Raw genomic sequence first — 54,934 nt, forward strand, 5'->3', positions numbered from 1 at the left:
ACAAACGCGACTACATCTTCAACGGCACCCTGGCCACCGCGGCCATCGTGATCTGGCTCCGCGACCTCATCAAAGAGCCACCAGACACTGCCTAGGCCGTCCACGGCGGCCGGACCGCCCGGGACCACCTGCGCGTACTGGCCGCCTCGAACCGCATCGGGGCCCGCAGGGTGGACGAGGTACTGGAGCAGGCGGGCATCGCGGCCGCCGCCCACCGACGGATCAAGACCTTCTCACTCGGCATGCGCCAGCGGCTGGGCATAGCGGGCGCCCTGCTGGGGGACCCTGGGGTGCTGCTCCTGGACGAGCCGACCAACGGGCTCGACCCGGAAGGCATCATCTGGATCCGGGAGCTGATGCGCGGCCTGGCCGCCGAGGGGCGCACGGTCCTGGTCTCCAGCCACCTGATGACCGAGACAGCCGCCCTGGCCGACCACTTGATCGTGCTGGGGCAGGGCAAACTGCTGGCCGACAGCGCCATGGAGGCCTTCATCGACGCCCGCAGTACGGCTCGGGTGCGGTTGCGGACCTCGGACCCGATCCGCTTGCGGGCCGCCCTCGCCAGGGACGGCTTCGAGCTCACCGGCGTCGACAGCGGGCGCTGGACCGTCGACGGCATACAGGCGGAGCAGCTCGGCAGCATGGCCGCCCGAGAGGGCATTCCGATGCTGGAGCTCACCGACGAGCGGGCCTCGCTGGAGCAGGCCTACCTCGATCTCACGGCAGGGCAGGCCCAGTTCGCCGCCCACCGCTGACACCCCGACTCAGGCCAGGAGGCCTTCCATGAGCACCGTCCTGCCCGTCCTGCACTCGGAGTGGATCAAGATCAGATCGCTGCGCGGCACGCTGGGCGCCCTGATAGCGGTCCTCGTCACCACCGCCGGCATACAGGCGTTCACCGCCTGGGCGATCGGCACGGCGGAGGAGGGCAGCATGGGCGACGATCCGCTGTTCGCGGCGTACTACGCCATCAACTTCGGACAGGTGGCGGCCATAGCCTTCGGGGCGAACGCCTTCTCCGCGGAATTCCACAACAGCGCCCTGCGGACCACCTTCACAGCCGTGCCCGACCGCACCCGGTTCTACCTGTCGAAGATCGCCGTGGTGGGCGGACTCGCCTTCGCGGTCGGCCAGGTGACGGGACTGCTGACCTTCGTCGGCGGGCAGGCGTTCATGGGTCCGTACGCCCTGGAGCTCGGCGCCCCGGGCACGGTGCGGTCCATCATCGGCTGCGGTCTCTACCTGACGGTCATGACACTGTTCGCGGCCGGCCTGACGGCGATCCTGCGCAGCGGTGTCGCCGTGGTCAGCATCCTCGTCCCCTTCGTCCTGCTGGTCTCCTTCGTCGTCAGCGGAGTCGCGGGCGCTGTCGGCCAGTTCACGCCGGACCGGGCCGGCCAGATGGTGATGCGGAGCGAGTCGATCGGAGGGGTGCTGGGACCGTGGACCGGCATCGGAGTGGCGGCGTCGTGGGCCGCGGCGGCGGTGATCGGCGGCTGGCTCTCGATACGCCGCCGGGACGCGTGACGGCAGGCCAGTTGTCAGTGGGCGCCGGGATACTGACGACATGACCACGGCAGATCATCTCGACACGATCGACCGGCTCAGCGCCCGGGAGTTCCCGGCCGAGCCGGACCGGTCCGGCGGGCGGAGCAGCGGCCCGGGCCACCACCTGGTGGAGGTCGGCCGGACCGAGGGCTTCTGGGAGGACGACGGCTCGGGGTGGATCGCGGCGAGCGAGCAGATCAGCGCGGAGTACGGGGCGCTGACCCAGGCTCTCAGCGACCGGTGGGGGGAGCCGCAGATCTTCGCCCTCGAATCGCTCGGAGTGCGCGTGGCCGAAGGGGAGGAGATACCGGCGCCCTGGGGGGAGGTGAGTGCCAGTACCGACCACGTGCATCTGTGGCGGGCCGGGGACCGCTGGCTGGTGGCGTACGTGGCGCGGGGGAACGCGTACGACCCCTACCTGCTGATGGCGGGGGTCACGGTGGTCGACCCGCCGTAGCCGCGGTGACCCGACCCCACCTGACCCGACCCGGGCACGGACCGGGGCGGGAATGGCGCGGGGCGGGGGTCAGGGGGCGTCGGGTGATTCGGCGGCCGCCCGGAGGCGGGCGTACTCCTGGGCCATGGACTCGGCGGTCCAGTGGGCGTTGAGGCCACTGGGGTTGGGCAGGGCCCAGACGCGGGTGGAGCCGATGGTGTGCTCCTGGGGGCCGATCTGCGCCTTCCGGTAGCCGAAGGCGGTGCGGTAGGCGGTGACTCCGACGACCGCCAGCCACTGCGGGCGCAGCAGTTCCACCTTGGCCGTCAGGAGGCGGCCGCCCTCGCGGAACTCCTCGGCGCTCAGCTCGTCGGCGCGCGCCGTGGCTCGGGCGACGACGTTGGTGATGCCCAGCCGGTAGGTCAGCAGCTCGTCCTGCTCGGCCGGGGCCAGGCGGCGCGGGGTGAATCCGGACAGGTGCAGGACGGGCCAGAAGCGGTTGCCGGGACGGGCGAAGTGGTGGCCCGTGGCGGCGGAGAGGAGACCGGGGTTGATGCCGCAGAAGACCACGCGCAGACCGCCCGCGACCACGTCCGGGAGGACGCGGTCACGGGCGGCGTTCAGCTCGTCGGGAGTCAGAGGATCGATCCCGGCGCGTACCCGGCGGCCTCCGGGTGCTGCTTGGCGATCGCTTCGATGCGGGAGACCACCGCCGCGACCTGGTCACCCGCGGCGCCCGTGAAGGACAGCTTGTCGGCCATCAGCGCGTCAAGCTGGGCCCGGTCCAGCGGCATCCGCTCGTCGGCGGCCAGCTTGTCCAGCAGTTCGTTGCGCTCGGCGCCCTGCTCGCGCATGGCGAGCGCGGAGGCCACCGCGTGCTCCTTGATGACCTCGTGGGCGGCCTCACGGCCCACCCCGGCCCGTACCGCGCCCATCAGGACCTTGGTCGTGGCGAGGAACGGCAGGTAGCGGTCCAGCTCGCGGGCGACGACCGCGGGGAAGGCGCCGAACTCGTCCAGGACCGTCAGGAAGGTCTCCAACAGGCCGTCGAAGGCGAAGAACGCGTCCGGCAGGGCGACCCGGCGGACCACGGAGCAGGAGACGTCGCCCTCGTTCCACTGGTCGCCGGCCAGCTCGCCGGTCATCGAGGCATAGCCGCGCAGGATGACCATCAGGCCGTTCACGCGCTCGCAGGAGCGGGTGTTCATCTTGTGCGGCATCGCCGAGGAGCCGACCTGGCCGGGCTTGAAGCCCTCGGTGACGAGCTCGTGGCCGGCCATCAGGCGGATCGTCTTGGCGATGGAGGACGGGGCGGCGGCCAGCTGCACCAAAGCGGTGACCACGTCGTAGTCCAGCGAGCGCGGGTAGACCTGGCCGACCGAGGTGAAGGCCTGGGCGAAGCCGAGGTGGGCGGCGATCCGCTGCTCCAGGTCGGCGAGCTTGGCGGCGTCGCCGCCCAGCAGGTCGAGCATGTCCTGCGCGGTGCCGACCGGACCCTTGATCCCGCGCAGCGGGTAGCGGCCGAGCAGGTCCTCCAGGCGGTCGTAGGCGACCAGCAGCTCGTCGGCGGCGGTGGCGAAGCGCTTGCCCAGGGTGGTGGCCTGCGCGGCGACGTTGTGGGAGCGGCCGGCCATGACCAGCTCGGCGTGCTCGCCGGCCAGCTTGCCGAGGCGGGACAGGACGGCGACCGTGCGGTCCCGGGCCAGCTCCAGCGAGAGCCGGATCTGCAGCTGCTCGACGTTCTCGGTGAGGTCGCGCGAGGTCATGCCCTTGTGGACGTGCTCGTGGCCGGCGAGGGCGTTGAACTCCTCGATCCGGGCCTTCACATCGTGCCGCGTGACCTTCTCGCGCTCGGCGATGGAGGCGAGGTCGACCGTCTCCAGAACGCGCTCGTAGTCGGCGAGGGCCTCGTCCGGGACCTCGATACCGAGGTCCTTCTGGGCGCGCAGGACGGCGAGCCACAGCCGCCGCTCCAGCGTCACCTTGTACTCGGGGGACCACAGGACGGCGAGCTCCGCGGAGGCGTAGCGGCCGGCCAGGACATTGGGGATGCGGGGCTTGGCTGTCACGTGGAGGGATTCTACTTGGGCCGCGGCTGTGTGTTCACGCAGGTGGACGCCCCGCCTCCGATTGTGCCTTGCTACGAGATCCGCGCCACGCCCTACGGTCGGCGGTCACCGGTCTCCCTACCGTACGGCAGCAGTTCCGGGCGCTTGGCGGGACGGCCGTCCCCGGAGGAGCGGCCGGTCAGGCGCCGCCCGACCCAGGGGAGCAGATGCTGCCGGGCGAAGCTGAGGTCCTGGGCCCGGCGCAGCGCCCAGCCCGGCGGGAGGGCCGCCGGCAGTTCGGTGCGCCAGTCCTGCTCGGCCGGCAGGCCCAGGACCTGCCAGACGGCCTCCGCCACCCGGCGGTGGCCCTCCGCGGTCAGGTGCAGCCGGTCGACGTCCCACATCCGCGGGTCCGCCAGCGCGGGCGCCCCGTACAGGTCCACGACCAGGGCGCCGTGCCGGGCGGCGAGGCCCTCGATGATGCCGAAGAGCTCCTCCATGCGTGGGCGGAAGCGTTCCATCACCGGTCCGTTGCGGCCGGGGGAGCGCATGAGGACGAGCCGCCGGCAGGACGGCGCGAGGAGCTCCACGGCCGATTCCAGGTGGTGGCGCACGCGGCCCATGTCCACCGTGGGCCGCAGGGTGTCGTTCAGCCCGCCGACCAGGGTCACCACGTCGGCGCGCATCGACGCGGCCACCGGTGCCTGCTCCTCGGCGATCTGCCCGATGAGCTTTCCGCGGACCGCGAGGTTCGCGTAGCGGAAGTCCGGCTCGCGCGCCGCGAGGCGGGTGGCCAGTAGGTCGGCCCAGCCCCGGTAGGAGCCGTCCGGAAGCAGGTCGGACATGCCCTCGGTGAAGGAGTCGCCGACCGCGACGAAACTGGTGTAAGAGGCATTCATCTCCATGGCGGAGTGATGTTACCGCGCGGTACCCCGGCTCCGCAGGGCCGGGGACCGCACGGTGGCACCCGCTAGGAGGCCCGCCGCCCGAACAGCTCGCGCAGCACGTCCTCCATCGTCACCAGGCCGGTCATGGCGCCGTTCGGACCGAGCACCGCTGCCAGATGGGTGCGGCTGCGCCGCATCGCGGTCAGTACGTCGTCCAGCGGTGTCTCCGCCCGCACTTGGGCGATCGGCCGCAGCTCCGGCAACGGGAACGGCTGCTCCCGTGCCTCCGCGTCCAGGGCGTCCTTGACGTGCAGGTACCCCAGGATCCGGTGCTGCCGGTCGAGCACCGGGAAGCGCGAGTACCCGTGCTCGGCGGACAGCCGCTCCAGCCCGGCCGGAGAGATGCCCTCCTCGGCCGTGACCACCCGGTCCAGGGGCAGCACCACGTCCGTCACCGGCCGGCGGCCCAGTTCCAGGGCGTCGTGCAGTCGCTCGCTCGCCCGGTCGTCGAGGAGCCCCGCGTCACTGGAGTCCCTGACCATCCGCGCCAACTCGTCGTCCGAGAAGGTCGCCGCGACCTCGTCCTTCACCTCCACCCGCAGCAGGTGCAGCAGGGCGTTGGCGAAGGCGTTGATCGCGAAGATGACCGGCTTCAGCGCCCGGGTGAGGGCCACCAGCGGCGGCCCGAGCAGCAGGGCGGTGCGCACCGGCTCGGACAGGGCCACGTTCTTCGGCAGCATCTCGCCGAACAGCATGTGCAGGTACGTGGCCAGCGCCAGCGCCACGGTGAAGGAAATGGCGTGCGAGAGGCCGGACGGCACGCCGAAGAGGTCGAAGAGCGGGGTCAGCAGGTGGGCGATGGCCGGCTCGGCCACCACACCCAGCACCAGGGTGCACAGGGTGATGCCCAGCTGGGCCGCCGCCATCAGCGCCGATACGTGCTCCAGGCCCCACAGGACGGCGCGGGCGCGCCGGTCCCCCTGCTCGGCGTACGGCTCGATCTGGCTGCGCCGCACCGAGATCAGCGCGAACTCCGCGCCGACGAAGAAGGCGTTGACGACCAGGGTCGCCAGGCCGATCAGCAACTGGATCGCGGTCATCGCTCCCCCTCCCCGCTCTCGCCGTGACCGGACTCGTCCGGTGCGTGCAGCAGCACGCGGGCGGCGCGCCGCCCGCCGGCGTCCACCACGTCGAGGCTCCAGCCGTCCAGCTCCAGGCTGTCGCCGACGGCCGGAATCCGGCCCAGCTCGGTCGCTATCAGACCGGCCAGGGTCTCGTACGGGCCGTCGGGCACCCGCAGACCGATCCGCTGGAGCTGGTCCGTACGCGCGGAGCCGTCGGCGGAGTAGAGGGAGCGTCCGGAGCCGTCCGTTCCGGCCGGGGCCAGGTCGGGGGTCTCGTGCGGGTCGTGCTCGTCGCGCACCTCTCCGACGACCTCCTCGACGATGTCCTCCAGCGTGGCCACACCGGCCGTGCCGCCGTACTCGTCGATGACCACCGCCATCGTCTGCTTGCCGGACAGCCGGTCCAGCAGCCGGTCCACGGTCAGCGACTCCGGTACGAGCAGGGGTTCGCGCAGCAGCTGCGACACGGGGTGGCGACGGCGCTCCTCGGCGGGCAGCGCCAGTACGTCCTTGATGTGCACGGTGCCCACGACGGTGTCGAGACTGCCCCGGTACACGGGGAACCGGGACAGGCCGGTGGCCAGGGTCGCGTTCGCCACGTCCTCGGCGGTGGTCTGCACGTCCAGCGCGGTCACCTGCACGCGCGGGGTCATCACGTTCTCCGCGGTCAGGTCGACGAGGTTGAGGGTCCGTACGAACAGCTCGGCGGTGTCCTTCTCCAGGGCGCCGGCCTTCGCGGAGTGGCGCGCCAGCGCGACCAGCTCCTGCGGGGTGCGCGCGGAGGCCAGCTCCTCGGCCGGCTCCATGCCGAGCCGGCGCACCATGCGGTTCGCGGTGGAGTTCAGGTGGCTGATCAGGGGCTTGAAGGCCCGACTGAAGACCCGCTGCATGGTGGCGACCCGCTTGGCGAGCGCCAGCGGGGAGGAGATCGCCCAGTTCTTCGGGACCAGCTCGCCGACGACCATCAGGACGACGGTCGACAGGGCGGTGCCCAGGACCAGGGCGGTGGAGGACGCGGCCGCGGGCGACAGCCCGACGGCCTCGAAGGGGCCCTGGAGCAGGGCCGCGATCGACGGCTTGGAGATCATGCCGATGACCAGGCCGGTCACGGTGATGCCGAGCTGGGCGCCGGAGAGCTGGAACGTCAGGGTGCGGACGGCGGCCAGGGCGCTCTCGGCGCCCCGCTCGCCGCGCTCGACGGCCCCTTCGAGTTCGCTGCGCTCGACGGTGGTCAATGAGAACTCGGCCGCGACGAAGACCCCGCAGGCGAGGCAGAGCAGCAGCGCCACGAGGAGCAGGAGCACTTCGGTCATCGGTCGTTCACCTCCGCCCCATGATCAGCCAGGAGGAGGGGTGCCGCGCGATGTCGCGTACGGGTATGTCGTGGACTGGGAGGCTCGCCCATGGGCGGACGCTCACACCTTTCATTCGGGAGGGTTCGTTTGCCCTATGGTAAAGGATGGGCAAAGTGACGAGGGTCGTCCTTGTGACGTGGTCCCCGGCACCCGGATATGAACGACCTTCATACCAGCCCCGCCCCCGAACACCGCCACGAGTGCCCCCCGCGACACGGGAGGGGCCCGGCGGTGTCTCGCGGAGCGGAAGTCGGTGGCGGGCCGGCCGCGGGGCGTGCTCGGCTCCCCGGCCATGACCGGACGCGGGCCGGGACGGCCGGCGAGCCTCCCCGTACCGGCTCGCGGTCCTGCCGTCCCACCGCCGGCGGGGGGTCGCCTGCGCGCTCCTCGACGCCGCCGAACGTCGCTCCGCCGCGGTCGTGGGCCGGCGGAGCGACGCGATGGTCCTGGAGGCGAACGAGCGGGCCCATCGGACGTGGGCCGCCGCCGGCTACATGCGGGAGGACCACTGGCGGCGCTGGGTGAAGCCGTTCGCGCGGGCCACGTCAATCCACCCGGCGCGCCGAGCCGATGACGCAGTACGAGGTCGGCAGCGCCGGACCGCGCTCGGGCAGCCGGAAGCCGCGCTGCCTGACGATACGGAAGCCCGCCGCCTCGATCGCGGCGAGCGGGTCCCGGGCGGTGTGGCAGCCGCCGAACAGGAGGGGCCACACGGTCCGGTCCAGGGTCCGCTGGACGGCGGCCATGCCGGGCCCGGGCGCCAGGCCGTGCTCGAAGAAGCGCAGCTCGGCGTCGGGGCGGAGCACGCGGTGCAGCTCGGAGAGGGAGCGCGGAAGGTCCCGGACGGTGCACAGGACGAGCGAGGCGACGGCGACGTCGAAGGCTTCACTCTTGACCGGGAGGGCCTCGGCGGCCCCGGGCACGATGTCCACCGGTACCTCGGCGCGCTGGGCGGCGGAGGACGCGAGGCGGCGGAGGGTGCGCTCCGGTTCGACGGCGACCACCTCGGAGACGGCGCGGGGGTAGTGCGCGAAGTTCAGTCCGTTGCCGGCGCCGATCTCGATGACGCGGCCGGACACGCCGTGCAGCAGCTCGCGCCGGAGGGCGGCGATGCCGCCGCGGGTGTCGGCGGTGGTGCTGGCGCGGGCGTAGAAGCGGGCGAAGAGGGGGTGGTGAACGGGATCGCGGTCGCGGTCGCGGCCGCGGTCGGGGGGTGGGATGGGGTGGCGGCGCGGCATGACGGACCTCCGGGGGCGGCGGCGTACGTACCCGTACTTTGAGCTTGCCCGGTCGCTCGCGCGTCATCCCCCCGGGGGGCGGGGGCGGGGGCGGGGCCTCGGCCGGGCGGCGGGATACGGCCCGGGCCGTGTGCGGGGCTCCGCCCCGGGCCCCGCGCCTCAAGCGCCGGCGGGGCTGAGTTGGGCCCCGGCGAGCCGGGACCGTTCGGCTGGGTGGGCTGCGGGGCTCCGCCCGGGCCCCGCGCCTCAAACGCCGGCGGGGCTGGATCGGGGCCCCGGCGAGCCGGAACCCTTCGGCCGGGGCCGTGTGCGGGGCTCTGCCCCGACCCCGCGCCTCAAACGCCGGCGGGGCTGACATGGCCCCCCGGCCTCAAGCGCCGGCCGGCGGGCTGGGGTGGGGCCGAGCCTTGGACGTCCGCGGGGCTGGGGTGGGCCCGGGTCTTCGACGTTCGCGGGCTGGGGTGGCGGGTCTTGGGCGGGTGGGGGAGTTGCGGGTTCGGTGGGGGTGGGAGGGGGTGGGAGGGGGTCAGGGGGTGTGGGGGGGAGGGGACCAGGTGGTGAGGAAGGTGGGGGACGACCAGGTGCCCGCGAGGGTGGGGGAGAGCCACTCGGGGGCCGACGTGCGGAAGAGGGGCGGCGGGAGGGTGCCCGCGCCCGCCGGGACCGCGCCCAGGAGCGGGAGGCCCGAGACCCGGGGGAGGTCCGCCAGGTTGCAGCGGGAGGCCAGGTCCGGGGCGGCGGGCCAGCTGCCCACCACCACCCCCAGCGCGGTCAGGGACCGGGCGCGCAGGGCCTCCGCCGTCAGGGCGGTCGAATTGAGGGTGCCCAGTCCCGCCGGGGCCACCACCAGGACCGGGGCGTCCAGCAGGCCGGCCACGTCCGCGAGCGAGTGGCCCGCCTCGTCGAACCGTACGAGCAGCCCGCCCGCGCCCTCCACCAGGACCAGGTCGTGCGTCTCGGCCAACCGGGCCGCCGCCCGCGCGATCTCGGCGGGCGCCAGCGCCGGCAGCCCTGAGCGCCGGGCCGCCGTGTCCGGGGCCAACGGCTCCGGATAGCGCGCCAGTTCCACCCCCGTCACCGCGGGGCCGGCCAGCCGCACCGCCTCGGCGGCGTCGCCCGGCTCGTCCGGGCCCACGCCCGTCTGGGCGGGCTTGAGCACGGCCACCGAGCGGCCGGCCGCCACCGCGGCGGCCGCGATCGCCGAGGTGACCACCGTCTTGCCGATCTCCGTGCCCGTCCCGGACACGACCAGTACGGACATCTCAGCCTTCCTGCGCCGCCGCGCACACCGCGCGGCAGATCCGGGCCACGTCACCGTCGCCGGTGACGAACGGCGGCATCGTGTAGATCAGGTCGCGGAACGGGCGCAGCCACACGCCCTCGCGCACCGCCGCGCGGGTCGCGGCCTCCATGTCGACCGGGTGGTCCAGCTGGACCACGCCGATCGCGCCCAGGACCCGTACGTCCGCGACCCCGGGGATCTCCCAGGCCGCCGTCAGGCCCTCGCGCAGGCCCGCCTCGATGCGTTTGACCTCGCCCGGCCAGTCCTGGGCGAGCAGCAGGTCGACGGAGGCCAGCGCCACGGCCGCGGCGAGCGGGTTGCCCATGAAGGTCGGCCCGTGCGCCAGTACCGGGACCTCGCCCCGGGAGATCCCGTCGGCCACGCGTTCCGTGCACAGCGTGGCGGCCAGCGTCAGGTACCCGCCGGTCAGGGCCTTGCCCAGGCACAGCACGTCGGGGGTGATCCCCGCGTGGTCCGCCGCGAAGAGGGCGCCCGTACGTCCGAAGCCCGTCGCGATCTCGTCGAGGATCAGCAGCACCTCGTACTCGTCGCACAGCTCGCGCAGCACCCGCAGGTGGCCGGGGTGGTGGAAGCGCATCCCGCCCGCTCCCTGCACCACCGGCTCCACGATCACGGCGGCGAGCTCGTGCGCGTGCGCGGCGACCAGGGAGCGCAGGTGCGCGGCGTACGCGGGGTCCACCGGAGTGTCGAAGCCACCGGGGGGCGCGTCCGCGAAGACCTGCCGGGGCAGGTGGCCCGACCACAGCTCGTGCATCCCGCCCTCGGGGTCGCAGACGGCCATCGGCTGCCAGGTGTCCCCGTGGTAGCCGCCGCGCCAGGTCAGCAGCCGGGTCTTGGCCGGCCGCCCCACCGAGCGCCAGTACTGCAGGCACATCTTGACCGCGACCTCGACGGACACCGAGCCCGAGTCGCAGAGGAAGACGTGCTCCAGTCCCGGCGGGGTGATCTCGACGAGCCGCGCGGCGAGCCGGACGGCCGGCTCGTGGGTGAGCCCGCCGAACATCACGTGGGACATACGACCGAGTTGGGCGGTCGCCGCCTCGTTCAGCACCGGGTGGTTGTAGCCGTGGATCGCCGACCACCAGGAGGACATGCCGTCGACGAGCTCGTCGTTGCCCTGCCCCTGGGCCGGGTCGGCGAGCCGCAGCCGGACCCCCGAGGCGGAGGCGACGACGAGGGGCTCCTGCCGCCCCGGCATCGGGCCGTACGGGTGCCAGACGTGCTGCCGGTCCAGCGCGATCAGCTCGGCCGCCGGCAGCACCCCGTGCGCGTGGTGCGGGTCAGGCATTGGGTGCGAGGTCCGTTCCCGCGCCTCGGCGGCGTACGGCCACCAGGTCGGGCCGGACCTCACCGGCCCCGGCCTGCGCCGGTACGGGCTCGGCCGCCGGCTCCGCGTGCCCGGAGCAGCCGCCGCAGGCCGAGCCGCAGCCGGCCGCCGGGGCCTGCGCGTCCGCGGCCCCACCCGCGCCCGAACCGCACACCGAGCCGGCGCCGCCGTGCGAACCGCAACCGCCGCCCGCGGCCTCGGCCGCCGCGATGTCGGCGCGGTGCGACGGGAGGGTCCGCGTGCCGGCGCCCTCGACCTCGAAACCGGCGTCCGCGATCATGTCCAGGTCGGCCTGGCCCGCCTGGCCCTCGCTGGTCAGGTAGTCGCCGAGGAAGATCGAGTTCACCAGGTGCAGGGCCAGCGGCTGCATGGTCCGCAGGTGCACCTCGCGTCCACCGGCCAGCCGGACCTCGACGTCGGGGCAGACGAACCGGACCATCGCCAGGATGCGCAGGGCCCGCTGCGGGGTGAGGTTCCACTCCTTGGCGAGCGGGGTGCCCTCGAAGGGGATCAGGAAGTTGACCGGCACCGAGTCCGGGTCCAGCTCGCGCAGCGAGTAGACGACGTCGACCAGGTCCTCGTCGCTCTCGCCCATGCCCGCGATCAGGCCGGAGCAGGCCGACAGGCCGGCGGCGTGCGCCTTCTGCACGGTGTCCACGCGGTCCGCGTAGGTGTGGGTCTTGGTGATCTGGCCGTAGGTGGCCTCGGAGGTGTTGAGGTTGTGGTTGTACGCGTCCGCGCCCGCGTCCCGCAGCCGCTCGGCCTGGCCGTCCGACAGCAGTCCCAGGCAGGCGCAGACCTCGACGCCCTCGTTCTGCTCCTTGATCGCCGCGATCGTCCTGCCGACCCGGTCCACGTCCCGGTCCGTCGGACCGCGGCCGCTCGCGACCAGGCAGACGCGCTTCGCGCCGCCCGCGACACCGGCCGCGGCGGCCTGGGAGGCCTCCTCCGGCTTCAGCCAGGTGTACTTGAGGATCTCGGCCTTCGACCCCAGGCGCTGGGAGCAGTACGAGCAGTCCTCCGGGCACAGGCCCGACTTCAGGTTGACGAGGTAGTTCAGCTTGACCCGGCGGCCGAACCACTGGCGGCGCACCTTGCCGGCCGCGGCCACCACGTCGAGCAGTTCGTCGTCAGAGGTCGCCAGGACGGCGAGTGCTTCTTCGCGGGTCGGCAGCTCGCGCCGCAGTCCCTTTTCCACCAGGGTGTTCAGCAGGTCCATGAGGCCGATCCTGGACCACACCACCACTCCCGGCCAAGGAGAGATCGAACAACATGGCCGGAACGGAGTGTGTGTATCGCCACACCTGGCGGACGAGTAGCGGCCGATAGGGTCGTGCGGGTCTGTGGACTGCCGACAAAAAACGAGGACCCGCCGATGCCCCAGCACGCCCCCGAACCCGTGGACGTCTTCGCCTGGATCGACGACGCGGAGCGGGCGCGCGAGAAGGCCGGACTCGTCCGGACGCTCCGCCCGCGCCCGGCCTCCTCGCCGCTCCTGGACCTCGCGAGCAACGACTACCTCGGTCTGTCCCGGCACCCCGCGACCGTCCGGGGGGCGTGCGAGGCGGCCGAGCGCTGGGGGGCCGGAGCCACCGGGTCCCGTCTGGTCACGGGCACCACCGAGCTCCACGCGGAGCTGGAGCGAGAGCTCGCCGCCTTCTGCGGGTTCGAGGCGGCGCTGGTCCTGTCCTCCGGCTACGCGGCCAACCTCGCCGCCGTCACCGCGCTGAGCGACCGGGGCACGCTGGTCGTCTCCGACGCCGGGAACCACGCCTCGATCGTCGACGGCTGCCGCCTCTCGCGCGCCGAGACCTCGGTGGTCCCGCACGCCGATCCCGCCACGGCGCGCAAGGCGCTCGCCGCCCACGGGGGCCGGGCGCTGCTGGTCAGCGACTCGGTGTTCAGCGTGGACGGGGACGCCGCCCCGCTCGCCGCGTACGCGGCGGCCTGCCGGGCCGAGGGAGCGGCCCTGGTCGTGGACGACGCGCACGGGTTGGGCGTGCTGGGCGAGGGCGGCCGCGGCGCGCTGCACGCCGCCGGCCTCGCGGGGGCGCCCGACGTCGTCGCCACCATGACCCTCTCCAAATCCCTCGGCAGCCAGGGCGGGGCGGTCCTCGGCCCGGCCAAGGTGATCCGGCACCTGGTCAACGCGGCCCGCACCTTCATCTTCGACACCGGGCTGGCACCCGCCGCCGCGGGCGCGGCGCTGGCGAGCCTGCGTCTGCTGCGGCAGGAACCGGAGCGAGCCGGGCGCGCCCGCGAGGTGGCCACCGAGCTGTACGAGCGCCTCACCGCGTCCGGCCTGACCGCGGTCCGGCCCGACGCGGCCGTGGTGTCGGTACGTGCCCCGTCGGCGTCGGCGGCACTGCGCTGGGCCGCCGACTGCCGCGAGGCGGGTCTGTCCGTGGGGTGCTTCCGGCCGCCGTCGGTGCCGGACGGCATCTCCCGGCTCCGACTGACCGCCCGGGCCGATCTCACGGGGGAGGAGATCACCCGGGCCGTGGAGACGATCCTGGCGACCGCTCCGACCGGCGCCGCGGACGGGTGGGCGGAGCGGGCGCACACGCTCCGGGTCTAGGGCCTGACCCGGGGCACGTCCGCCCGTACCTGGACGAGGAAACCGTCCCAGGCCGGCCCGGTGAAGAGCACGGCCGGGCCGTCCGCCCGCTTGGAGTCGCGGACGGCCAGCAGGCCGCCGACGAGGACGGCCGTCTCCACGCAGTTGTTCATTCCGGTGCTGCGGCTGCTCCGCCGCCACCGCGCTCTGTTCGGAAGTCCGCTGCTTGACAGGGGGGTTGCGGACACGGGGTGCCTCCTTACGCGTCGTCAGCGAGTGTGCTGATCAGGTCCGACGAGTCCTGGGGCGGGAGGGCGTGCGCCTGGATGGTGCGGAACGCGGCGCTGTACGCCTCAAGGTCTTCCTTCCGCTCCAGATAGAGGCTACTCGTCAAATGGTCGAGTACCACCACATCCAGATCGGCGATGTTCGGAAATGAGAAGATGACGAACGGTCCGGTGAGGCCGAGATGGCCCCCCACACTGAACGGCAGTACCTGTAGGCGCACTTGGGGCAGCCGTGCCACCTCCATCAGGTGTCGCAACTGCGCCGCCATCACCCCGGGCCCCCCGATCTGCCGCCGCAGTACCGCCTCGTCCAGTACGGCACTCAGCTCCAGCGGCGGATCGGCCCGCAGCACCGACTGCCGGGTCAGCCGTACGTCGACCAGCGCGTCCACCTTCGGCTCCGGCAGCCCGCCGAGCGCGGCCCGGGTCACGGCCCGCGCGTAGTCGGGGGTCTGGAGCAGGCCGGGCACCACCGACAGCTCCACGGTACGGGCCGAACGCGCGCCCGCTTCCAGGCTGATGAAGTCCCGGTACTCCTGGGGCAGCAGGCCCCGGTAGTCGTGCCACCACTGGCGGCCCCGGCCGGTGTCGCCGCCCTGCCCGGGGCCCGCGGCGGAGACGGCCAGGGCCTCCAGCAGCGCGCGCTGCTCGCGGCTCACGATCTCCCCGTAGGCGTCGAGGAGCAGCCGGATGTCCGCCGGTTTCACGCCACTTCGGCCCGTCTCGATTCGGCTGATCTTCGACTGGTGCCATCCCACGGTCCGGGCGGCCTCACCACTGGTGAGCCCGGACCGGTCGCGCAGGGCGCGCAGTTCCTCGCCGAGCTTGCGCCGACGCACCGCGGGACCGTTCTGCACACCCGCCTCCTTCCACCGGCACAGATCGCACCAGTCTGCCGTCCGAATACGCTCTTCCGTAGCAGAGTTCACCGCATTGAGCGACAGATATATGCATACCGTGGGGGAACGCCGGAAAGGTCGGCACGATGGGTGGCACTCTGGCGTCCAGCGCAGATCCGGGGCGGCTTCGCTCCGGTGGGAAAGGGACCGTCGCCATGGCAGACCACCAGGAAGCATCCGTCACTCTGCCGAGCGATCCGGCCTCGGTCGCCACGGCCCGCCGCTATGTCGCGCAGGTATTGAGCGAATGGGGACTGCCCGATGACGCCGACACGGCGGACAGCGTCCGGCTGATCGTCTCGGAGCTCGCCACCAACGCCGTGCAGCACACCTTCGGCCAGTCGCCCACCTTCACCGTCGACGTCCGCCTGGAGCGCGAGGAATGGCTCCGGGTGGGGGTCACGGACAGCCACCCGCGCTGGCCCAAGCGGCTCCCGGCCGCCGTCCAGCAGGACAACGGCCGGGGGATGGTCATCATCCGCTGGCTCACCGCGGAGGCCGGTGGGCGGCTGTCCGTGACGCCCACCGAGGACGGCGGCAAGACGGTCTGGATCGCCCTGCCGTGGACCGCCGGGGCGACGGCGAGGAGCGTCACCGGCTGCTGACCAGGGCCGGCCGCCCCGGTCCGGGCACCCGCCGTCGGCCCCGGGCCGGCCGTGGACGCGGTCCGGCTCGCCACCGGTCGCGGGGTCCCGCTCGGCTGCGGTCGTCGGGGGCCGGCCCGGCGGCAGTCGTGCGTCAGAGGCCGCGTTCGGCGGCGCTGCGCTCGATGCACAGCTCGTTGCCCTCAGGGTCGGCGAGCACGACCCAGCCCATCACCCCGTCCTCCGACCGGCGGTCGTCGACGATCTTCGCGCCGAGTCCGACCAGCCGCTCGACCGTCTCGTCCCGCGTACCCGTGGGCGGCTGGATGTCCAGATGCACCCGGTTCTTGACGGACTTGGCGTCCGGCACCCGGATGAAGAGCAGTCCGGGCACACCGGGCTGCCCCGGCTCCAGCAGGATCTCGTCATCGCCCTCCACATCGTCGGGATGGATCGGGAACCCGGTCACCGCGGACCAGAACTCCGCGGTGCGGTAGGGGTCGAGGGCGTCGAAGGTGATGTGCCGGACGGGATTGACGAACATGTTTCTCCTCGACGGGCCCGTTGCGGGGCCGTATACGGAAACGGGGCGCCCATGCCCCCGGAGTTGAATCGGGTACCTGCCCGAAACGTGGGTTAACCCAGCGGAAAAGCGCGGCCCTTAGCGTGGCGGCCACGTTCATCCGCCAATGATCACCCATGATCCGGTAAAGCGGCGGCGGTCGGGACGGAAAGCCTTTCTCCGGGTGGGGCAAGACGTGCCCGACTCGGATATGCGCAGGTCAACTGAGGGTTGACGGGCAGTACGGTCGCCCCGGCCCGATGCCGGCCTTGTCCTGGAAGCAGGGTGGTACATGTGCAACTGACACCGCACGAACAGGAGCGGCTGCTCCTCCACGTGGCCGCCGACGTGGCCGCGAGGCGAAGGGCGCGCGGGGTGCTCCTCAACCACCCCGAGGCCGTCGCCCTGATCACCTCGCACGTCCTCGAAGGGGCCCGCGACGGCAGGACCGTGGCCGAGCTGATGGCCTCCGGCCGTACCGTCCTGCGCCGCGACGAGGTCATGGAGGGCATCCCCGAGATGATCCACGACGTCCAGGTCGAGGCGACCTTCCCGGACGGGACCAAACTCGTCACCGTCCACGATCCGATCGTCCGAGGGGCAGGACCCGCATGATCCCCGGCGAGATCGTCCACGGGGACGGCCCGGTGCTCCTCAACGAGGGCCGGCCGGTCACCCGTCTCACCGTGCTCAACGCCGCCGACCGTCCCGTACAGGTCGGCTCCCACTACCACTTCGCCGAGGCCAACCCGGGCCTCGACTTCGACCGCCGGGCCGCGTACGGCCTGCGGCTCCACATCGCCGCAGGTACGGCGGTCCGGTTCGAGCCGGGCATCCCCGTCGCGGTGCAACTCGTACCGCTGGCCGGGCTGCGCACCGTACCGGGACTGCGCGGCGAGACCGGGGGGCCGCTCGATGGCTGAACTCTCGCGCCAGGTGTACGCGGACCTCTTCGGCCCCACGGCCGGCGACCGGATCAGGCTCGCCGACACCGACCTGTTCGTCGAGATCGAACGCGACCTCGCGGGCGGCCCCGGCCGGGCCGGGGACGAGGCCGTCTTCGGCGGCGGCAAGGTGATCCGCGAGTCCATGGGGCAGGCCCGCACCACCCGGGCCGAGGGCGCCCCCGACACCGTGATCACCGGAGTCGTGGTCCTCGACCACTGGGGCATCGTCAAGGCCGACGTGGGCATCCGCGACGGCCGCATCTGCGGCATCGGCAAGGCGGGCAACCCCGACACCATGGACGGGGTGGACCCCGCCCTGGTCATCGGCCCCGAGACCGAGATCATCGCGGGCAACGGCAAGATCCTGACCGCCGGGGCCATCGACGCCCACGTGCACTTCATCTCCCCGACCGTCATCGAGGAGGCCCTGGCCTCCGGCGTCACCACCCTCGTCGGCGGCGGCACCGGGCCCGCCGAGGGCTCCAAGGCCACCACCGTCACGCCCGGATCCTGGCACCTGGCCCGAATGTTCGCGTCGCTGGAGGCCTACCCCGTCAACATCGGTCTGCTGGGCAAGGGCAACACCATGTCCCGCGAGGCCATGCACGCCCAACTCCGCGGCGGCGCGCTCGGCTTCAAGATCCACGAGGACTGGGGGGCCACTCCCGCCGTCATCGACGCCTGCCTGGGCGTGTGCGAGGAGACCGGCGTCCAGGTCGCCATCCACACCGACACCCTCAACGAAGCGGGCTTCGTCGCCGACACCCTCGCGGCCATCGCCGGGCGCGGCATCCACGCCTACCACACGGAAGGCGCGGGCGGCGGGCACGCACCCGACATCATCACCGTGGTCTCCGCGCCCAACGTCCTGCCCAGCTCGACCAACCCCACCCGGCCGCACACCGTCAACACCGTCGAGGAGCACCTCGACATGCTGATGGTCTGCCACCACCTCAACCCCGCCGTACCCGAGGACCTCGCCTTCGCCGAATCCCGGATCCGGCCCTCGACCATCGCGGCCGAGGACGTCCTGCACGACCTCGGGGCCATCTCCATCATCTCCTCCGACTCCCAGGCCATGGGCCGGGTCGGCGAGGTCGTCCTGCGTACCTGGCAGACCGCCCACGTGATGAAGAAGCGGCGCGGCCCCCTGCCCGGCGACGGCCCCGCCGACAACCACCGGGCCCGCCGCTACGTCGCCAAGTACACGATCAACCCCGCGCTGGCCCAGGGGCTCGCCCGCGAGATCGGCTCCGTCGAGACGGGCAAACTCGCCGACCTGGTGCTCTGGACCCCCGCCTTCTTCGGGGTCAAGCCCGAGACGGTCATCAAGGGCGGGCAGATCGCCTACGCGCAGATGGGCGACGCCAACGCCTCCATCCCCACCCCGCAGCCGGTGCTGCCCCGGCCGATGTTCGGCGGCCGGGGCAGCGCGCCGGGCCTCAACTCGATCAACTTCACCGCGCAGGCCGCCCTCGACGACGGACTCCCCGACCGGCTGGGCCTCGGCAAGCGGTTCGCGGCCATCGAGAGCACCCGTGGGGTGGGCAAGGCGGACATGCGCAACAACGACGCCATGCCGAGGGTCGAGGTCGATGCCGACACCTTCACCGTCACCATCGACGGCGAGGTGGTGGAGCCGGCGCCGGCGACCGAACTGCCCATGGCCCAGCGCTACTTCCTCTTCTGATGAGCCGCGCCGCGCTGCTCGTCCTCGCCGACGGGCGCTTCCCCGCCGGGGGGCACGCCCACTCCGGCGGGGCCGAGGCCGCCTGCAAGGACGGCCGCGTCCACGACGCCGCCACCCTGGAGGACTTCTGCCGGGGCCGGCTGCACACCGCCGGTCTCACCGCCGCCGCACTCGCGGCGGCCGCCGCTCTCGGACTCGATCCGGGGGAGCTCGACCGCGCCGCCGACGCCCGCACCCCCTCGCCGGCCCTGCGCGCCGCGGCGCGCCGTCTCGGCAGGCAGCTGCTGCGGGCGGCCCGGGCGACCTGGCCCGGTCCCGAACTGGAGGCGCTGGCCGCGGCCTTCCCGCGCGGGGCCCATCAGCCCGTGGTCCTCGGCATCACCGCCCGGACGGCCGGGCTCGGACCGGGGGACGCCGCGCACGTGGCGGCGTACGAGAGCGTCGGCGGGCCCGCCACCGCGACCGTAAGGCTCCTGGGCCTGGACCCCTTCGAGGCCAGTGGGGTCCTCGCCCGGCTGGCCCCCGAACTCGACGCGGTCGCCGCCGAGGCACAACGCGCCGCGCGGCGCGCCGCTTCCCACGGCTGCGAGGCCCTGCCCGCGGCCTCGTCGCCGCTGCTGGACATCGCGGCGCAAGCGCACGCCGGCTGGCCGGTACGCCTCTTCGCGTCCTGAGCCGCCCGGCTCCCCCCACGTCCTTCCCGACCGTCCTCCATGGGAGATCCGACATGCACCTCGACCACGCGGTGACCTACCCCCGCCGGCACACGCACAGCGCCGCTCCCGTACGGCCCGACGGCACCCGCCGCGCGCTGCGCGTCGGACTCGGCGGACCGGTCGGCTCCGGCAAGACCGCCACCGTCGCCGCCCTTTGCCGCGCCCTGCGCGCCGAGTTCGCCATGGCCGTCGTCACCAACGACATCTACACCCGCGAGGACGCGGAGTTCCTGCTCCGCGAGGCCGTGCTGGCGCCCGAGCGGATCACCGCCGTCGAGACCGGGGCCTGCCCGCACACCGCGATCCGCGACGACATCTCCGCCAACCTCGAAGCCGTGGAGGAGCTGGAGGAGACGGTCGGCCCCCTCGATCTGATCCTCGTCGAGTCCGGCGGCGACAACCTCACCGCGACCTTCTCCCGGGGACTCGTCGACGCGCAGATCTTCGTCATCGACGTGGCCGGCGGGGACGACATCCCGCGCAAGGGCGGCCCCGGTGTCACCACCGCCGACCTGCTCGTCGTGAACAAGACCGACCTCGCCCCGTACGTCGGCTCGGACCTGGACCGGATGGCCCGCGACGCCGCCGAACAGCGCGGGGCGCTGCCCGTCGCCTTCCAGTCGCTGCGCGGCCCGGACGGAGTGGCCCCGGTGGCCGCGTGGGTGCGCGAGCGGATCGCCGCCTGGACCGTACGGTGACCGGCGCGGCACCCGCCCCCGCTCCGCCTGCCCCGGTCCCGCCCGCCCCGGCCCCCGCCCCGTCGCCCCCCGCCACCGGACTGCGGGCCACCGCCCGCATCCACGCCGTCGCCGACGGCCGGGGCGGGACCGCCCTGCCGGTGCTCGCCGGTGAGGGGCCGCTCGCGCTGCGCCGCACCCGGGGGCGGGCCGCCGAGGCCGGGGTGGTGCTGGTCGGGGCGATGAGCGCCCCCCTGGGCGGGGACCGCCTCGGCATCGAGGCCGTCGCGGGAGCGGGCGCGCACCTGCGCCTCACGTCGGCCGCGGCCACCCTGGCGCTGCCCGGCCGGGGCGGCGAGCCCGCCCGGTACGACGTGGACCTGACCGTGGAGGAGGGCGCGTCGGTCCACTGGCTGCCGGAGCCGCTGGTTTCCGTACGCCGCAGCGACCTGCGGGTGCGCACCCGGGTCCGGCTGGCCCCCGGCGCCCGGCTGGTGCTGCGCGAGGAGCAGGTGCTGGGCCGTGCCGGCGAGGCCCCGGGGCTGCTGCGCAGCCGGCTGACCGCGACCCTGGACGGGCGCCCCCTGCTGGATCAGGAGCTGGCCTGCGGACCGGGGGCCCCGGGAGGATGGGACGGCCCGGCCGGCCTCGCGGGTCATCGCGCGATCGGCCAACTCCTGCTGGTGGAACCCGCTTTCGCGGGGCGCCCGGCCGCCGCCGCGATGCTGGGGGAGTTCGCCGCGGTGACGCCGCTCGCCGGTCCCGCCGTGCTGGTGACGGCCCTGGCCCCGGACGGCCTGCGGCTGCGGGAGGTGCTCGACGCGGCCCTTCGCACCTACGGCTGGTGACGCCGGAGATCCCCAACCCCGCTGAGCGGTACGGCCTCCGGATATCGGGCCGGCCAAGAAGTCGATACCGCACTGTCGCGGCTCCGGCCGCCGCGAAGTCCCCGGCCGGCGCGGCGGCCGCGGCCGCGGAACTCCCGGCGCGCGAGGAGCTCCCGGCCCTGCGCCAGGACCCGTACCGGACCGGCCGGGCGGGGTGTGCGGGAGGAGGCTCAGCGCGACCAGCGCCGGGCCTTCTTCCGCTCCGCCTCCTCCTCGGCCTTGACCTCGGCCGCGTAGCGGTCGACGTACTCCTGGCCGGACAGCTCCAGGATCGCGTACATGATCTCGTCGGTGACCGCCCGCAGCACGGCCCGCTCGCCCTCCAGGCCGGCGTACCGGGAGAATTCCATCGGCGCCCCGAAGCGGATCGTCACCCGCCGGATCTTCGGGAGCTTCTGCCCGGGCGGCTGGATCTCGAAGGTGCCGACCATCGCGCACGGCACGACGGGCACCCCGGCGCCCAGGGCCATCGCGGCCACGCCCACCTTGCCCTTGTAGAGCCGTCCGTCGTGCGAGCGGGTGCCCTCGGGGTAGATGCCCAGCAGCTCGTCCTTCGCCAGCACCCCCAGGCCCTCGCGCAGGGCCGCCCGGCCGGCGTCCTTCCCGGAGCGGTCCACGGGGATCTGCCCCGCGCTGCGGAAGAACGCGGCGGTGAGCCGGCCCTTGACCCCGGGGCCGGTGAAGTACTCGGCCTTCGCGAGGAAGGTGATCCGCCGCTTGAGGATCGCGGGCATGAGGAAGTGGTCGGAGAACGACAGGTGGTTGCCCGCGACGATCGCGGCCCCCTCCTCCGGGATGTGCTCCAGTCCCTCGATCCGCGGCCGGAAGAGCAGCCGCAGCAGCGGCCCGAGCAGTACGTGCTTGAGCAGGTGGTAGAACACCAGGCGGCTCCTGTCGATGTCCCGTTGTCACGGACATCGTACGGACAGTCAGCCCCCGGCCGAAGGCCCGGTCGGGAGGAGCGTTCCCGGACCGGGTGGGGTCGTGGCAGAACCACTAGGTGTTGCGGGAGGCGGCCATTGCGGCGGTCAGCAGTCCCAGGACCACCCAGCCGAACCACAGCCAGCCGTTGCTGCCGAGTGCCACGGAGTACGTGGCCACGGCCACCAGGGCGGCGAGGGTCATGACGGCCATCGCCTTAACGGATCCGGTCATGCCCCATGGTGGCGCGCGAAGGTGCCGGTGCGCTACTGGCCACGCGCTTGGAGCGAGGCGAGATACGCGTTGTAGGCCGCCAGCTCCTGGTCGCCGTCGCGGTCCGCCGCCCGGTCCGAGCGCTTCGCCGCCCGCTGCTCGGAGTGGTACCACTGGTAGACCAGCGCGATCAGCACCAGCACGGACGGGATCTCGCTGAAGGCCCAGGCGATGCCGCCGCCCCACTGCTGGTCCAGCAGCGCGTCGATGCCGAGGGAGGCCGGCGGGCTCGCGTAGGTCTTGATCATCGGCTCGCTCGCCATCATCAGGGCGATGCCGAAGAAGGCGTGGAAGGGCATCCCGGCGAAGAGCTCCAGCATCCGCATCACGTAGCCGGGGCGGTGCGGGCCGGGGTCGACGCCCATGATCGGCCAGAAGAAGATCAGGCCCACCGCCAAGAAGTGCACCATCATCGCGATGTGCCCGGTCCGGCTCCCCATGAGGAAGTCGAAGAGCGGGGTGAAGTACAGGCCGTAGAGGCTGGCGATGAACATCGGGATGGTGAAGGCCGGGTGGGTGACCACCCGCATGTAGCGGCTGTGGAGCAGCATCAGCAGCAGCTCACGCGGTCCCTTGCGCCCCCGCGCGGCCGGCGGCAGGGCGCGCAGCGCCAGCGTCACCGGGGCGCCGAGGAGCAGCAGGATCGGGGTGATCATGCTGATCACCATGTGCTGGACCATGTGCACGCTGAACATGACCATGCCGTAGTCGTTCAGCTTGGTGCACATCACCAGGACCACGCTGAGCACACCGGTGGCGAAGGCGGTCGTGCGGCCCGGTGACCAGGCGTCCCCGCGCCGGCGCAGCCGCAGCACCCCCCAGCCGTACAGGGCCAGGCCCGCCAGCGAGGCGAGCAGGAAGAAGGCGTCGAAGGAGAACTCCAGCCCTCGTCCGAGAGTGAACGGCGGCAGGTCCATGTGCATGTCCATGCCGTGCCCGCTGTGATCCATCTGTTCACTCCCTTGACCCGTGGTGCCCCACCACAGTAATGCGGCCCCCGGACACCGAAGCGTCCGGGGGCCGCACAAGGGTCATATCGCGGAAAACATCACAGCACGTTCTGCGCCTCGTCGTACCGCTCGGACGGAACCGTCTTGAGCGTCTGCACGGCTTCGGCGAGCGGCACCATCACGATGTCCGTGCCGCGCAGTGCCGTCAGCATTCCGAACTCGCCCCGGTGCGCCGCCTCCACCGCGTGCCAGCCGAAGCGGGTCGCGAGGACCCGGTCGTACGCGGTCGGCGTGCCGCCGCGCTGCACGTGGCCCAGGATCACCGGCCGGGCCTCCTTGCCCAGGCGGTGCTCCAGCTCGACGGCGAGCCGGTTTCCGATGCCGGCGAACCGCTCGTGCCCGTACATGTCGGTGCCGCCGTCCTCGAAGTCCATCGAGCCCGGGCGCGGCTTGGCGCCCTCGGCGACGACGACGATCGCGAAGCGCTTGCCCGCCGAGAAGCGCTCGCCGACGATCGCCGTCAGCTCGTCGATGTCGAACGGACGCTCGGGGACGACGATCGCGTGCGCGCCGGCGGCCATGCCCGAGTGCAGCGCGATCCAGCCGGTGTGGCGGCCCATGACCTCCACGACCATCACGCGCTGGTGGGACTCGGCGGTGGTCTTCAGCCGGTCCAGCGCCTCGGTGGCCACTCCGACGGCGGTGTCGAAGCCGAAGGTCACGTCCGTGGACGCGATGTCGTTGTCGATGGTCTTGGGGACGCCCACGATCGGCAGACCGGCCTGCGCGAGCAGGTTCGCGGCCTTGAGGGTGCCCTCGCCGCCGATGGGGATGACGGCGTCCAGACCGAGGTCGGCGACATGGCCGCGGGCCCGCTCCACACCGTCGCGCAGGTGCGCGGGCTGGACCCGGGAGGAGCCGAGGATGGTGCCGCCGCGGGCCAGGATGCCGGCGACGGCGTCGAGGTCGAGCTTGCGGTAGTCCGCCTCCAGCAGGCCCTTCCAGCCGTCGTGGAAGCCGATCACCTCGTCGCCGTGGTCGACCACGGCGCGGTGGACGACGGAGCGGATGACGGCGTTCAGGCCGGGGCAGTCGCCGCCGGAAGTGAGCACACCTATGCGCATGGCAGGGAGAGACCTTTGCAACGTGGGCCGACGACCGGACCACGTCGTCCGGTTGGAACTACGGCCACCCTACAAGCGGAAGGCGGGTGGACCGAACCATCCTCCACATGCTGGTCGCGGCCGTCGTACGAACGCACGTCGGCCCGGATCCCCAGGGGGATCCGGGCCGGGGGCCGGGCGCCGCCGGAGCCCTACGCGGGCTGCGTGGCCGCCGCGATGCGCTCGGCGCGCAGCGCCTCGTACCACCGGTCGTCTATGGCCGGCAGCGCGTTCACGTCGAGGGCCAGCTTCAGCAGCAGGTCCGCGATCTGCGGGTTGCGGGCCATCACGGGACCGTGCATGTAGGTGCCGAACACCGTGTCGTTGTACGCGCCTTCGGTGCCGTCGCCGGTGCCGTTGCCGCGCCCCAGGCGGGTGCGGGCGAAGGGCTTGGCGGTCGGGCCGAGGTGGGTGACGCCCTGGTGGTTCTCGAAGCCCGTCAGCTGCGGGAGGCCCAGGCGCGGGTCGATGTCGGCGAGGACGTCGCCGACGCACCGCTCGCCCTCACCGCGCAGGGTGACGACGTCCAGCAGGCCCAGGCCCTCCTGGCGCTGTCCCATGTCGTTGACGAACTCCTTGCCGAGGATCTGGTACCCGGCGCAGACGGAGAAGACGATCGCCCCGTTGGAGACGGCGCGCTCCAGGCCGCCGTCGCGCAGCAGCCGCTCGGCCGCCAGCCGCTGGGGCCGGTCCTCGCCCCCGCCGATCAGGTAGATGTCCCCGGAGGTGGGGATCGGCTGGTCGCTGCGTACGTCCACGCGGTGCACGTCCAGGCCGCGCTGGCGCGCCCGGCGCTCCACGACGAGGGCGTTGCCCTGGTCTCCGTACGTGCTCAGCAGGTCGGGGTAGACCCACACCAGACGCAGGCTGTTGTCGCTCATGCTCTTGTCCTCTGCGGTTCTGTCGGGGCGCTAGTTGCCGACGCGGCGGCGCACGTCCTGGAAGGCGGTGTAGTTGGCGATGAGCTCGATCTGCCCGGGCGGTGCGAGCTGCACGGCCTCGTCGAGGGTCTCGCACACCCGGAAGTCCAGCCCCGCGACTTCCAGGCGGACCGCCAGGTCCAGCTTGCGGTCACCGATCACGAAGATCGGGTGGCCGTCGAGGCGGGGGTAGTCCACGTCCCACAGCCAGGAGGTGTCGGTGCCGTCGGCGCCCCGCGCGTTGACCGAGAGGATCACCGGCGTCGGCGGCGGGTCGATCAGCGAAAACGTTTCGAGCCAGCCGGCCGGGTTCTTGGCCAGCAGCAGCCGCAGTTCGCGGCCCTGGAAGTTCACCACGTCGTAGCGGCCGGCGACCGCCTGCACCTGGTACATGCGCTCCAGCGCGACCTGCGGCGGGACGCCGAAGACGGCGGCCACGGCGGCCGAGGTGGCGGCGTTCGCCTTGTTGGCGCGGCCGGGCAGCTGGAGGTGGATCGGCCAGGCCGAGCCGTGCGGGTCGAGCACGTGGTCGCCGGAGAGCACCCAGGTCGGGGTCGGGCGGCGGAAGCCGCACTCGCCGCAGAACCAGTCGTCGCCCGGACGCTGCATGACGCCGCCGCAGGAGGGGCACGACCAGGCGTCGTCCTTCCACTCCTGGCCGGCCGCGACCCACACCACGTTCTGCGAGGAGGAGGCCGACCACACGATCAGCGGGTCGTCGCAGTTCGCGACGATCACGGCCTTGGAGCCGGAGAGGCCCTCGCGCCACTTCTCCGCGAGCATGCGGGTCTCGGCGGCGCGGTCGAGCTGGTCGCGGGAGAGGTTCAGCAGGGCGATCACCTTGGGGGTGACGTCCCGGGCCACTCCGGCGAGGTACTTCTCGTCGACCTCGATGACGCCGTACTTGGCGTCCGAGCCGCCGGCGAGGGCGGAGGTGATGCCGGCGGGCATGTTCGCGCCGAGGGCGTTGGAGACCACCGGACCGCTGGCCCGCAGGGCCTCCGCGATCAGCCGGGTCGTCGTGGTCTTGCCGTTCGTCGCGGAGACGAGGACGACGTCGAGGTGCTGCGCCAGCGCTCCGAGAAGATCGGGGTCGAGCCTGAGCGCGACCTTGCCCCCGATCACCGATCCGCTTCCGCGTCCCGCGGCCCGCGACACCGCCGCCGCGGCCTTGCCCGCCGTCACGGCCAGCTTGGCCCGCGGCGAAAGCGGCTCCGTGTTGCCTGCCATCGTCCCTTGTCCTCCTTGCGTCGGTCGGCCCCAGCCTATCCAGTACCTGCCGGGGCCTTGACCGCGGCGCCCCCACGCCGCGGCAGATCTCCTCATATATTCGTCCGTCGTACCCTTACGGCCATGCGACAGCGCCCCATCCCCGGCACGACCGGCCTCGTCCGCACCATGAGCCTGCTGGGCGACCCGGTGCTCCACTCCGCGTGCGCGGAGGTCACCGAGTTCGGTCCGGCCCTCGACCGGCTCGTCGAGGACATGTTCGCCACCATGTACGCGGCCGAGGGCGTCGGCCTCGCCGCGAACCAGATCGGCGTCGGCCAACGGGTGTTCGTGTACGACTGCCCCGACGACGAGGACGTCCGCCATGTCGGGCACGTCGTCAACCCGCGGTTGGTGACGGCCGGCGGGGACGAGTACCTCGGGCCCGAGGGCTGCCTGTCACTGCCGGGGCTGGAGGCGGGCACCGCGCGGTTCGACCACGCTGTCGTCGAGGGGGTCACCTCCGACGGGGCGCCGGTGCGGATCGCGGGGACCGGGTTCTTCGCGCGCTGCCTGCAGCACGAGTGCGACCACCTGGAGGGCACCGTGTACGCGGACCGGGTGACGGGCCTGCGCGCCAGGCGCCTGCGGCGGGCGATCCGCAAGGCCCCGTGGTCCCCGCGGGATTGAGTCCTGCCCCCGTGGGACGGGTCAGAAGCCGGGGCCGTCCGCGCGGTTGCCGGCCGTGGAGAGGCGGCCCCAGAGGAGGTCGGTGAGGGCGGCGACCAGTTCCGTACGGTCGCACGGGCGCTCGCCGAGCCACCAGTCGCCGGCCGCGTGCATCATGCCGACGATGCCGTGGCCCCAGACCCGGGCGAGCCGTTCGCCGCCGGGACCGAGGTCCACGCGCTCGCTGATGACCTGCGCGAGCTCCTCGCCGAGCCGGCGCAGCAGCGGCGCCGAGTGCAGGCCGACGTCGAAGCCGCGTTCCGGGGTCTGCGGGTCCTCGGCGGGGTGCATCAGGAAGCGGTAGACCTGCGGGCGGGCCTCGATGGCCGCGAGGTAGGTGTCCAGGGTGGCCTCGACCCGGCGGCGGCGCTCGGCCGGCGCGTCGAGCGCCGCCCGCAGCGAGCCGAGCAGCGCGTCGGTGTGACGGACGGCGAGCGCCTGGTAGAGGCCCGCCTTGTCGCCGAAGTGCCGGTAGAGGATGGGCTTGGTGATCCCGGCCTCCGCCGCGATGGCGTTCATGGAGGCCTTCGGGCCGTCCCTGAGAACGACCCGGTCGGCCGCTTCGAGCAGCTCCCGCCGTCGGCGCTCGGCCGACCCCGGCTCGCCTGCCTGCTGCGTGGTCTCCATGACGTGTTTCTCTCCCCGCCCTTGCGATGTGCGTGACGCCCACGCAACGTAACACCCCGCACACCCCGACCCGTCGGAGCGGCGGACCCGTGTGACGGGATCGGTGGCGCTTGACAGTGTTTACTCGCCGGTAACAGACTGTGGCACCGTGTGGGTTACCGCTAGTAACCAACGCCTGGACGAGTACAGACAGCAGGAGGGGACATGGCGGAGTTCACCATGGAGCTCAACGACGACCAGAAGCAGGTGCGGGACTGGGTCCACGGCTTCGCGGCCGAGGTGATCCGGCCCGCGGCCGCCGAATGGGACGAGCGCGAAGAGACCCCCTGGCCCGTCATCCAGGAGGCCGCCAAGGTCGGCATCTACTCGCTGGACTTCTACGCCCAGCAGTTCTTCGACCCGACCGGCCTCGGCATCCCGATGGCGATGGAGGAGCTGTTCTGGGGCGACGCGGGCATCGCCCTGTCCATCGTCGGCACCGGGCTCGCGGCCATCGGCGTCGTCGCGAACGGCACCGAGGAGCAGATCGGCACCTGGATCCCGCAGATGTACGGGGACCAGAACGACGTCAAGCTCGCCGCCTTCTGCTCCTCCGAGCCGGACGCGGGCTCCGACGTCGGTGCGATGCGCACCCGCGCGGTCTACGACCGGGCCAAGGACGAGTGGGTGCTCAACGGCACCAAGACCTGGGCGACGAACGGCGGCATCGCCAACGTCCACATCGTGGTGGCCGTCGTCGACCCCGAGCTCGGCAGCAAGGGGCACGCGTCCTTCATCGTCCCGCCGAACACGCCGGGGCTGTCCCAGGGGCAGAAGTTCAAGAAGCACGGCATCCGCGCCTCGCACACCGCCGAGGTGGTGCTGGAGGACGTACGGATCCCCGGCTCCTGCCTGCTCGGCGGCAAGGAGAAGCTCGACGAGCGGCTGGCGCGGGCCCGCGAGCGGGCCCGCAGCGGTGGCGGGGAGCGCGTGAAGAACGCCGCCATGGCCACCTTCGAGGCCTCCCGGCCGGCGGTCGGCGCGATGGCCGTCGGTACGGCGCGCGCCGCGTACGAGGTCGCCCTCGACTACGCCAAGACCCGTACCCAGTTCGGCCGGCCGATCATCGACAACCAAGGCGTGGCCTTCCAGCTCGCCGACATGCGGACGCAGATCGACGCGGCGCGGCTGCTGGTGTGGCGGGCGTCCTGGATGGCCGCCGCGGGCCGGCCGTTCACCTCGGCGGAGGGCTCGATGTCCAAGCTCTTCGCGAGCGAGATGTCCAAGAAGGTCACCGCCCAGGCGGTCCAGATCCTCGGCGGCAACGGCTTCACCCGGGAGTACCCGGTGGAGCGGATGCACCGCGACAGCGCGATCTACACGATCTTCGAGGGGACGAGCGAGATCCAGCGGCTGGTGATCGCGCGCACGATCTCCGACATGCCGATCCGCTAGGCGCTGTGCCTCGGCGGTGGCGCGGGCTCCGCGCGGCCCGCGCCGCCCGCCCGTGATGCCCGGGACGGGCGACGCGGGACGGGGCGGGGTCAGTGGGGGAGGAGCCGGCGGAGCGCGCGGGTGAAGAGGCGGCGGGCGGCCCTTCGGAGGGCGGGGTCGAAGGCTCGGGGGAGGCCGCGGACGCGGAGGTCCTCGCGCCATTCGATCTCCGAGCCGCCCGCGGCGAGCGGGCGGAGGGCGATCTCCGCCCAGCCCGTCACCGCGCGGCCGCGCTTCTCCAGGCGGACCAGTCCCGCGGCGGCCTCCGCGGGAGGCCGCCAGACGACGACTTCCATGGGGTCGTCGCATGTGATCCTGCCCACGCCCGTGCGCGCCGTGAAGATCGTCCCCACCCGGGTCGGCGGGGCGGTGACGATCACTGTCCGGGTGAAGGGGACGAGCGCGCCGTGGCGCTCCCAGTCCGTCACGCGCTCCCAGGCCTCCGCCGGGGGCAGGAGCGTGCGGTGAATGATCCGGAAAACGGGCATGAGCGCATGGTAAGCGGGCATACACACCCTGAACTGGACCGCGAATATGGGTTCCGTCCGGGGGCGGCGATCGGCAATACTCACCGCCACCGTGGATCGCGGATTCGACCGGGTGACCACCGGCCCTCCCGCCCCACTCTGCGAGGAGGTGCGCCATGTGCTCCCACCAGCCCCCCTGCCCTGCCGTAGACAGCGCCGACCACGATGCCGCCCGCACCGTGGCCTTCCACCCCGAACAGGGCTGGAGCCTGCTGTGCAACGGCGCGGTGGTCTTCGACGACACCGGTGAACTGCTCCCCGACGGCCGCACGGTGGAACCTCGCCGCCCGGCCCTGGTCTGAGCGAGGAGGCAGCCATGCGTCAGCAGCTGATCCGCAAGCCCGTCCCCAAGCCCGCCCCCCGAGAGCTGGACCTGCGCACACCGTCGGGCAGAACCCTCCCGTACTGACGGGAGCCCCGCCCTGACCCGATCCGGGTCCGCGCACGCCGCCTTCCACCGGTCGTCGATCAGCCGGTGGGGGCCGCCGCGCCCCCGTGGAACGCCGTCTCGTAGGCCGCGTCGCCGATCGCCGCCCTCGCCTCGCGCTCGCCCCGGTCGCGCAGCGCGGTGAGAGTCGGGGAGCCGCCCATCTGCGGGAGGCCCACCGTGCGCCACCAGGCGTGCCCGGTGCCCAGCAGGCGCGCCGCCAGCTCCCCGTCGCCCAGGCCCGCCACCGCCGCCGCCAGCACGTCCAGACCCAGCGCGATGCCGAAGCGGTCACCGAGCAGCCGCTTCCCCGACAGCATGGCCCGCACGTGCCGGGCCGCCTCCCCGTGCTCGCCCCGCCCCAGCGCCGCCACCGCCAGGACGTAGTCCGCGTACGCCCGCAGCCACCGCTCGCCGAGCTCCGCGCAGGACTCCCGCAGCGCCCGGGCCTCCGCGGCCGCCTCCTCGTAGCGCCCCAGGTCGCACAGGGCGTAGGCGGCCGCGAGCCGGCACAGCAGCCACCCGGCGGCGCTTGTGCGCCCGCCGTGGCCCGCCCGGGCCCTGGGGCCGGCCAGCGCCAGGGCCCGTACGGGGTCCCCGGGCATCAGGACGGCCACCGCCAGCAGGTAGGCCGCGCGCAGTTCCGGCTCGGGGTCCGCGAGCCGGCCGGATTCCCGTACGCACTCCTCGCCGAGCTCCCGGGCCGCCCCCAGGTCGCCCTGGAGCAGCGCTGTCAGCCCAAGCGCCCACAGCCCCCGGGTGTACGCGGCCCCCGTGCGCGGACCGGCGCGCAGCGCCCGTTCGAGGAAGGCCCGGCCCTCGCGCCCGTGCCCGCACGCGAACCAGTGGAACCACAGCGCCCCGGCCATCTCCAGCGCCGCCGTCGGGTCGGAGCCGAGCAGGTGCTCCAGCGCCGTGCGCAGCTGCGCGTGCTCGGCGGTCATCCTGCGGTACCAGTCCACTTGCCCGGGGCCCAGCCAGCCCCGTTCGGCGGCCTGGGACAGCGCCGCGTACCAGTGCGCGTGCCGGTCGGCGACGACGGCCTCCTCGCCGAGTTCGGCCAGCCAGTCGTGCCCGTACTCGCGGATCGTGTCCAGCATCCGGTAGCGGGCCCCGGTACCGCGTTCCTCGCTGCGCCGGACCACGGACTTCGCGACGAGCCCCGTCAGCAGCCGCTCCACCCGGGCGGCGGGCAGCGGGCCGCCCGCGCACACGGCGCGGGCCGCCGCCATGTCGAAGTCCCCGGTGAACACGGAGAGCCGCGCCCACAGCAGGCGTTCCAGCGGTGCGCACAGCTCGTGGCTCCAGCCGATCGCGGTCCGCAGGGTCCGGTGGCGGGGCAGCCGGGCGGCGCGGGTGTCCGCCAGGAGGTCGAGGCGGGTGCCGAGCCGCTCGGCCATCTGCTCCACGCTCCACAACCGCAGCCTGGCGCCGGCCAGTTCCAGGGCCAGAGGGATGCCGTCCAGGCGCCGGCAGACCTCGGCGGCGACCGCGGCCCGCACCGGGTCCTCGAAGACGGTCGAGGTCTGCGGGCTCGCGGCGAGGGCGCGGGCGCGCAAGAGGGCCAGCGCGTCGCTGCCGGGCCCCTCGCAGGGCAGCGGGCGTACCTCGACGACCCGCTCGGCCGGGGAGCCGAGCGGCTCCCGGGAGGTCACCAGGACCGTCAACCCGGGCGCGGACTGGAGGAGTTCGCCCACCAGGTGCCGGCACTCGGCCACCAGGTGTTCGCAGGTGTCCAGGACGAGGAGCAGCTCCTTGTCGGCCAGCCAGGCGCACAGCTCCTCGTCGAGGGCGCCCGGGGCGTGGCCGGCGAGGCCCACGACGTGGGCGACGGTCGCCGTGAGCAGGCCGGGATCGCGCAAGGGCGACAGTTCCGCCCATCGGACTCCGTGGGTCCGTTCCCGGCGGGCGTCGGCCGCGGCCCGCAGGGCGAGCCGGGTCTTGCCGACCCCGCCCACCCCGGTCAGGGTGATGAACCTGTGCTCGCGCAACAGGCCCTTGAGCAGGCCGAGTTCGCTCTCCCGGCCGACGAAGCTCGCCGATTCCGGCGGCAGGTTCCCCGGCGCGGCGCCAGGGTCCGGCCCAGGGTCGGACCCGTCGGAAGCGGACTGATTGTTGTTGAACGAGCACTCACCGAACACGGAAGTATTGTGCGTGATCTTCTTTCGCGGCAGTGCCGTTCGCGCCAGATCGCCGAATTTTCTTCAGGTCGCGAGCGTGACGCGGCGTTCGGCGGAGAAGGAGCCCCAGGTGCCGTCGGGCAGCCGGGCGCGCAGTTTCAGGGTCCACACCGTACCGGCCGGCTCGGTCACCGTGAGCCGGTGCTCGGCCCTGCCGCCGGGTACCGCACCCGCTCCGAACTGGATGACCGTCGTGGGCCGTCCGTTGACGTGGAGCTCGTACTCGGTGGTGTCGCGGCCGGTCTCCGGAGCGGTCCACGCGAGGGTGACGGCTCCCGGGGAGGCGGTCGCCTCGAAACCGGAGGGAGCGGTGCCCGGTCCCTCGCCGGAGGCGGGAGGGGTCGTCACATCGGCGCCCGGGCCGTCGGGGGAGGAGTTGTCGGCGCCGTCCCGGGCCCGCACCGTGAAGGTGTAGACGGTGTCCGGCCGCAGTCCGGTCAGTGCGGTGCCGGTTTCGCCGGGTGCGACGGTGTGGATGCGGACGCCGCCCTGGTAGACGTCGTAGGCGGTGACGCCCGTGGCGTCGGTCGCCGCCGACCAGGAGACCCACGCGGACCGCGGGCCCGTCGCCCGTCCCGTCGTGGTGGCGGGGGCGGTGGGCGCCGTGCGGTCCTCGGCCCGGGCGGCGGGGGTGGTCACGCGGGCCGCCGGACCGGCCGGGGAGAGGTTCCCCGCGGCGTCCTTGGCCCGCACGGTGAAGGCGTAGCCCGTCCGCGGGGTGAGGTCGGTGACGTCCACCATGGTCTTCTCGGCCGGGAGTTCCCGCACCAGGCGGTCGGCCTGGAAGACCTGGTAGCCGGTCACGCCGTCGCGCTCCGGCGCCGCGTTCCACATCACGTGCACGCTCGTGGCGCTGCCCGCCTGCGCGGTGAGCCCGGCGGGCGGTGAGGGCGGCTCGGTGTCGGACGCGCCGCACGCCGCCAGGGCGAGGAGGGCGGCCGAGGCGAGGCCGGCCGCGACCGGGCGGAGGGCGGACGGAGCGGGAGCGGTGCGGCGCAACGGGTGCCTTCCTCGGCTTTCCTCCGACAGGTCTAGACATGTATGGCACGCGGGGCGGGGATCGGGCAAGACCCCTGCGCCCCCGGCGTCGCTCCTCCGGGCCGGTTCGTCTTCTTATGATCCTTTCTGGCATTATTGCGAGCTCTTTGCAATAACAGATGACCGCGAACAGGGATGTGTACAGCATGACGGCCCGGACAGCACGGGGAGTGGCCGCGACGACGCTGGCCGCCGCACTCATCACGGGCGTGGCGGCCTGCTCGAACCCCGCCGGAGGCGCCTCGGCGGGATCTTCGGGCGCGCGGTCCGCCGTGGTCGGCATCGCGACGGAGCCGGAAAGCCTCAGCCCGCTCCTGGGCTACGGCAAGGACGGCAACTCCAAGATCTTCGACGGACTGCTCGCGCACGACGCCGAGATGAAGCTCAAGCCCGCCCTCGCCGAGTCCCTGCCGCAGGTCTCCGCGGACGGGCTCGTCTACACCTACAAACTGCGCCCGGGCGTCAAGTTCAGCGACGGCGTGCCCTTCTCCGCCAAGGACGTCGTCTTCACCTACCGGACGATCCTCGACGCGAAGACGAACAACGCCTCCAAGACCGAGCTCGACGCCGTCGCCGGCGTCGAGGCGCTCGGCGAGGACGGGGTCGTCTTCACGCTCAAGTACCCCTACGCGCCCTTCGCCGAGCGGACCGTCCTGCCGATCGCCCCCGAGCACATCGCCGGGCGCCAGGACGTCAACGGCGGCGACTTCACCACCAGCCCCGTCGGCACCGGGCCGTACCTGCTCACCGGCTGGTCCAAGGGCGAGAAGCTCAGCTTCAAGGCCAATCCCGGCTACTGGGGCGGCGAGCCCGCGGTGAAGAAGTTCACCATGGCCGTCGTCAAGGACGACGACGTGCGCGCCACCCGGCTGCGCTCCGGCGAACTGGACGCGGCGGTCCTCCCGCCGAACCTCGCCCGGGGCTTCGCGAAGGACCCGGCGCGCAGGACGTACGCCGCCAAGACCTTCGACTACCGCAACGTCACCCTGCCGACGGCGCACCCCGTCACCGGCGATGTGGCGGTCCGCCAGGCACTGGACACCGCCGTGGACCGCGGCGCCATGGTCGACAAGCTCCTGGAGGGCGCGGGCAAGCCCGCCTTCGGCCCCGTCCCGACCGGCAGCCCGTGGTTCACCGCCGGCACGGAGCGCCCGTACGACCCCGCCCGGGCCCAGCAGATCCTCGACGCCGCCGGCTGGAAGCCGGGGGCCGACGGCGTGCGCGTCAAGGACGGCGTCCGCGCCTCCTTCACGCTCTGGTACACCTCCGGCGACAAGATCCGCCAGGACCACGCGCTGGCCTTCGCCTCCGACGCGAAGAAGGCCGGGATCGAGGTCAGGACCGAGGCGGGGACCTGGGAGGTCATCGAGCCCCGGATGAAGACCGAGGCCGTCCTCGCCGGCGGCGGTTCCCCCGCCGACCCGGACTTCGACCAGTACCAGCTGCTGACCTCCTCGCTCGGGGGCGACGGCTTCAACAACATGGCCCGGTACGCCAACCCGGCCGTGGACGCCGCCCTCCTCGACGGGCGTCGCAGCGCTGACCCGGCCGCGCGCAGGGCCGCGTACGACACCGTGCAGCGCGAGCTCGTGAAGAACCCCGGCTACGTCTTCCTCACCCACATCGACCACCTGTACGTCGTGAACGACGTGTGGGACGGGCCCGCCACCCAGATCGAGCCGCACGACCACGGCCTCGGCACCGGCCCGTGGTGGAACATCGAGACCTGGAAGCCGAAGCAGAAGTGAGCCCCGCCCCGTGACCACCCCTCGTGCCCGCCTCCCCTGGAGGAGCATGGCGCGCATGGCGGGGCGGCGGATCCTGTCCGCCGCCCCGGTCCTGCTCGTCGTCACCTTCGGCGTCTTCGCCGTCGCGGCGCTGTCACCCTTCGACCCGGTCAAGGCGTACGCCGGCACGGCCGGACTCACCGCCTCCCAGGACAGCCTCGACCAGCTGCGCGCCAATCTCGGCGCGGACCGGCCGCTCGTCGCCCGCTGGTGGGACTGGCTCACCTCGGCCCTCACCGGCGACCTCGGCACCTCCTCCGTCATGCGCCAGCCGGTGGCCGACGTCATCGGGGAACGCGTGGGCTGGTCGGCGCTGCTCGCGGCCTGCGCCTTCGCGCTCGCGGTGCTGGCGGGAACGGGGCTCGGCGTGCTGGCCGCACGCAGGCCGGGCGGCCCCCTCGACCGGGCCGCCTCCTCCCTCGCCTACACCCTGGAGGCCGCCCCGGCGTTCTGGCTCGGGCTGCTGGCCATCTGGTTCTTCTCGGTACGCCTGGGAGTGCTGCCCTCGGGCGGACTGACCGACGCGGGCAGCGACGTGGTCACCTTCGGCCAGGTGGCCTCGCACCTCGTCCTTCCGGCGCTCGTCCTCGGCGTCTCCCAACTCCCCTGGTTCTTCCTGTACGTCCGCCAGGGCGTGGCCGACGCCCTGGACGAGGACCCCGTACGGGGTGCCCGCGCGCGGGGGCTGGCCGAGCGCCGGGTCCTCCTCGGGCACGGCCTGCGCTCCGGCATGCTGCCGATGCTGACCCTGATCGGCTCCCGGGTCCCGGAACTGATCACCGGTGCGCTGCTGGTGGAGACCGTCTTCAGCTGGCCGGGCATCGCGGCGGCGACCGTCCAGGCGGCCACCTCGGTGGACTTCCCGCTGCTGGCGGCGCTGACGGTGCTGGCCACGGCGGCCGTGCTGGTCGGGAACCTGCTGTCCGACCTGCTGTACGGGCTGGCCGACCCGAGGGTGGGCTTCGATGGCTGAGACGCCGGTGGAGCGGGTGTGGAAGTCGGCCGGGGACTCCAGGCGTTCGGTGCGTTCAAGGCGTGCGGTGCGCGCGGTGCGTTCGGCGCGTTCGGCGCGAACCCTGCGCGTGCGGGCCTCGGCGGTGATCGTGGCGGTGGTCGTGGCGGCGGTGCTGCTGGTGCCGCCGCTGGTCCAGCTGGACCAGCAGGCGGTCGACCTGTCGGCGAAGCTCCTGCCGCCCTCGTGGTCCCACCCCTTCGGGACGGACGACGTGGGGCGCGACCTGCTGCTGCGCTGCGTGTACGGACTGCGCGTCTCGCTGCTGGTCGGCCTGGTGGCGGCGGTGGTCGCCACCGTCATCGGCACGGCCGTCGGCGCGGCGGCCGGGGCGCTGGGCGGCTGGACCGACCGCGTGGTGATGCGCGCGGTGGACGCCCTGTCCTCGATCCCGCACCTGCTGCTCGGCATCTTCGTCGTGGCGATGTTCCGCCCCGGCGTCTGGCCGGTGATCGTCTCCGTCGCCGTCACGCACTGGCTGTCGACGGCCCGGATCGTCCGCGCGGAGGTGCTGTCCCTGCGCGGCCGCCCCTACGTGGACGCGGCGATCTCGGGCGGCGCCTCGCGGTGGCGGGTCGCGGTACGGCACCTGGTGCCGGGCGTCCTCCCGCAGGCGGGGCTGGCCGCGGTGCTGATGGTCCCGCACGCCATGTGGCACGAGTCCGCCCTGTCCTTCCTCGGGCTCGGACTGCCGGCCCACCAGGCCAGTCTGGGCGGGCTCGTGCAGACCGGCCGGGGCTCCCTGCTCGCGGGCGACTGGTGGCCCACCCTCTTCCCCGGCCTGCTGCTGATCATCCCGACCCTGGCCGTCGCCGGTCTCGCCGGCGCCTGGCGCGACCGCCTCAACCCCCGCCGCCGTTCGGAGCTGACCCTGTGAACCGCCACCCGGCCGCCGGCACCGCCGACCGTGCCGACTCCGCCCGCCCGCAGGCCCCCGGCGGGCCCGTGCTGACGGTCGAGGCCCTGTCCGTGCGCTTCCGGATGCGGGCGGGCCGGTACGTCGAAGCCGTCACCGAATCCACCTTCCGCCTCGCCCCCGGCGAGTGCCTCGCTCTCGTCGGCGAGAGCGGCTGCGGCAAGTCCGTACTGGCCTCCGCCCTGCTCGGTCTGCTCCCCGGCAACGCCGAGACCGCCGGGGCGGCCCGGCTCGCGGACGGCCTGGACCTGATCGCCGCCGACGAGCGGACCCTCGCCCGGACGGTACGGGGCCGCCGCGTCGGCCTGGTGCCGCAGAGCCCGGCCGCGCACCTCACCCCCGTCCGTACCGTACGGGACCAGTTGGAGGAGACCGTCCGGGAACTGACCGGCAGGCGCGGGGCGGACCTGCGGTCGGCCGCGGAGGCCGCCGCCGACCGGGCCGCCTTCCCGGCCGGCCACCTCGACCGCTACCCCCACGAACTCTCGGGCGGTCTCGCCCAGCGCGCGGCCACCGCCCTCGCCCTCGTCGGCGACGCGCCGCTGCTGCTGGCCGACGAACCCACCACCGGCCTGGACCGGGAGCTCGTCCACCGGACCGTCGACGAGCTGCGCGCCCACACCCGCGACGCCGGGCGGGCACTGCTGATGATCACGCACGACCTCGCGGCGGCCGAACGGATCGCCGACACCGTCGCCGTGATGTACGCCGGGCGCATCGTCGAACTGACCCCCGCGGACGCCTTCTTCGGTCGGCCCGGGCCGCGCCACCCCTACGCCCGCGGCCTGCTCGACGCCCTGCCCGAACGCGCCTTCACTCCCGTCCCCGGCGCCCCGCCCGAACTCGGCGCGCTCCCGGCCGGCTGCGCCTTCGCCGCCCGCTGCCCCCGCGCGGACGACACCTGCCGTGCCGTGCGGCCCGAACCGGCCGAAGGGGTGGCCTGTCACCATGCTTGAGCTCAACGACATCACCGCGGGGTACGAGCGGCGCGCCCCCGTGGTCCGGGGCGCGCACCTCGCGCTGCGTCCGGGAGAGTCCCTCGGCCTGCTGGGACCGAGCGGATGCGGGAAGTCCACCCTGGCCCGGGTCGCCGCCCTGCTGCACCGCCCGGACCGGGGGACCGTGCTCCTCGACGGCCGTGCCGTGACCGGCTGGCGCCACCGCGCCCCGCGCGAGCAGCGGATCGCGGTCGGTGTGGTCTTCCAGCAGCCCCGCCTCGCCGCCGATCCCCGGCTGCGGCTGCGGGACCTCGTGGCCGAACCCCTGCGCGCCACGGGCCGTCGTACGGAAGTGGAAGCGACGGTCGCCGAGTTGACGGAACGTGTCGGTCTCGGCGCGGATCTGCTCGGGCGGCGCCCCCACGAGGTCAGCGACGGCCAACTGCAACGCGCCTGCCTGGCCCGGGCCCTGGTGCTCCGCCCGCGCTGGCTGGTCTGCGACGAGATGACCGCCATGCTGGACGCCTCCACCACGGCCGCCCTGGTCGCGGTGGTCGAGGAGTACCGGGCCGACACCGGCGCCGGCCTCCTCGCGGTCGGTCACGACCGGATCCTGCTGGAACGCTGGTGCGACCGGACGACCCGCTGGAACGAGATCGTCAAGGACTGACCGCCCGTCACGGACGGTCAACACCCGTACGGCGGACACGTCTTTCGCCCGAAGGCACCCCCTCCTGCGCCACCATGGCGCCGCGTAAGGAGGTTTCGATGGTCATTTCCCTCTCCGTGGTCGTCCTGCTGCTCGTCCTCGCCTGCGTCTTCGTGCGCAGCGGCGGCCTCAAGTTCTCGCACGCCCTCGTCTGCGTGCTGCTCGGCTTCTACCTAGCGAGCAGCAGTATGGCCGCGACGATCCACGACGGCCTCACGGCCACCGCGAACGTGGTCTCGGGCCTGCGGCCCTGAACCACCTGTCCTGATCGACTGTTGCGCGTTCGCGACTCATCCGGCCCCTCCGGCGGATTCCTCGGCGCATCGTCGCGGTCCGCGACGGAGTCTGCGCCGGGCGACGGGAACGGGGGCGGGGGGGCGCGCGGCGCGGGCGGGCCCCCCCCTCCCCGCGACCGACGAGGACTGGGCCGCCGAGTACCTCTCCTACGACATCGCGGCCGGGGGGGGGGGCGAGCGCGAGCACGCCGGCCCCCCCCACCCCCCCCGGGCCCCGGGGCCCCCCCGCCCCCGCGGTGCGCGTGGCGGTGGAACGGGCGTCAGCGGCGCTGCCACTCCTGCGCCAGCAGGCGGTACGAACGGACCCGGTCCGCATGGTCGTGCGTGATGGTGGTGATCAGCAGCTCGTCCGCGCCCGTGGCCTCCTGGAGGCGCGCCAACTGGTCGGCCACGGTCCGCGCGGTACCCACGAACTGGGTCTCCACCCGGTCGGCCACCAGGGCCCGGTCCGTCTCCGTCCAGGGCAGCGCGCGCGCCTCGGCCGGCGTCGGGAAGGGGATGGCCCCCTCGGCGGTGCGGATGCTGCGCACCCACGGAGCGTAACCGGCGGCCAGCTCGCGGGCGCTCTCCTCGTCCTCGGCGACGACGACGTCGGCGGACACCGTCAGGTACGGCCGGTCCAGCTCGGCGGACGGCTTGAAGGCGGCCCGGTACCCCTCGGCGGCTTCCAGTACCGAGGCCGGGCTGACGTGGTAATTGGCGGCGAACCGCAGCCCGTTGCGCCCGGCGGCGTCCGCGCTCACCCCGCCGCTGCTGCCCAGGATCCACACCTGCACGTCCGCCCCCTCGCCGGGAACGGCGTGCGCCTCCACCCCCTCCGGGGAGCGGTACTCACCGCGCAGGAGCGCCAGGACGTCGTCGACCTGCTCGCCGTACTCCTGCGGCTGAGCACCGGGCAGGTTCAGCAGCTTCTGCGACAGCTGCACCCGGGGATGGCTCAGCAGGTGCGCGAAGGAGAACGGCTCCGGAATGCGCAGCCCGTTCGGTGTGTACCCGTCGACGACGGGGGTGACGGGCACCGGGGGCTCACCGGAAGGCTTGGGCGGCCGGCCCGCCGAGCGGCCCAGCCCCAGGTCGAGCCGGCCCGGGTGCAGGGCGTCGATCAGCCCGAACTCCTCCACCGTCGACAGTGCGGTGCGGTGACCGAGCTGGACCGCTCCGGAGCCGATCCGGATGGTGCTGGTGGCGGAGGCGGTCAGCGCGAGGACCACGGCGGGCGAGGTACCGGCGACGCCGGGGTTGAGGTGGTGCTCGGCGAACCAGTACCGGGTGTAGCCGAAGGACTCCGTCTGCCGGGCGAGGTCGATGCTGTTCTTGAGGGCCTCGGCGGCCGTGGAACCGGAGGGAACCGGGACGAGGTCGAGGACCCCGAGGGGAATGCCGGACATGGCCGGGCTCCTTACAGGTCGGCGGAGTCGGAGTCGGAGTCACGGGGCGACGGCCCGGACGCCCGGCTCCGCGGCCGGCACGGCGAGGCCGAGGTGGTCGCGCAGGGTGGCGCCCTCGTACTCGGTCCGGAAGACGCCGCGCTCCTGGAGCAGCGGGACGACGGTGTCGGCGAAGACGTCCAGGCCGCCGGGCGTGATGTGCGGTACGAGGATGAAGCCGTCGGCGGCGTCCGACTGCACCAGCGAGTCGATCGACCCGGCGACGGTGGCGGCGGAGCCGACGAAGGTCTGGGGAGCGGAGTTCGCGATGACGAGCTCGCGGATGGAGAGGTTCTTGGCCTCGGCGAGCTCCCGCCACTGCCGGGCCGTCGCGAGGGGGTCGCGGAACTGGCGTACGCTCGCCCGCCCGAGGGCGATGGTGTTCTCGCCCGGCTCGGGATCGATGTCGGGCAGCGGGCCGTCCGGGTCGTAGGAGGACAGGTCCCGGTTCCAGATGTGCTCCAGGTACTTGATCGCGGTCTGCCCGCTGACCTGGAGCCGGCGTATTCCGTGGGCGATCTCGTGTGCTTCGGCGTCGGTGTCGCCGAGTACGAAGGTGGCCGCCGGAAGGATCTTCAGCTGGTCGCGGGTACGGCCGTGCCGCGCCAGCCGGCCCTTGACGTCGGCGTAGAACTCCCGGCCCTCGGCCGGGGTCGAGTACCGGCTGAAGATGGCGTCCGCGTGGGACGCGGCGAACTCGCGGCCCTCCTCGGAGTCGCCGGCCTGGAAGATCACCGGCCGACCCTGCGGGCTGCGCGGCACGTTGAAGAGGCCCTCTACGTCGAACTGCGCGCCGCGGTGGGCGAAGGCACCGGCCCGCGCGTCGCGCAGGAAGGTGCCCGATCCGGCATCGGCGACGATCTCGGAACCGTCCCAGGAGTCGAACAGCTCGGTGGCGGTGGCCAGGAACTCCCGGGCCCGCGCGTAGCGTTCCTCGCGCGGCAGGAAGCCGCCGCGCCGGAAGTTCTCCCCGGTGAAGGCGTCCCAGGACGTGACCACGTTCCAGGCGGCGCGGCCGTCCGAGAGGTGGTCGAGGCTGGCGAACTGGCGGGCCACCTCGTACGGCTCGTTGAAGGTGGAGTTGATGGTGCCCGTGAGGCCGAGGCGGTCGGTGACGGCCGCCAGCGCCGCGAGCACGGTGAAGGTGTCCGGCCGGCCGACCACGTCCAAGTCGTAGATCTGGCCGCCCTGTTCGCGCAGGCGCAGGCCCTCGGCGAGGAAGAGGAAGTCGAACTTGGCTCGTTCGGCGGTCCGCGCGAAGTGGACGAACGAGTCGAAGTCGATGTGGCTCCCGGCCGCCGGATCGCTCCACACGGTGGTGTTGTTGACGCCGGGGAAATGGGCCGCGAGATGGATCTGCTTGAGCGGCTCGGTGCTCATGGTTCGTCCTTCCGGATCGTCCGGGTCAGGCCGCGGGGCCGGAAGCGGCATAGCGGTTGGCGGGGCGGGACAGCCCGAGCAGGCCGCGCAGGGTGTCCGCCTCGTACGAGCGGCGGAAGGCGCCGCGCCGCTGGAGTTCGGGCACCAGGCGCCGGGTGAGTGCGGGCAGGTCGTGGGCGATCACCGCGGGGCGCAGCCGGAAGCCCGTCAGGCCGGCGGCCTGGCGCTCCTGGAGCAGGTCCGCGAGCTGCGCCGCCGATCCGGTGAACACGGCGGCGTCCGTGCTGCGGGGCGGGCCCGCGAGCGCGTCGAGCCGGTCCCGGCGGGCCTCGGCGGCCGGGGCGTCCTCGTCGAGGAAGACGGTGAGGTCCCCGAACAGGTGCAGTGGTTCGGAGCCGAGTCCGGCGGACTCCCGGACCCGCCGGATCGCCGACACCGCCGCGCGGACCCCCTCGGTGTCGCCGGCGCCGACGTAGCCGATGTCGGCGGACCGGGCCACGAGACCGTACGCCCCGGGGTCGTCCCCGACGGTGGTGACCGGCGGCTGGCCCTGGGGCGGCCGCGGAGTGATGGACGGGCCCCGGACGGCGAAGCGGCTGCCCTCGAAGTCGATGTGGTGCAGCTTGTCCCGGTCCACGAACCGGCCCGTGGCCACGTCCCGGATCTCCGCGTCGTCCTCCCAGCTGTCCCACAGCCGCCGGATCACCTCGACGTGGTCGGCGGCCTCCCCGTACAGCTCCGCCTCGGGCAGGGGCCCCGTACGACGGCCGAAGTGCCGTGCCTCGTGGGGGAGCCCGGAGACCTGGATCAGCACCCCGGCCCGGCCGCGGCTGACGTGGTCGAGGGTGGCGACGGCCTTGGAGATGTGGAAGGGCTCCGTGTGCGTCGCGGTCACGGCCGGGACCAGCCCGACGTGCCGGGTCAGCGGAGCGACGCGGGCGGCCGTGAGCACCGCGTCAAGCCGGCCGCGGACCAGGTCCGTGCGCCCGTCCGGTGCGTCGGGCGAGGAGGACTGGAGGGCGAGGCCGTCCTCGAAGGTGACGAAGTCGAGCAGCCCCGCCTCGGCCTCGGCGGTGAGGTCGGCCCAGTAGCGGGCCGTGAGCAGTTCGGCCGGCCGGGCCCCCGGCTCACGCCAGGCGGCCGGGTGCCGGCCGGCGCCGTCGAGGGCCACGGCGAGGTGCAGGGGTGCGGGAGACGAGGAAGAAACGGGCACGACGGATTGCGCCTTCCTGATCGGCGTACGGAAAGGAATCCGATGCGGGATCGGAGAATTCGGCCCGTCATCAATTCTTTCGAAAACGCTACGCCCGATAGTGGGGCCATACAATGACCGCAATATTAAGAGAATTTGGCAGGGGTGTTGCCCGGGGCCCGGACGGCCGTGAAGAAGGGCCGTCGGCGCAGGGTGAAGCCGATCGCCTCGTAGAGCCGGATCGCGTCCGTGTTGCTCTCCGCCGTGTGCAGGAAGGGGACCTCGCCGCGCTCCCGGATGTCCGCGGCGACGGCGCGGACCAGGCGCGTCGCCAGACCCTTGCCCCGGTGGCCGGGGTGGGTGCACACCGCGCTGATCTCGGTCCAGCCGGGAGGGTGGAGCCGCTCCCCGGCCATCGCGATCAGCGCGCCGCGGCGGCGGATGCCGAGGTACGTGCCCAGTTCCACCGTGCGGGCCAGGAACGGGCCGGGCCGGGTGAGGGCGATCAGTGCCAGGATCTCCGGCACGTCGCCGGGACCGAGGCGGACCGCCTCCGGGGCGGGTTCGGCGCGCAGTGAGGTGTCGACCAGCTGCACCCCCCGCATCCGCTGGACGGTCTCCCAGCCGTCGGGCGGGGTCAGTTCGCCGTTGAGGGAGGCGGCCCCGCCCGGGCCGACCAGCGCGTGCAGGTCGGCCCAGGCGGCCGGGTCGGCGGGATCGGAGAGCGCGGCGAACGGGGTGACGTCGGCCGCGTACCGGGCGGCCCGGGCCGGGCGGGGTGCGCCGGCCCCGCCCGGGTGCTCGGCGAACACCGCGTGCGCCCCGGACAGCGAGGCCCAGGCGGGGTTGTCGAGGACGTGCGGGGACACCGGGGCGAGGGATGCCGGGGCGAGTGCGGCGAGGGACGCCGGGGGCGGGGCGGCGGCGGTCATCGGGCGCGGACCCTCCTTCCGTGGGACGGGATCGGGGCGCTGGGCCCGCGGGGGTTCAGGAGTTGGTGATCGGCAGACCGGGCGGGTTCACCTCGGAGGTCTTGACGGCCTCGTCGGAGAGGTTCCAGGCGGCGAGGAGCTTCTCGTACTGGCCGTTCTTGACGAGGTGGTTGATCGCTTCCGACACCGGCTTCGCCAGTCCGCCGTCCTTCTTGGCGGTCGCCGCGATCAGGCCCTGGAGGGACTCGCCGGCCCCGGAGAAGGTGCCCGCGCTGCGGGTGGGCGTGCTCGTGCTCGCGGTCTGCGTGATGTGGTAGGAGATCGACGGGTTCGGGCCGAAGGTGATGTCGATCTTCTTGCCGCTGAGGGCCAGGTAGGTGCTGTTGGTGTCGGGGAAGTACTTGACGGTGATGTCCTTGCCCTCGCCCCGGAGCTTCTTCTGCCACTCCAGCAGGATCTTCTCCTGGTTCGTGCCGGAGGCCACCGCGACCGTCCTGCCCGCGAGGTTGCGGTAGTCGCCGCCGAAGGTCCAGGTGCTGTCCTTCAGCACCTCGAAGGCCAGGTTGTCCTGGCGGTAGGAGGCGAACTCGTACTTCTTCTTGCGCTCCTCGGTGACGGTGACGTTGGTGAAGGCCACGTCCACCTTCCCGCTGTCGATGCCGACGAAGAGGTTCTCCCAGGTGGAGTTCTTCACCACGGGCTTGAGCCCGAGGGTCGCCGCGACGAGTCGACCGAGGTCCGGTTCGGCTCCGGTGATGGTCTTCTGGTCCGTGCCGAGGAAGGCCAGCGGCGGGTACCCCGCGGGCAGCGCGCCGACTCCGATGACGAGTTCACCGCTGTCGCGCACCTCCTTCGGGAGCTGGGCGCGCAGGGGCTCGACCGCCGGGACGGACAGCTCCGCCTGCTGGGCGGCGCCGTTGGACACGGCGCCCACGGTGACCACGTCGGAGCCCGCACCGGTGGCCCCGGCGTCACCGCCGCAGGCGGTGAGACCACAGGCGAGGGCCGCGGTGGCGGTGGCGGCGCCGACGGCGCGGAGGAGTCCGGCGCGGAGGGTGAGCTGGCGTTGCATGGCGATCCTTTTCGGGTACGGGGTACGGGGTGCGGGGCACTGGTTGCGGGGCACGGGGCTGCCGGGCACGGGGCTGCGGGGAGTCAGAGGACCTTGCTGAGGAACTCCCGGGTGCGGGGGTGGGCGGGGCGGTCCAGTACCTGCTCGGGCGGACCCTGCTCGACGACGCGTCCCTCGTGGAGGAAGACGACCTGGTCCGCCACCTCGCGGGCGAAACCGATCTCGTGCGTGACGATGACGAGGGTGGTGCCGCCGGTGGCCAGGTCCTTGATCACGGAGAGCACCTCGCCGACCAGCTCGGGGTCGAGCGCGGAGGTGGGCTCGTCGAAGAGGATGACCCCGGGCCGCAGGGCCAGCGCGCGGGCGATCGCCACCCGCTGCTGCTGGCCGCCCGACAGCTGCCGGGGGTAGGCGCCGGCCCGGTCGCCGAGTCCGACCCGCTCCAGCAACTCCCGGGCCGGTGTCACGGCCTCGGCGCGGGTCAGCCGGCCGGTGGCCACCGGGGCGGCGGAGACGTTCTCCAGCACGGTCAGGTGCGGGAACAGGTTGAAGTTCTGGAAGACGAAGCCGATCCGTGCGCGCTGCGCCAGGACCGCCCGCTCGGTCAGCTCCTTCAGCCGGGTGCCCTGCCGCTGTACGCCGATCAGCTCGCCGCCCACGCTGACGTGGCCGGCCCCCGGCTTCTCCAGGTGGTTGATCACGCGCAGCAGGGTGGACTTGCCGGAGCCGGAGCGCCCGAGGACCACGGTGACCGTGCCCGGCCGCACCGTCAGGCTGACTCCCTCCAGGACCCGCTGGGTGCCGAACCACTTGTGGACGTCGTGGATCTCGATCGCGGCGGGCCGCGCGGAGGTGGTCATCGGGCCGTCTCCTTCGGGAAGCGCGCCCGGAGGTCGCGCAGGCCCGCCAGGGCCCGCTGCAGGGGGGTGGGGGGCACGGCGCGCAGGGCGCCGCGCGCGTAGTGGCGCTCGACGTAGTACTGGACGACGGAGACGAGGCTCGTGAGGACCACGTACCAGAAGGTGGCCACGAGCAGCAGCGGGACCACATCGCCGGGGTAGGTGCTGCCCAGGCTCTGCACCGCGCCGAACAGGTCGAGCAAGGAGACGTAGAAGACCAGTGAGGTGGCCTTGACGAGGCCGAGCAGCTGGTTGACGTACGAGGGGACGACGGACCGCAGCGCCTGTGGGAAGACGATCCGGGCGAACTGGTGGCGCCGGGGCAGGCCGAGCGCGGCCGCCGCCTCGTGCTGGCCCTGGTCCACGGAGAGCACGCCGGCCCGTACCACCTCGGCCGCGTACGCGGCTTCGGCCAGGCTCAGCCCCACGACCGCGACGACCATGTCGGTGGCAAGCCGCGACTCCTCGAAGGTGAAGAAGGCGGGGCCGAAGGGGATCCCGATGCTCAGCGTCGGGTAGAGCGCGCTGAGGTTGTAGAGGAAGAGCAGGACGACGATGAGCGGCACCGACCGGAACAGCCAGATGTACGTCCAGCTCACCGAGCGGAGCACCGGGTTCGGGGAGAGCCGGCCGAGCGCGAGCAGGACGCCCCCGGCCAGGCCCAGGATCCCGCTGTACGCGGCCACCTGGAGGGTGATCAGCAGCCCTTCCAGGATGACCGGCCGGACGAACCAGTACGCGAAGCGGTCCCACTGGTAGAAGGGGTTGGTGACGAGCCCGTGGACGATCTGGGCGACGACCACCAGCACCACGGCGGTGGCGATCCACCGACCGGGCCGGCGCGGCGGGAGCACCCGCTCCGCCGGCCCGGGTGGCCCCGGCGGGGCGGTCGGTGCGGCGCGGACAAGGGATTCGGTCACGGACACTCCAGCGGCATTCGACAGCGCGAGGAATCGAAAAGCAGCGGTCATGCCGGACGGGAGAGGCCGCTGATGTCGTTATCTGCGGCGTAAGCTAGGCAGCCCGAGAAAGGGCTGTCAACGGTCTTCATATCGGTAACCGCGGAAGCGTGCGGCAATTTCATCCGCCGGACACATAACGCCTGCGGGTGAAATGAATCGGGGATTCCGCTCAGAGTCGGAGGATCTCCCGGGCGTCGTACCGGTAGGCGCGGAGAACGGAGTTCCGGGCGCCGCGCGAGGACTCCGGCACCACCGGGGCGACGTGCCGCACCGCTGCCGCCTGCCGGGCCCGGCCGCCGCGCGCACCCTGCTGGTCTCGAACGCGCAGGCCGCGGCGGCCCGGCCCCCGTAGCCTTCCGGGGTCTACCGGTCCTTGCAGGTGGGGACGTTGTCCAGCCAGGCGGGGCCCTGGATGTAGATGTTGGTGACCCACGCGCCGTAGTCCGGCAGGTAGGACCAGGCATCGTTGGTGTACCCCTCGGCGGTGACCGTCTCCGCGTGCTTCTGGCATTCGACGCGGATCGTCGTCGGCCCCGGGAAGGCGTAGACGCGCGCGGCCTTCGTGGACGGCTGCGCCTTGGTCCAGACGCCCGCGCCCCAGGTGCGGAAGACGGGGCCCGCCACCGGGCCGGGATCGATGCGGACCGCGCCGTAGTACCCATTTCCCAGCCGCACGTCACTGACCATCAGCTTCGTGCCCGACTGCTTGGCCTCCGCCATCCTGCCCGCGCCCAGGTAGATGGCGATGTGGCGGATGTGCTGCGAGGTGCCCCAGACCAGCAGGTCGCCGGGGAGCAGCGGGTCCAGGCCCTGAGCGGCCGTGAAGCGGCCCGCGGCGCGGTGCGTGTAGTACTGGGCGTCGGCCACCCCGTTCAGGATGTCGGACCCGGTGGCCTCCGCGTACGCGTGGCGGACCAGCCCCGAGCAGTCGAAGCCCAGCCGCTGCGGATCGTGTTCGCTCGCCGGGTCGCTCGGATCGACCATCCCGTACGTGGGACCGGGCTGCGGGCCGTGGCCGCCGCCCCAGGTGTACCAGACGTCCGCCGCGACCTGCGCGCACGCGGCGGCGACGGCCCGCTCGGCGGTCGGGGAGGCGCCGGGTGCCCGTACGGTGCAGATGTCGTCCGCGGCGGACACGGCGGTGGCGGACGCGGTCGGGGGTGCGCCGGTGGCGGTGGCGGCCTGCGCGGCCCAGAGGAGGAAGGCCAGTAACCCGGCGGCCGAGCCCATGAGTCCGGAACGGCGAAGCATGCGTGGACCTCGATTCGTGTCGCGGCGGTGCGTGGTGGAAGCAGCGTGCGGCCGGCGTGCCCCGTCCGGCGAGCGTCCGGCGGCGCCCCGTCACAACGGGCAACGGGCAACCTTCGGGGAAACCCCGGCCCACCTGGGCCTTTCGCCGACGCCCCGTCAGGGGCGGGGGCAGGCGCGGTCCACCGCCACCGGGAGGCCGGGGGCGAGCGCCGGACGATCCCGTGCACCGATGCCCTCAGCCAGCCGGCAGACCTCCCTCAGCCGGGCCCCGACGTCCAGGTCCCACAGCCGTACGGTGCCGTCCGTGCTGCTGCTGGCCACCGTCCGCCCGTCGGGGGAGAAGACCACGCCCCACACCGCGTTCGTGTGCCCGGCCAGCGCGGCCCTCGGCTCCCGCCCGGCCACGTCCCACAGCCGCACCGTCCGGTCGTTGCCGCTGCTCGCGAGCGTGCGGCCGTCGGGGGAGAAGGCGATGCCGCGCGCCGACCCGGTGTGCCCGGTCAGTGCCGCCCGGAGCCGGTGCCGCCTGGTGTCCCACAGGCGTACCGTCCCGTCGTTCCCGCTGCTCGCGAGCGTCCGGCCGTCCGGGCCGAACGCCACCCCCCGGACCGCCCCGGTGTGGCCGGAGAGCACGGCCAGCGACCGGCGCGTCGCCAGGTCCCACAACCGGACCGTCAGATCGTCGCCCGCGCTCGCCACGGTCCGCCCGTCGGGGCTGAACGCCACGTCGTTGACGAAGTCGGTGTGGCCCGTGAGACTGCCGAGCGGACGGCGCGCCGGCACGTCCCACAGGCCGACCGTGCCGTCGGAACCGGCCGAGGCCAGGGTCCGGCCGTCGGGGGAGAAGGCCACCGAGAACACCGTCCCGGCGTGCCCCGCGAGCGTGGCCGCCGGTGCGCGCGCGGCCACGTCCCACAGCCGCAGCGTCCCGTCGGAGCCGGCCGAGGCCAGGGTGCGGCCGTCGGGGGAGAAGGCCACGGAGAAGACCGTCTCGGTGTGTCCCGTGAAGGTCGTCAGGACCCGGCGGCCGGCCACGTCCCACAGCCGCACCGTGTGATCGGCTCCGGCCGTGGCCAGCAGCCTCCCGTCCGGGCTGTACGCGGCGTGCCAGATCTCGCTGAACGGGCGCGGGGCGAGCGCCGCGCCGTGCAGGTCCCACAGCACCACCGACTGGTCGAACCCGGCTGTGGCCAGCAGCGCCCCCTCCGGGTCCACGGCCACTCCGAGCACGTAGTCGGTGTGGCCGGCCAGCGTCGCCGCCGGCCGGCCGCCGCGCACGTCCCACAGCCGGGTCGTACCGTCGCCGCCCGCGCTGATGACCGTCGTCCCGTCCGGGGTGTAGGCGACGCCGTTGACGTCGTCGCTGTGCCCGGAGAGGGTCGCGGTCGTCCGGCGGCCGGCCACGTCCCACAGCCGCACCGTGCGGTCGATGCCGCCGGTGGCCAGGGTCAGGCCGTCCGGGGCGAACGCCGCGCCCAGCACCTCGTCCGTGTGCCCGGTGAGGACGCCCAGGGACGTCGCCCGCTCCGGGTCCCACAGCCGTACGGTCCGGTCCGCGCCGGCCGAGACCAGGGTCCGCCCGTCCCGTGCGTACGCCAGCGCGTTGACCTGTCCCGTGTGGCCGCGCAGCGAGGCCACGGCCCGGTGCTCCCCGGCGGCCTCCCACAGCTGGACCGACCCGTCGGGCGTCGCCACGGCGAGCGTCCGCCCGTCGGGGGCGAAGGCGACGGCCCGGGCGCCGACCGTGCTGTCGGGAAGCACCGCCGCCGTCCGGTGGCCGGCGGTGTCCCAGAGCCGGGCGGGCCCGGCCGTGGAGGTGGCCACCAGCGTCCGGCCGTCGGGGCTGAAGGCCACCGCGCGCACCCGGCCGGGCAGCGTCAGGGTGGCCGTCGTGCGGCGGTCCGCCGTCCGCCGCAGCGTCACGGTCCCGTCGGAACTGGCCGTGGCGAGCGTGCCGTTGTCCGGCGCGAAGGCCACCGCGTTGACGGGTCCGCCGTGTCCGGCGAGCCGGGCGACGAACGGCTGGGACTGCGTGCTCAGCAGCGCGCCCAGCGCCTCGCTCGTCGCCGAGGTCCGGTACGCCTGCGCGGCGAGGAGCAGCGAGCCCTCCGGCTGCCCGGCGGCCAGCGCCGCGGACTGGAGGGCGAGGGCCCGTGACCGCGCGACCCGCTCCTGGCCGAGCGCCCCCGAGCGCTGCTGGTACGCCAGGCCGCCGGCGCCCACCGCGAGGACGAGCAGGACGACGAGCGTGGCCAGCATGCGCTGCCGCAGCCGGACCTGGCGCCGGCCCTGCCGCTGCCGGGCATCCTCGGCGGCCCGGCTCGCCCGCAGGAAGGAGGCCTCCTGCGGTGCGAGCCGGCTGCGGCCGTCGAGTTCGTCGGCCCACGAGCGGGCGGTCTCCAGCCGGGTGCCGCGGTAGAGGGCCGAGGGGTCGTGCCCCTCGCGCTCCCACTCGGCGGCGGCGTGCGCGAGCTGCTGGTGGATCAGCAGGCCTGCCCGGTCCGCGTGGATCCAGCCGTGCAGCCGGGGCCAGGCGTGCAGCAGGGCCTCGTGGGTGATCTCCACGGTGTCGCTGCCCATGGTGACCAGCCGGGCCCGCACGAAGGCGTCGAGCGCGGCGGCGGCCCGGTCGTCCCCGGCGGCCGGCCGGCCCAGCAGGGCGGTGCGGCCGACGCGCCGCCGGGTGGCGCCCGTACCGTCGGCCACGTGGACCAGCCGCACCAGGACGCGGCGGATCGTCTTCTGCTCGGCCGGGTACAAGCGGGCGAAGACGGTCTCGGCCGTCCGTGCGACGGCGCCCTGGATGCCGCCGGTGTGCTCGTACCCGGCGACGGTCAGGGTGGCGCCCTCGCGGCGCTGCCAGGTCGCCCGCAGGGCGTGGGACACCAGGGGCAGCGCGCCGGACGGGGTGTGCCCGGCGTCGCGCACGAGCAGGGAGACCAGACCCGGTTCGAGCGTGAGGCCGGCGAGCTCCGCGGGCCGCGTGATCGACTCCCGCAGCTCGTCCACGGACATCGGCGGCAGGACGAACAGCCCGCCGGTGAACAACGCGGCCAGCTCCGGCAGGTCCAGGCAGCTGCCGGTGAAGTCGGCCCGTACGCCGAGTACCACGACGGCGGCGTCGGCGCCGCTCTCCGCCGGCCGTGCGGTCGCCACCTCGCACAGCACCCGTACGAAGGCGCGCCGCTCCTCCTCGTCGGAGCAGAGCGTGAACACCTCCTCGAACTGGTCGACGAGGAGGACCAGCCGGACCGGCGGGGGCGGAGGTCCTTCGGCGCCGGGCCCGCGGCCCGGCGCCGTCCGCCGCACCGCGTCGAGCAGGGCGCCCGGCCGGTCCCGCACCTCCCGCGCGCCCAGGCCGAGATCGCCGCCCAGGACCTCGGCGGTGCGCTCCAGCAGCTCCTGCAGCGGCTGCGCGCCGGGGGCGAACCGCACCACCGGCCAGGTGGCGGCCCCCGGCATGGGGAAGCCGCCGGGGCGCCGCAGGGCGGGTACCAGACCGGCGTCGAGCAGGGAGGACTTGCCGGCGCCCGATGGGGCGACGAGCATCAGCGGGCCGTTCCCGATCCGTTCGAAGACCCGCTCGACCAGTTCGGCCGTCGCGCGCTCCCGGCCGAAGAACCGCCCCGCGTCCTCGGCGGTGAAGGCCGCCAGGCCCGGGTAGGGGCACGCGTCGTCGGCCGGCGGTCCGCCCGCGCCGGGAGCGGCGCCGGCCGGCTCCGGGGCGCCGGGCGCCGGCTCCCGTTCCGCCACCAGCCGCAGGAGTCGGCCCTCCGCCCGCAGCACCTCGTCGCACCGGCGCGCGACGTCGGCGGTGGGGCGTTTGGAGCCGGTCTCGATCTTGCTCAGGTAGCCCTTGCTGTAGTGCGTCCGACGGGCCAGGTCGGCCAGCGACAGGCCGCGCTGCCCGCGCAATCGCCGTAGCTGCGCGGGAAAGGACACCACGGCGTCGTCGGCCGGTTCATGTCGGTGTTCGGTGTGGTCCCGGCGGTCCGGATCGTCGCCCAAAACATCCCCCTGGCACAGCGCACCCAGGCCGCGAGACGGCTCTGCCCAGGCTACAGCGGGGGGTCGGGCGCTCGACCGCTTCCGGGAGTGGTACGGCGGGCGCGGGACCGCCCGGGACCGCCCGGAGGCGGCCCCGGGCGGTCCCGGTGACGGGTGTTAAGGACGGTTCAGTCGGATGGAGTTGATGGGGCCGAGGTCGGCATACACGCCGGTGTGGGCGGGGATCACGTTGCCGCAGCCCGCGCCGTTGTAGCCGGTGCACAGGTTCGCACCGGCCCCGCCGGTCTGGTTGTTGAGCACCCAGTGGCGCCCGAACTGGTTGCTCAGATTGTGTGCCCCGTAGGCGTAGTAGATGTGCGTCGGCTTGACGGCCGGGTTCTGGTTCTCGGGATAGACGCAGACCGCGCCGTCCGGACAGCCGGCCCACGCGTCGGCCGGGGCCGACGTCGCCGTGCCGCTGAGCGCGATCACGGCGACGGCGGCGGTGGCGAGCGCGGCGGCGCCGCGGATCGTGTTGCGCATGATTTCCCCTTGAGGTCGTGCCTGGTGCGGACGGTTCAAGCCTGTCCCGGACCGGCACCGGGGTCGACGGGTTGACCGTTGCCCGTCCCGGCGGGACATCGGGAAACCCCTCGCGACCTGGGCGGTCCCGCAAGAGGAGGCAACGTGCCGCGGGCGGCGGCCTCCAGGGCCGGCCACGGGTGAGGCGCCCGGAACGTGTGCGGTGCCCCCGGCGGCCCCGAGGCCCCGACCGGCCCCCGCCCGGGCCGGCGTCCCGGGACCCCCGCCCGCCGGAGGGCCGGGAGCCGGCCGGGCTGATGCGCAGTCACCGCGGACCCACCCGTCCGGCCCCCGAAATGAATCCGTTTGGCGACGGGATGTATCCATCCGCTCACCATGTGTGGCGGGCGGCGCTGATCGCCCATAACTTCGGCATCGTGACGAACCGACAGCTCAAGCGCCTCGCATGCATCTCCGTCGTCCTGGCCGCAGGACTCGGCGCTACCGCGCCCTCCGCGTCCGCGGCCGGACACACGGTGTATCCCGGCGAATCGATCCAGAAAGCGGTGGACGCCGCGAAGCCGGGCGACAGCATCACGGTGTTGCCCGGCACCTACCGAGAGAACGTGCTGATCACCAAGAGCCTGACCCTGCGGGGGTCGGGGAAGCACACGGTGATCGCGCCTCCTTCCACCCCGCGGCCCGCGGCGCCCGCCCGCGCGGCCACCCCCTGCTCGCAGGCCGACTCCGGGATCTGCGTCATGGGCACGCCGGAGAAGACCGTCGACCGGGTCAGAATCCGGTCGCTGACCGTCTCCGGCTTCAAGCGCAACGGCATCTGGGCCTCGCGCACCGACCGGATGAGCGTCGAGCACGTGACGTCCGCGAACAACGGCACCTGGGGCATCGCCCAGGAGCGGTCCACCCGCGGGGTGTTCCGGGGCAACACCGCCCGCGACAACGCCGAGTCCGGCATCTTCATCGCGAACACCGTCGACCGGGAGGGCGGGGCCGTCGACACCCTCGGCGCCGTGGTCCGCGACAACGTCCTCACCGGGAACCGGATCGGAGCCACGATCAGGCGGGTCCGGAACCTCACCGTGAACAGCAACTCCGTCACCGGCAACTGCGGCGGGATCTTCGTCGTGGGCGACGAGGGCGAGCCGGGCGCCGGGGACATGACCATTCGGGGCAACCGGATCGTCAAGAACAACAAGTTCTGCAAGGGGAACAGCCGCCTCCCGGACATCCAGGGCGTCGGGATCGTCCTCACCGGCGCCGAGGAGACGGTCATCCGCGCGAACACCGTCCGGGACAACGTGGGCGCCTCGCCGCTGTCCGGCGGAATCCTGCTGTTCAAGAGCTTCGTGGGCGCCCAGAACACCGACAACGTGATCTCGGGCAACGACGTGATCGGCAACCTGCCGGCGGACCTGGCGAACAAGGGAGCCGGCACGGGCAACCGGTTCGTCGGCAACCGGTGCCGGACCTCCGAACCCGCGGGGATGTGCTGACCAGTGCTGTACGTGATCAGGAGAATCGAGGCCGCATGACCACGGTAAGCCCCACCCAGACCGCCACCCACACCCCTGCCGTGCACGTGCACCCCGCGACCGTCCAGCCCCCGCCGGCCATGCGGCTGCGCGAGCTGGTCTTCGGTGCGGCCTGCGCCGCGGCCGTCCGCGCGGCGGCCCGCCTCGCGGTGGCCGACGCCCTGGGGCAGTCCCCGGCCACCGCGACCGAGCTCGCCGAGGCCGTGCACTGCGACCCGAGGTCGCTGCACCGGCTGCTGCGCGCCCTGTCCTGCTACGGGATCTTCGCGGAGACCGAGGACGGCTCGTTCGTCCACACCGAGATGTCGCGGATGCTGCGCGAGGACGACCCGAACAGCCTGCGCCACATCGCCCTGTGGTGCACCGAGCCCTGGACCTGGCAGGCCTGGCCGAGGCTGGACGACGCCGTGCGCCGCGGCGGCAGCGTGTTCGAGGACGTGTACGGCAAGGGGTTCTTCGACTACCTGCACGAGGACGCGCACGAGTCGGCCCACGTGTTCAACCGGGCCATGACCACGTCGAGCGTGCAGTCGGCGCTCGACGTGGCCGAGCTCCTCGACCTCACGGGAGTGTCCCGCGTCGCGGACATC

The 54,934-nt window shown here is 73.4% G+C and carries 53 protein-coding genes and 2 pseudogenes (1 of these 55 cut by a window edge); 23 read left to right on the plus strand and 32 right to left on the minus strand.

Annotation, left to right across the window (positions count from 1 at the left end; genetic code table 11):
* Positions 1 to 95: 95 nt before the first annotated feature.
* From ACWFQ8_RS17475 to ACWFQ8_RS17485, 3 genes and pseudogenes are all read left to right on the plus strand, one after another.
* Positions 96 to 755: pseudogene (locus ACWFQ8_RS17475) on the plus strand (ATP-binding cassette domain-containing protein); the annotation flags it as partial.
* A gap of 28 nt (positions 756 to 783) precedes the next feature.
* Entirely contained in the window at positions 784 to 1,527 is a 744-nt protein-coding gene (locus ACWFQ8_RS17480) for an ABC transporter permease (RefSeq protein ID WP_453787110.1), read from the plus strand.
* Between the two features lie 40 nt (positions 1,528 to 1,567).
* A complete protein-coding gene (locus ACWFQ8_RS17485) occupies positions 1,568 to 2,005 on the plus strand; it encodes a hypothetical protein (RefSeq protein ID WP_453787111.1) in 438 nt (145 codons plus the stop codon).
* A 69-nt stretch (positions 2,006 to 2,074) separates the two neighbouring features.
* Here ACWFQ8_RS17485 and mug read toward each other — a convergent pair whose 3' ends face one another.
* From mug to ACWFQ8_RS17510, 5 genes are all read right to left on the minus strand, one after another.
* Positions 2,075 to 2,623: a G/U mismatch-specific DNA glycosylase gene (mug, locus tag ACWFQ8_RS17490; protein WP_453787224.1), complete on the minus strand. Its 549-nt coding sequence runs from the start codon at positions 2,621 to 2,623 to the stop codon at positions 2,075 to 2,077.
* A complete protein-coding gene (purB, locus tag ACWFQ8_RS17495; RefSeq protein WP_453787112.1) occupies positions 2,620 to 4,053 on the minus strand; it encodes an adenylosuccinate lyase in 1,434 nt (477 codons plus the stop codon). Before purB ends, mug begins: the two co-directional genes overlap by 4 nt.
* A 92-nt stretch (positions 4,054 to 4,145) precedes the next feature.
* A complete protein-coding gene (locus ACWFQ8_RS17500; RefSeq protein WP_453787113.1) occupies positions 4,146 to 4,937 on the minus strand; it encodes an SGNH/GDSL hydrolase family protein in 792 nt (263 codons plus the stop codon).
* Between the two features lie 65 nt (positions 4,938 to 5,002).
* Positions 5,003 to 6,019, minus strand: coding sequence for a hemolysin family protein (locus tag ACWFQ8_RS17505; RefSeq protein WP_453787114.1), 1,017 nt, complete (start codon positions 6,017 to 6,019; stop codon positions 5,003 to 5,005).
* Entirely contained in the window at positions 6,016 to 7,356 is a 1,341-nt protein-coding gene (locus ACWFQ8_RS17510) for a hemolysin family protein (RefSeq protein ID WP_453787115.1), read from the minus strand. Before ACWFQ8_RS17510 ends, ACWFQ8_RS17505 begins: the two co-directional genes overlap by 4 nt.
* A 344-nt stretch (positions 7,357 to 7,700) precedes the next feature.
* Between ACWFQ8_RS17510 and ACWFQ8_RS17515 the strand changes: the two are divergent.
* Positions 7,701 to 7,937, plus strand: a pseudogene (locus ACWFQ8_RS17515) (GNAT family N-acetyltransferase); the annotation flags it as partial.
* A gap of 6 nt (positions 7,938 to 7,943) precedes the next feature.
* On the opposite strand, the gene ACWFQ8_RS17520 reads toward ACWFQ8_RS17515, so the two are convergent.
* The 4 genes from ACWFQ8_RS17520 to bioB form a co-directional block, all read right to left on the minus strand.
* Positions 7,944 to 8,636, minus strand: coding sequence for a class I SAM-dependent methyltransferase (locus ACWFQ8_RS17520; RefSeq protein WP_453787116.1), 693 nt, complete (start codon positions 8,634 to 8,636; stop codon positions 7,944 to 7,946).
* Positions 8,637 to 9,162: 526 nt separating this feature from the next.
* Positions 9,163 to 9,897: a dethiobiotin synthase gene (bioD, locus tag ACWFQ8_RS17525; protein WP_453787117.1), complete on the minus strand. Its 735-nt coding sequence runs from the start codon at positions 9,895 to 9,897 to the stop codon at positions 9,163 to 9,165.
* 1 nt (position 9,898) lies between these two features.
* A complete protein-coding gene (locus tag ACWFQ8_RS17530) occupies positions 9,899 to 11,227 on the minus strand; it encodes an adenosylmethionine--8-amino-7-oxononanoate transaminase (protein ID WP_453787118.1) in 1,329 nt (442 codons plus the stop codon).
* Positions 11,220 to 12,485: a biotin synthase BioB gene (gene bioB / locus ACWFQ8_RS17535; RefSeq protein ID WP_453787119.1), complete on the minus strand. Its 1,266-nt coding sequence runs from the start codon at positions 12,483 to 12,485 to the stop codon at positions 11,220 to 11,222. Before bioB ends, ACWFQ8_RS17530 begins: the two co-directional genes overlap by 8 nt.
* A gap of 156 nt (positions 12,486 to 12,641) precedes the next feature.
* Here bioB and ACWFQ8_RS17540 point away from each other — a divergent pair, with 156 nt between their 5' ends.
* Entirely contained in the window at positions 12,642 to 13,844 is a 1,203-nt protein-coding gene (locus ACWFQ8_RS17540; protein ID WP_453787120.1) for an 8-amino-7-oxononanoate synthase, read from the plus strand.
* Here ACWFQ8_RS17540 and ACWFQ8_RS17545 read toward each other — a convergent pair.
* On the minus strand, positions 13,841 to 14,071 hold the full coding sequence (locus tag ACWFQ8_RS17545) for a DUF397 domain-containing protein (RefSeq protein ID WP_453787121.1): 231 nt from the start codon (positions 14,069 to 14,071) through the stop codon (positions 13,841 to 13,843). The genes ACWFQ8_RS17540 and ACWFQ8_RS17545 overlap by 4 nt on opposite strands.
* A gap of 11 nt (positions 14,072 to 14,082) precedes the next feature.
* A complete protein-coding gene (locus ACWFQ8_RS17550; protein ID WP_453787122.1) occupies positions 14,083 to 14,967 on the minus strand; it encodes a helix-turn-helix domain-containing protein in 885 nt (294 codons plus the stop codon).
* 197 nt (positions 14,968 to 15,164) lie between these two features.
* Between ACWFQ8_RS17550 and ACWFQ8_RS17555 the strand changes: the two genes are divergently transcribed.
* Positions 15,165 to 15,614, plus strand: a complete 450-nt coding sequence (locus tag ACWFQ8_RS17555) for an ATP-binding protein (protein ID WP_453787123.1) — start codon at positions 15,165 to 15,167, stop codon at positions 15,612 to 15,614.
* Between the two features lie 133 nt (positions 15,615 to 15,747).
* Here the strand turns inward: ACWFQ8_RS17555 and ACWFQ8_RS17560 are convergent, their stop codons facing one another.
* Positions 15,748 to 16,137: a VOC family protein gene (locus tag ACWFQ8_RS17560; protein WP_453787124.1), complete on the minus strand. Its 390-nt coding sequence runs from the start codon at positions 16,135 to 16,137 to the stop codon at positions 15,748 to 15,750.
* 312 nt (positions 16,138 to 16,449) lie between these two features.
* Between ACWFQ8_RS17560 and ACWFQ8_RS17565 the strand changes: the two genes are divergently transcribed.
* From ACWFQ8_RS17565 to ACWFQ8_RS17590, 6 genes are all read left to right on the plus strand, one after another.
* A complete protein-coding gene (locus ACWFQ8_RS17565; RefSeq protein WP_453787125.1) occupies positions 16,450 to 16,770 on the plus strand; it encodes an urease subunit gamma in 321 nt (106 codons plus the stop codon).
* A complete protein-coding gene (locus ACWFQ8_RS17570; protein ID WP_453787126.1) occupies positions 16,767 to 17,078 on the plus strand; it encodes an urease subunit beta in 312 nt (103 codons plus the stop codon). The genes ACWFQ8_RS17565 and ACWFQ8_RS17570 overlap by 4 nt, the downstream gene beginning before the upstream one ends.
* The gene (locus tag ACWFQ8_RS17575; protein ID WP_453787127.1) at positions 17,071 to 18,792 is read left to right on the plus strand and encodes an urease subunit alpha; all 1,722 of its coding nucleotides are present in this window, start codon (positions 17,071 to 17,073) and stop codon (positions 18,790 to 18,792) included. The genes ACWFQ8_RS17570 and ACWFQ8_RS17575 overlap by 8 nt, the downstream gene beginning before the upstream one ends.
* Positions 18,792 to 19,466 carry an urease accessory protein UreF gene (locus tag ACWFQ8_RS17580; RefSeq protein ID WP_453787128.1) on the plus strand — a complete coding sequence of 225 codons (675 nt, stop codon included), beginning with the start codon at positions 18,792 to 18,794 and terminating at the stop codon, positions 19,464 to 19,466. The genes ACWFQ8_RS17575 and ACWFQ8_RS17580 overlap by 1 nt, the downstream gene beginning before the upstream one ends.
* Positions 19,467 to 19,519: 53 nt before the next feature.
* Positions 19,520 to 20,206, plus strand: a complete 687-nt coding sequence (ureG, locus tag ACWFQ8_RS17585) for an urease accessory protein UreG (RefSeq protein ID WP_453787129.1) — start codon at positions 19,520 to 19,522, stop codon at positions 20,204 to 20,206.
* An 80-nt stretch (positions 20,207 to 20,286) separates the two neighbouring features.
* Entirely contained in the window at positions 20,287 to 21,033 is a 747-nt protein-coding gene (locus ACWFQ8_RS17590; protein ID WP_453787225.1) for an urease accessory protein UreD, read from the plus strand.
* A gap of 209 nt (positions 21,034 to 21,242) precedes the next feature.
* On the opposite strand, the gene ACWFQ8_RS17595 is transcribed toward ACWFQ8_RS17590, so the two are convergent.
* The 6 genes from ACWFQ8_RS17595 to ACWFQ8_RS17620 all read right to left on the minus strand — a co-directional run bounded on the left by ACWFQ8_RS17595 (position 21,243) and on the right by ACWFQ8_RS17620 (position 26,529).
* The gene (locus ACWFQ8_RS17595) at positions 21,243 to 21,953 is read right to left on the minus strand and encodes a lysophospholipid acyltransferase family protein (protein WP_453787130.1); all 711 of its coding nucleotides are present in this window, start codon (positions 21,951 to 21,953) and stop codon (positions 21,243 to 21,245) included.
* Between the two features lie 115 nt (positions 21,954 to 22,068).
* The gene (locus tag ACWFQ8_RS17600; protein ID WP_453787131.1) at positions 22,069 to 22,227 is read right to left on the minus strand and encodes a hypothetical protein; all 159 of its coding nucleotides are present in this window, start codon (positions 22,225 to 22,227) and stop codon (positions 22,069 to 22,071) included.
* Positions 22,228 to 22,259: 32 nt separating this feature from the next.
* Complete coding sequence (locus ACWFQ8_RS17605; protein ID WP_453787132.1) at positions 22,260 to 23,216, minus strand: cytochrome c oxidase assembly protein; 957 nt, start codon at positions 23,214 to 23,216, stop codon at positions 22,260 to 22,262.
* Positions 23,217 to 23,314: 98 nt separating this feature from the next.
* Positions 23,315 to 24,340 carry a 6-phosphofructokinase gene (locus ACWFQ8_RS17610; RefSeq protein WP_453787133.1) on the minus strand — a complete coding sequence of 342 codons (1,026 nt, stop codon included), beginning with the start codon at positions 24,338 to 24,340 and terminating at the stop codon, positions 23,315 to 23,317.
* A 191-nt stretch (positions 24,341 to 24,531) separates the two neighbouring features.
* Positions 24,532 to 25,260 (minus strand): type 1 glutamine amidotransferase, encoded by a 729-nt coding sequence (locus ACWFQ8_RS17615; RefSeq protein ID WP_453787134.1) that lies wholly within the window; start codon positions 25,258 to 25,260, stop codon positions 24,532 to 24,534.
* Between the two features lie 30 nt (positions 25,261 to 25,290).
* The gene (locus ACWFQ8_RS17620) at positions 25,291 to 26,529 is read right to left on the minus strand and encodes a MurT ligase domain-containing protein (protein ID WP_453787135.1); all 1,239 of its coding nucleotides are present in this window, start codon (positions 26,527 to 26,529) and stop codon (positions 25,291 to 25,293) included.
* Positions 26,530 to 26,652: 123 nt separating this feature from the next.
* Here ACWFQ8_RS17620 and def point away from each other — a divergent pair, with 123 nt between their 5' ends.
* Positions 26,653 to 27,198: a peptide deformylase gene (gene def / locus ACWFQ8_RS17625; RefSeq protein ID WP_453787136.1), complete on the plus strand. Its 546-nt coding sequence runs from the start codon at positions 26,653 to 26,655 to the stop codon at positions 27,196 to 27,198.
* Positions 27,199 to 27,219: 21 nt separating this feature from the next.
* On the opposite strand, the gene ACWFQ8_RS17630 is transcribed toward def, so the two are convergent.
* Complete coding sequence (locus ACWFQ8_RS17630) at positions 27,220 to 27,864, minus strand: TetR family transcriptional regulator (protein WP_453787137.1); 645 nt, start codon at positions 27,862 to 27,864, stop codon at positions 27,220 to 27,222.
* Positions 27,865 to 28,068: 204 nt separating this feature from the next.
* Between ACWFQ8_RS17630 and ACWFQ8_RS17635 the strand changes: the two genes are divergently transcribed.
* Positions 28,069 to 29,298, plus strand: a complete 1,230-nt coding sequence (locus tag ACWFQ8_RS17635; RefSeq protein WP_453787138.1) for an acyl-CoA dehydrogenase family protein — start codon at positions 28,069 to 28,071, stop codon at positions 29,296 to 29,298.
* A gap of 89 nt (positions 29,299 to 29,387) precedes the next feature.
* Here the strand turns inward: ACWFQ8_RS17635 and ACWFQ8_RS17640 are convergent, their stop codons facing one another.
* A complete protein-coding gene (locus ACWFQ8_RS17640) occupies positions 29,388 to 29,825 on the minus strand; it encodes an SRPBCC family protein (RefSeq protein ID WP_453787139.1) in 438 nt (145 codons plus the stop codon).
* 155 nt (positions 29,826 to 29,980) lie between these two features.
* Here ACWFQ8_RS17640 and ACWFQ8_RS17645 point away from each other — a divergent pair, with 155 nt between their 5' ends.
* Complete coding sequence (locus ACWFQ8_RS17645) at positions 29,981 to 30,166, plus strand: DUF5999 family protein (protein WP_384535481.1); 186 nt, start codon at positions 29,981 to 29,983, stop codon at positions 30,164 to 30,166.
* Between the two features lie 166 nt (positions 30,167 to 30,332).
* Here ACWFQ8_RS17645 and ACWFQ8_RS17650 read toward each other — a convergent pair whose 3' ends face one another.
* Together ACWFQ8_RS17650 and ACWFQ8_RS17655 are read right to left on the minus strand one after the other, a co-directional pair.
* The gene (locus ACWFQ8_RS17650) at positions 30,333 to 32,432 is read right to left on the minus strand and encodes an ATP-binding protein (RefSeq protein ID WP_453787140.1); all 2,100 of its coding nucleotides are present in this window, start codon (positions 32,430 to 32,432) and stop codon (positions 30,333 to 30,335) included.
* 63 nt (positions 32,433 to 32,495) lie between these two features.
* Complete coding sequence (locus ACWFQ8_RS17655; RefSeq protein WP_453787141.1) at positions 32,496 to 33,470, minus strand: fibronectin type III domain-containing protein; 975 nt, start codon at positions 33,468 to 33,470, stop codon at positions 32,496 to 32,498.
* 185 nt (positions 33,471 to 33,655) lie between these two features.
* On the opposite strand from ACWFQ8_RS17655, the gene ACWFQ8_RS17660 reads away from it, so the two are divergent.
* From ACWFQ8_RS17660 to ACWFQ8_RS17685, 6 genes are all read left to right on the plus strand, one after another.
* Positions 33,656 to 35,257 (plus strand): ABC transporter substrate-binding protein, encoded by a 1,602-nt coding sequence (locus ACWFQ8_RS17660; RefSeq protein ID WP_453787142.1) that lies wholly within the window; start codon positions 33,656 to 33,658, stop codon positions 35,255 to 35,257.
* A gap of 46 nt (positions 35,258 to 35,303) precedes the next feature.
* Positions 35,304 to 36,269, plus strand: coding sequence for an ABC transporter permease (locus ACWFQ8_RS17665; RefSeq protein ID WP_453787143.1), 966 nt, complete (start codon positions 35,304 to 35,306; stop codon positions 36,267 to 36,269).
* Entirely contained in the window at positions 36,262 to 37,185 is a 924-nt protein-coding gene (locus tag ACWFQ8_RS17670) for an ABC transporter permease (protein ID WP_453787144.1), read from the plus strand. The genes ACWFQ8_RS17665 and ACWFQ8_RS17670 overlap by 8 nt, the downstream gene beginning before the upstream one ends.
* Positions 37,186 to 37,289: 104 nt before the next feature.
* The gene (locus tag ACWFQ8_RS17675; protein WP_453787226.1) at positions 37,290 to 38,180 is read left to right on the plus strand and encodes an ABC transporter ATP-binding protein; all 891 of its coding nucleotides are present in this window, start codon (positions 37,290 to 37,292) and stop codon (positions 38,178 to 38,180) included.
* A complete protein-coding gene (locus tag ACWFQ8_RS17680; protein WP_453787145.1) occupies positions 38,173 to 38,832 on the plus strand; it encodes an ABC transporter ATP-binding protein in 660 nt (219 codons plus the stop codon). Before ACWFQ8_RS17675 ends, ACWFQ8_RS17680 begins: the two co-directional genes overlap by 8 nt.
* A gap of 98 nt (positions 38,833 to 38,930) precedes the next feature.
* Entirely contained in the window at positions 38,931 to 39,125 is a 195-nt protein-coding gene (locus ACWFQ8_RS17685; protein ID WP_453787146.1) for a hypothetical protein, read from the plus strand.
* A 302-nt stretch (positions 39,126 to 39,427) separates the two neighbouring features.
* On the opposite strand, the gene ACWFQ8_RS17690 is transcribed toward ACWFQ8_RS17685, so the two are convergent.
* The 10 genes from ACWFQ8_RS17690 to ACWFQ8_RS17735 all read right to left on the minus strand — a co-directional run bounded on the left by ACWFQ8_RS17690 (position 39,428) and on the right by ACWFQ8_RS17735 (position 52,812).
* Positions 39,428 to 40,555: an LLM class flavin-dependent oxidoreductase gene (locus ACWFQ8_RS17690; RefSeq protein ID WP_453787147.1), complete on the minus strand. Its 1,128-nt coding sequence runs from the start codon at positions 40,553 to 40,555 to the stop codon at positions 39,428 to 39,430.
* 39 nt (positions 40,556 to 40,594) lie between these two features.
* Positions 40,595 to 41,974: an NtaA/DmoA family FMN-dependent monooxygenase gene (locus tag ACWFQ8_RS17695; RefSeq protein WP_453787148.1), complete on the minus strand. Its 1,380-nt coding sequence runs from the start codon at positions 41,972 to 41,974 to the stop codon at positions 40,595 to 40,597.
* A gap of 25 nt (positions 41,975 to 41,999) precedes the next feature.
* Positions 42,000 to 43,187 (minus strand): LLM class flavin-dependent oxidoreductase, encoded by a 1,188-nt coding sequence (locus ACWFQ8_RS17700; RefSeq protein ID WP_453787149.1) that lies wholly within the window; start codon positions 43,185 to 43,187, stop codon positions 42,000 to 42,002.
* 125 nt (positions 43,188 to 43,312) lie between these two features.
* Positions 43,313 to 44,098, minus strand: coding sequence for a GNAT family N-acetyltransferase (locus ACWFQ8_RS17705; RefSeq protein WP_453787150.1), 786 nt, complete (start codon positions 44,096 to 44,098; stop codon positions 43,313 to 43,315).
* A gap of 55 nt (positions 44,099 to 44,153) precedes the next feature.
* Positions 44,154 to 45,170: a transporter substrate-binding domain-containing protein gene (locus ACWFQ8_RS17710; protein ID WP_453787151.1), complete on the minus strand. Its 1,017-nt coding sequence runs from the start codon at positions 45,168 to 45,170 to the stop codon at positions 44,154 to 44,156.
* 83 nt (positions 45,171 to 45,253) lie between these two features.
* Entirely contained in the window at positions 45,254 to 46,030 is a 777-nt protein-coding gene (locus tag ACWFQ8_RS17715; protein ID WP_453787152.1) for an amino acid ABC transporter ATP-binding protein, read from the minus strand.
* Entirely contained in the window at positions 46,027 to 47,040 is a 1,014-nt protein-coding gene (locus ACWFQ8_RS17720; RefSeq protein ID WP_453787153.1) for an amino acid ABC transporter permease, read from the minus strand. Before ACWFQ8_RS17720 ends, ACWFQ8_RS17715 begins: the two co-directional genes overlap by 4 nt.
* 354 nt (positions 47,041 to 47,394) lie before the next feature.
* Complete coding sequence (locus ACWFQ8_RS17725) at positions 47,395 to 48,282, minus strand: NlpC/P60 family protein (RefSeq protein ID WP_453787154.1); 888 nt, start codon at positions 48,280 to 48,282, stop codon at positions 47,395 to 47,397.
* A gap of 156 nt (positions 48,283 to 48,438) precedes the next feature.
* Complete coding sequence (locus ACWFQ8_RS17730; RefSeq protein WP_453787155.1) at positions 48,439 to 52,290, minus strand: nSTAND1 domain-containing NTPase; 3,852 nt, start codon at positions 52,288 to 52,290, stop codon at positions 48,439 to 48,441.
* Between the two features lie 156 nt (positions 52,291 to 52,446).
* The gene (locus ACWFQ8_RS17735; RefSeq protein WP_453787156.1) at positions 52,447 to 52,812 is read right to left on the minus strand and encodes a hypothetical protein; all 366 of its coding nucleotides are present in this window, start codon (positions 52,810 to 52,812) and stop codon (positions 52,447 to 52,449) included.
* A gap of 416 nt (positions 52,813 to 53,228) precedes the next feature.
* On the opposite strand from ACWFQ8_RS17735, the gene ACWFQ8_RS17740 reads away from it, so the two are divergent.
* Positions 53,229 to 54,305 (plus strand): right-handed parallel beta-helix repeat-containing protein, encoded by a 1,077-nt coding sequence (locus ACWFQ8_RS17740; protein WP_453787157.1) that lies wholly within the window; start codon positions 53,229 to 53,231, stop codon positions 54,303 to 54,305.
* Positions 54,306 to 54,340: 35 nt separating this feature from the next.
* Positions 54,341 to 54,934 carry the 5' portion of a methyltransferase gene (locus ACWFQ8_RS17745; protein ID WP_453787158.1) on the plus strand. The gene runs 498 nt beyond the window's last position, so only the first 594 of its 1,092 coding nucleotides appear in the window; its start codon is at positions 54,341 to 54,343; its stop codon lies off the right edge, out of view.

It is taken from the genome of Streptomyces sp. NPDC055254 (genome assembly GCF_053606025.1).

Coding starts and splice junctions, on each gene's coding strand:
- ACWFQ8_RS17735 (WP_453787156.1), bottom strand. CDS start 52,812: ATGCGCAACACGATCCGCGGCGCCGCCGCGCTCGCCACCGCCGCCGTC.
- ACWFQ8_RS17715 (WP_453787152.1), bottom strand. CDS start 46,030: ATGACCACCTCCGCGCGGCCCGCCGCGATCGAGATCCACGACGTCCAC.
- ACWFQ8_RS17610 (WP_453787133.1), bottom strand. CDS start 24,340: ATGCGCATAGGTGTGCTCACTTCCGGCGGCGACTGCCCCGGCCTGAAC.
- ACWFQ8_RS17640 (WP_453787139.1), bottom strand. CDS start 29,825: ATGCCCGTTTTCCGGATCATTCACCGCACGCTCCTGCCCCCGGCGGAG.
- ACWFQ8_RS17555 (WP_453787123.1), top strand. CDS start 15,165: ATGGCAGACCACCAGGAAGCATCCGTCACTCTGCCGAGCGATCCGGCC.
- ACWFQ8_RS17480 (WP_453787110.1), top strand. CDS start 784: ATGAGCACCGTCCTGCCCGTCCTGCACTCGGAGTGGATCAAGATCAGA.
- ACWFQ8_RS17675 (WP_453787226.1), top strand. CDS start 37,290: ATGCGGGCGGGCCGGTACGTCGAAGCCGTCACCGAATCCACCTTCCGC.
- ACWFQ8_RS17510 (WP_453787115.1), bottom strand. CDS start 7,356: ATGACCGAAGTGCTCCTGCTCCTCGTGGCGCTGCTGCTCTGCCTCGCC.
- ACWFQ8_RS17720 (WP_453787153.1), bottom strand. CDS start 47,040: ATGACCGCTGCTTTTCGATTCCTCGCGCTGTCGAATGCCGCTGGAGTG.
- ACWFQ8_RS17600 (WP_453787131.1), bottom strand. CDS start 22,227: ATGACCGGATCCGTTAAGGCGATGGCCGTCATGACCCTCGCCGCCCTG.
- ACWFQ8_RS17710 (WP_453787151.1), bottom strand. CDS start 45,170: ATGCAACGCCAGCTCACCCTCCGCGCCGGACTCCTCCGCGCCGTCGGC.
- ACWFQ8_RS17575 (WP_453787127.1), top strand. CDS start 17,071: ATGGCTGAACTCTCGCGCCAGGTGTACGCGGACCTCTTCGGCCCCACG.
- ACWFQ8_RS17485 (WP_453787111.1), top strand. CDS start 1,568: ATGACCACGGCAGATCATCTCGACACGATCGACCGGCTCAGCGCCCGG.
- ACWFQ8_RS17630 (WP_453787137.1), bottom strand. CDS start 27,864: ATGGAGACCACGCAGCAGGCAGGCGAGCCGGGGTCGGCCGAGCGCCGA.
- ACWFQ8_RS17620 (WP_453787135.1), bottom strand. CDS start 26,529: ATGGCAGGCAACACGGAGCCGCTTTCGCCGCGGGCCAAGCTGGCCGTG.
- ACWFQ8_RS17690 (WP_453787147.1), bottom strand. CDS start 40,555: ATGTCCGGCATTCCCCTCGGGGTCCTCGACCTCGTCCCGGTTCCCTCC.
- ACWFQ8_RS17615 (WP_453787134.1), bottom strand. CDS start 25,260: ATGAGCGACAACAGCCTGCGTCTGGTGTGGGTCTACCCCGACCTGCTG.
- ACWFQ8_RS17725 (WP_453787154.1), bottom strand. CDS start 48,282: ATGCTTCGCCGTTCCGGACTCATGGGCTCGGCCGCCGGGTTACTGGCC.
- ureG (WP_453787129.1), top strand. CDS start 19,520: ATGCACCTCGACCACGCGGTGACCTACCCCCGCCGGCACACGCACAGC.
- ACWFQ8_RS17605 (WP_453787132.1), bottom strand. CDS start 23,216: ATGGATCACAGCGGGCACGGCATGGACATGCACATGGACCTGCCGCCG.
- ACWFQ8_RS17635 (WP_453787138.1), top strand. CDS start 28,069: ATGGCGGAGTTCACCATGGAGCTCAACGACGACCAGAAGCAGGTGCGG.
- ACWFQ8_RS17695 (WP_453787148.1), bottom strand. CDS start 41,974: ATGAGCACCGAGCCGCTCAAGCAGATCCATCTCGCGGCCCATTTCCCC.
- ACWFQ8_RS17560 (WP_453787124.1), bottom strand. CDS start 16,137: ATGTTCGTCAATCCCGTCCGGCACATCACCTTCGACGCCCTCGACCCC.
- ACWFQ8_RS17580 (WP_453787128.1), top strand. CDS start 18,792: ATGAGCCGCGCCGCGCTGCTCGTCCTCGCCGACGGGCGCTTCCCCGCC.
- ACWFQ8_RS17645 (WP_384535481.1), top strand. CDS start 29,981: ATGTGCTCCCACCAGCCCCCCTGCCCTGCCGTAGACAGCGCCGACCAC.
- ACWFQ8_RS17530 (WP_453787118.1), bottom strand. CDS start 11,227: ATGCCTGACCCGCACCACGCGCACGGGGTGCTGCCGGCGGCCGAGCTG.
- ACWFQ8_RS17685 (WP_453787146.1), top strand. CDS start 38,931: ATGGTCATTTCCCTCTCCGTGGTCGTCCTGCTGCTCGTCCTCGCCTGC.
- ACWFQ8_RS17570 (WP_453787126.1), top strand. CDS start 16,767: ATGATCCCCGGCGAGATCGTCCACGGGGACGGCCCGGTGCTCCTCAAC.
- ACWFQ8_RS17665 (WP_453787143.1), top strand. CDS start 35,304: ATGGCGCGCATGGCGGGGCGGCGGATCCTGTCCGCCGCCCCGGTCCTG.
- ACWFQ8_RS17680 (WP_453787145.1), top strand. CDS start 38,173: ATGCTTGAGCTCAACGACATCACCGCGGGGTACGAGCGGCGCGCCCCC.
- bioD (WP_453787117.1), bottom strand. CDS start 9,897: ATGTCCGTACTGGTCGTGTCCGGGACGGGCACGGAGATCGGCAAGACG.
- ACWFQ8_RS17505 (WP_453787114.1), bottom strand. CDS start 6,019: ATGACCGCGATCCAGTTGCTGATCGGCCTGGCGACCCTGGTCGTCAAC.
- bioB (WP_453787119.1), bottom strand. CDS start 12,485: ATGGACCTGCTGAACACCCTGGTGGAAAAGGGACTGCGGCGCGAGCTG.
- ACWFQ8_RS17500 (WP_453787113.1), bottom strand. CDS start 4,937: ATGGAGATGAATGCCTCTTACACCAGTTTCGTCGCGGTCGGCGACTCC.
- ACWFQ8_RS17660 (WP_453787142.1), top strand. CDS start 33,656: ATGACGGCCCGGACAGCACGGGGAGTGGCCGCGACGACGCTGGCCGCC.
- ACWFQ8_RS17540 (WP_453787120.1), top strand. CDS start 12,642: ATGCCCCAGCACGCCCCCGAACCCGTGGACGTCTTCGCCTGGATCGAC.
- ACWFQ8_RS17520 (WP_453787116.1), bottom strand. CDS start 8,636: ATGCCGCGCCGCCACCCCATCCCACCCCCCGACCGCGGCCGCGACCGC.
- ACWFQ8_RS17705 (WP_453787150.1), bottom strand. CDS start 44,098: ATGACCGCCGCCGCCCCGCCCCCGGCGTCCCTCGCCGCACTCGCCCCG.
- def (WP_453787136.1), top strand. CDS start 26,653: ATGCGACAGCGCCCCATCCCCGGCACGACCGGCCTCGTCCGCACCATG.
- ACWFQ8_RS17670 (WP_453787144.1), top strand. CDS start 36,262: ATGGCTGAGACGCCGGTGGAGCGGGTGTGGAAGTCGGCCGGGGACTCC.